The sequence below is a fragment of the Ruegeria sp. YTSC106 genome (assembly GCF_059609765.1).
Map to the genome: position 1 here is coordinate 111,662 of NZ_JBXWMI010000011.1, position 48,925 is coordinate 160,586.

General features: G+C 57.7%; 51 protein-coding genes and 1 tRNA gene (1 of these 52 only partly in view). 19 read left to right on the forward strand and 33 right to left on the reverse strand.

Annotated features, from left to right (window positions below):
* Together AC2FEB_RS15775 and AC2FEB_RS15780 are read left to right on the forward strand one after the other, a co-directional pair.
* Nucleotides 1-92 carry the end of a TIGR01459 family HAD-type hydrolase gene (locus AC2FEB_RS15775; protein WP_496674228.1) on the forward strand. 784 nt of this gene lie to the left of the window's left edge, so the window shows 92 of its 876 coding nt (coding positions 785-876); the start codon falls outside the window, past its left edge; its stop codon occupies nucleotides 90-92.
* Between the two features lie 101 nt (nucleotides 93-193).
* The gene (locus AC2FEB_RS15780) at nucleotides 194-637 is read left to right on the forward strand and encodes a MaoC family dehydratase (protein WP_117872517.1); all 444 of its coding nucleotides are present in this window, start codon (nucleotides 194-196) and stop codon (nucleotides 635-637) included.
* A gap of 76 nt (nucleotides 638-713) precedes the next feature.
* Here AC2FEB_RS15780 and AC2FEB_RS15785 read toward each other — a convergent pair whose 3' ends face one another.
* A complete protein-coding gene (locus tag AC2FEB_RS15785; protein WP_299640611.1) occupies nucleotides 714-1,703 on the reverse strand; it encodes a methylenetetrahydrofolate reductase in 990 nt (329 codons plus the stop codon).
* Complete coding sequence (locus AC2FEB_RS15790; protein ID WP_496674224.1) at nucleotides 1,700-2,281, reverse strand: methylenetetrahydrofolate reductase C-terminal domain-containing protein; 582 nt, start codon at nucleotides 2,279-2,281, stop codon at nucleotides 1,700-1,702. Before AC2FEB_RS15790 ends, AC2FEB_RS15785 begins: the two co-directional genes overlap by 4 nt.
* 260 nt (nucleotides 2,282-2,541) lie before the next feature.
* On the opposite strand from AC2FEB_RS15790, the gene AC2FEB_RS15795 reads away from it, so the two are divergent.
* The 3 genes from AC2FEB_RS15795 to AC2FEB_RS15805 are packed head-to-tail and all read left to right on the forward strand — an operon-like array spanning nucleotide 2,542 to nucleotide 4,978.
* Nucleotides 2,542-3,474 carry a bifunctional riboflavin kinase/FAD synthetase gene (locus AC2FEB_RS15795; protein WP_117872511.1) on the forward strand — a complete coding sequence of 311 codons (933 nt, stop codon included), beginning with the start codon at nucleotides 2,542-2,544 and terminating at the stop codon, nucleotides 3,472-3,474.
* Nucleotides 3,471-3,944, forward strand: coding sequence for a YcgN family cysteine cluster protein (locus tag AC2FEB_RS15800; protein ID WP_117872509.1), 474 nt, complete (start codon nucleotides 3,471-3,473; stop codon nucleotides 3,942-3,944). Before AC2FEB_RS15795 ends, AC2FEB_RS15800 begins: the two co-directional genes overlap by 4 nt.
* Nucleotides 3,944-4,978 carry a threonine aldolase family protein gene (locus AC2FEB_RS15805; RefSeq protein WP_496674221.1) on the forward strand — a complete coding sequence of 345 codons (1,035 nt, stop codon included), beginning with the start codon at nucleotides 3,944-3,946 and terminating at the stop codon, nucleotides 4,976-4,978. Before AC2FEB_RS15800 ends, AC2FEB_RS15805 begins: the two co-directional genes overlap by 1 nt.
* Here AC2FEB_RS15805 and AC2FEB_RS15810 read toward each other — a convergent pair.
* Entirely contained in the window at nucleotides 4,965-5,798 is an 834-nt protein-coding gene (locus AC2FEB_RS15810) for an alpha/beta fold hydrolase (RefSeq protein WP_496674218.1), read from the reverse strand. The two genes, AC2FEB_RS15805 and AC2FEB_RS15810, sit on opposite strands and share 14 nt — an antisense overlap.
* Nucleotides 5,795-6,397 (reverse strand): 2-hydroxychromene-2-carboxylate isomerase, encoded by a 603-nt coding sequence (locus AC2FEB_RS15815; RefSeq protein WP_496674215.1) that lies wholly within the window; start codon nucleotides 6,395-6,397, stop codon nucleotides 5,795-5,797. Before AC2FEB_RS15815 ends, AC2FEB_RS15810 begins: the two co-directional genes overlap by 4 nt.
* A 107-nt stretch (nucleotides 6,398-6,504) precedes the next feature.
* Here AC2FEB_RS15815 and AC2FEB_RS15820 point away from each other — a divergent pair, with 107 nt between their 5' ends.
* Both AC2FEB_RS15820 and rpiB read left to right on the forward strand, forming a co-directional pair.
* Complete coding sequence (locus tag AC2FEB_RS15820; RefSeq protein ID WP_117872500.1) at nucleotides 6,505-7,524, forward strand: ribose-phosphate pyrophosphokinase; 1,020 nt, start codon at nucleotides 6,505-6,507, stop codon at nucleotides 7,522-7,524.
* Nucleotides 7,525-7,628: 104 nt separating this feature from the next.
* On the forward strand, nucleotides 7,629-8,078 hold the full coding sequence (rpiB, locus tag AC2FEB_RS15825; protein ID WP_496674212.1) for a ribose 5-phosphate isomerase B: 450 nt from the start codon (nucleotides 7,629-7,631) through the stop codon (nucleotides 8,076-8,078).
* A 44-nt stretch (nucleotides 8,079-8,122) separates the two neighbouring features.
* Here the strand turns inward: rpiB and AC2FEB_RS15830 are convergent, their stop codons facing one another.
* The 7 genes from AC2FEB_RS15830 to AC2FEB_RS15860 form a co-directional block, all read right to left on the reverse strand.
* A complete protein-coding gene (locus AC2FEB_RS15830) occupies nucleotides 8,123-8,473 on the reverse strand; it encodes an H-type lectin domain-containing protein (RefSeq protein WP_117872984.1) in 351 nt (116 codons plus the stop codon).
* Between the two features lie 115 nt (nucleotides 8,474-8,588).
* Nucleotides 8,589-8,999 (reverse strand): F0F1 ATP synthase subunit epsilon, encoded by a 411-nt coding sequence (locus tag AC2FEB_RS15835; RefSeq protein WP_117872496.1) that lies wholly within the window; start codon nucleotides 8,997-8,999, stop codon nucleotides 8,589-8,591.
* Between the two features lie 12 nt (nucleotides 9,000-9,011).
* Complete coding sequence (atpD, locus tag AC2FEB_RS15840) at nucleotides 9,012-10,436, reverse strand: F0F1 ATP synthase subunit beta (protein ID WP_117872495.1); 1,425 nt, start codon at nucleotides 10,434-10,436, stop codon at nucleotides 9,012-9,014.
* 20 nt (nucleotides 10,437-10,456) lie between these two features.
* A complete protein-coding gene (locus AC2FEB_RS15845; RefSeq protein WP_299895520.1) occupies nucleotides 10,457-11,335 on the reverse strand; it encodes a F0F1 ATP synthase subunit gamma in 879 nt (292 codons plus the stop codon).
* 15 nt (nucleotides 11,336-11,350) lie between these two features.
* Nucleotides 11,351-12,889: a F0F1 ATP synthase subunit alpha gene (atpA, locus tag AC2FEB_RS15850; protein ID WP_117872491.1), complete on the reverse strand. Its 1,539-nt coding sequence runs from the start codon at nucleotides 12,887-12,889 to the stop codon at nucleotides 11,351-11,353.
* Nucleotides 12,890-13,450, reverse strand: coding sequence for a F0F1 ATP synthase subunit delta (locus tag AC2FEB_RS15855; protein ID WP_117872488.1), 561 nt, complete (start codon nucleotides 13,448-13,450; stop codon nucleotides 12,890-12,892).
* Nucleotides 13,451-13,752: 302 nt separating this feature from the next.
* Entirely contained in the window at nucleotides 13,753-14,487 is a 735-nt protein-coding gene (locus AC2FEB_RS15860) for a class I SAM-dependent methyltransferase (RefSeq protein WP_117872983.1), read from the reverse strand.
* Between the two features lie 61 nt (nucleotides 14,488-14,548).
* On the opposite strand from AC2FEB_RS15860, the gene gloB reads away from it, so the two are divergent.
* The 3 genes from gloB (at nucleotide 14,549) to AC2FEB_RS15875 (ending at nucleotide 18,840) form a co-directional block, all read left to right on the forward strand.
* The gene (gene gloB / locus AC2FEB_RS15865) at nucleotides 14,549-15,316 is read left to right on the forward strand and encodes a hydroxyacylglutathione hydrolase (RefSeq protein ID WP_496674203.1); all 768 of its coding nucleotides are present in this window, start codon (nucleotides 14,549-14,551) and stop codon (nucleotides 15,314-15,316) included.
* Nucleotides 15,317-15,490: 174 nt separating this feature from the next.
* Nucleotides 15,491-17,815 carry an ATP-dependent Clp protease ATP-binding subunit ClpA gene (gene clpA, locus AC2FEB_RS15870; protein WP_496674200.1) on the forward strand — a complete coding sequence of 775 codons (2,325 nt, stop codon included), beginning with the start codon at nucleotides 15,491-15,493 and terminating at the stop codon, nucleotides 17,813-17,815.
* Between the two features lie 137 nt (nucleotides 17,816-17,952).
* A complete protein-coding gene (locus tag AC2FEB_RS15875; protein ID WP_496674197.1) occupies nucleotides 17,953-18,840 on the forward strand; it encodes a YHYH protein in 888 nt (295 codons plus the stop codon).
* A gap of 49 nt (nucleotides 18,841-18,889) precedes the next feature.
* Here AC2FEB_RS15875 and AC2FEB_RS15880 read toward each other — a convergent pair whose 3' ends face one another.
* The 3 genes from AC2FEB_RS15880 to AC2FEB_RS15890 form a co-directional block, all read right to left on the reverse strand.
* Nucleotides 18,890-20,632, reverse strand: a complete 1,743-nt coding sequence (locus AC2FEB_RS15880; protein ID WP_496674194.1) for a peptidoglycan -binding protein — start codon at nucleotides 20,630-20,632, stop codon at nucleotides 18,890-18,892.
* Nucleotides 20,633-20,635: 3 nt separating this feature from the next.
* Nucleotides 20,636-21,814 (reverse strand): biopolymer transporter ExbB, encoded by a 1,179-nt coding sequence (locus AC2FEB_RS15885; RefSeq protein ID WP_117872478.1) that lies wholly within the window; start codon nucleotides 21,812-21,814, stop codon nucleotides 20,636-20,638.
* Nucleotides 21,815-21,883: 69 nt separating this feature from the next.
* Entirely contained in the window at nucleotides 21,884-22,414 is a 531-nt protein-coding gene (locus tag AC2FEB_RS15890; protein WP_496674190.1) for a gamma-glutamylcyclotransferase, read from the reverse strand.
* 67 nt (nucleotides 22,415-22,481) lie between these two features.
* On the opposite strand from AC2FEB_RS15890, the gene AC2FEB_RS15895 reads away from it, so the two are divergent.
* On the forward strand, nucleotides 22,482-23,480 hold the full coding sequence (locus AC2FEB_RS15895) for a DUF2125 domain-containing protein (RefSeq protein ID WP_496674187.1): 999 nt from the start codon (nucleotides 22,482-22,484) through the stop codon (nucleotides 23,478-23,480).
* On the opposite strand, the gene AC2FEB_RS15900 is transcribed toward AC2FEB_RS15895, so the two are convergent.
* From AC2FEB_RS15900 to AC2FEB_RS15915, 4 genes are all read right to left on the reverse strand, one after another.
* A complete protein-coding gene (locus AC2FEB_RS15900; RefSeq protein WP_496674184.1) occupies nucleotides 23,477-24,310 on the reverse strand; it encodes an extensin-like domain-containing protein in 834 nt (277 codons plus the stop codon). The two genes, AC2FEB_RS15895 and AC2FEB_RS15900, sit on opposite strands and share 4 nt — an antisense overlap.
* On the reverse strand, nucleotides 24,307-25,227 hold the full coding sequence (locus AC2FEB_RS15905; protein WP_496674182.1) for a prephenate/arogenate dehydrogenase family protein: 921 nt from the start codon (nucleotides 25,225-25,227) through the stop codon (nucleotides 24,307-24,309). Before AC2FEB_RS15905 ends, AC2FEB_RS15900 begins: the two co-directional genes overlap by 4 nt.
* Nucleotides 25,224-26,309, reverse strand: coding sequence for a histidinol-phosphate transaminase (hisC, locus tag AC2FEB_RS15910; RefSeq protein WP_496674179.1), 1,086 nt, complete (start codon nucleotides 26,307-26,309; stop codon nucleotides 25,224-25,226). Before hisC ends, AC2FEB_RS15905 begins: the two co-directional genes overlap by 4 nt.
* A 64-nt stretch (nucleotides 26,310-26,373) precedes the next feature.
* Complete coding sequence (locus AC2FEB_RS15915; protein ID WP_496674176.1) at nucleotides 26,374-27,789, reverse strand: aminotransferase class V-fold PLP-dependent enzyme; 1,416 nt, start codon at nucleotides 27,787-27,789, stop codon at nucleotides 26,374-26,376.
* Nucleotides 27,790-27,891: 102 nt separating this feature from the next.
* Here AC2FEB_RS15915 and AC2FEB_RS15920 point away from each other — a divergent pair, with 102 nt between their 5' ends.
* A complete protein-coding gene (locus AC2FEB_RS15920; protein WP_117872462.1) occupies nucleotides 27,892-28,353 on the forward strand; it encodes an Lrp/AsnC family transcriptional regulator in 462 nt (153 codons plus the stop codon).
* 126 nt (nucleotides 28,354-28,479) lie between these two features.
* On the opposite strand, the gene rpsD is transcribed toward AC2FEB_RS15920, so the two are convergent.
* The 7 genes from rpsD to ugpB form a co-directional block, all read right to left on the reverse strand.
* Nucleotides 28,480-29,100: a 30S ribosomal protein S4 gene (rpsD, locus tag AC2FEB_RS15925; protein ID WP_117872460.1), complete on the reverse strand. Its 621-nt coding sequence runs from the start codon at nucleotides 29,098-29,100 to the stop codon at nucleotides 28,480-28,482.
* Between the two features lie 240 nt (nucleotides 29,101-29,340).
* Nucleotides 29,341-29,790: a hypothetical protein gene (locus AC2FEB_RS15930; protein ID WP_496674172.1), complete on the reverse strand. Its 450-nt coding sequence runs from the start codon at nucleotides 29,788-29,790 to the stop codon at nucleotides 29,341-29,343.
* 505 nt (nucleotides 29,791-30,295) lie between these two features.
* Nucleotides 30,296-31,243, reverse strand: coding sequence for a glycerophosphodiester phosphodiesterase family protein (locus AC2FEB_RS15935; RefSeq protein ID WP_496674169.1), 948 nt, complete (start codon nucleotides 31,241-31,243; stop codon nucleotides 30,296-30,298).
* Nucleotides 31,243-32,298 carry a sn-glycerol-3-phosphate import ATP-binding protein UgpC gene (locus tag AC2FEB_RS15940; RefSeq protein WP_496674166.1) on the reverse strand — a complete coding sequence of 352 codons (1,056 nt, stop codon included), beginning with the start codon at nucleotides 32,296-32,298 and terminating at the stop codon, nucleotides 31,243-31,245. Before AC2FEB_RS15940 ends, AC2FEB_RS15935 begins: the two co-directional genes overlap by 1 nt.
* A 3-nt stretch (nucleotides 32,299-32,301) precedes the next feature.
* Nucleotides 32,302-33,138 (reverse strand): sn-glycerol-3-phosphate ABC transporter permease UgpE, encoded by an 837-nt coding sequence (gene ugpE / locus AC2FEB_RS15945; protein WP_117872982.1) that lies wholly within the window; start codon nucleotides 33,136-33,138, stop codon nucleotides 32,302-32,304.
* A 20-nt stretch (nucleotides 33,139-33,158) separates the two neighbouring features.
* Nucleotides 33,159-34,040: a sn-glycerol-3-phosphate ABC transporter permease UgpA gene (ugpA, locus tag AC2FEB_RS15950; protein ID WP_117872451.1), complete on the reverse strand. Its 882-nt coding sequence runs from the start codon at nucleotides 34,038-34,040 to the stop codon at nucleotides 33,159-33,161.
* A 61-nt stretch (nucleotides 34,041-34,101) separates the two neighbouring features.
* Complete coding sequence (ugpB, locus tag AC2FEB_RS15955; RefSeq protein WP_496674163.1) at nucleotides 34,102-35,412, reverse strand: sn-glycerol-3-phosphate ABC transporter substrate-binding protein UgpB; 1,311 nt, start codon at nucleotides 35,410-35,412, stop codon at nucleotides 34,102-34,104.
* Nucleotides 35,413-35,584: 172 nt separating this feature from the next.
* Between ugpB and AC2FEB_RS15960 the strand changes: the two genes are divergently transcribed.
* Nucleotides 35,585-36,487 carry a LysR substrate-binding domain-containing protein gene (locus AC2FEB_RS15960; protein WP_496674161.1) on the forward strand — a complete coding sequence of 301 codons (903 nt, stop codon included), beginning with the start codon at nucleotides 35,585-35,587 and terminating at the stop codon, nucleotides 36,485-36,487.
* Nucleotides 36,488-36,715: 228 nt separating this feature from the next.
* Here the strand turns inward: AC2FEB_RS15960 and AC2FEB_RS15965 are convergent, their stop codons facing one another.
* The 3 genes from AC2FEB_RS15965 to dgcN all read right to left on the reverse strand — a co-directional run bounded on the left by AC2FEB_RS15965 (nucleotide 36,716) and on the right by dgcN (nucleotide 39,626).
* Entirely contained in the window at nucleotides 36,716-37,576 is an 861-nt protein-coding gene (locus AC2FEB_RS15965) for a D-amino-acid transaminase (protein ID WP_496674158.1), read from the reverse strand.
* A 10-nt stretch (nucleotides 37,577-37,586) separates the two neighbouring features.
* A complete protein-coding gene (gene dgcA, locus AC2FEB_RS15970; RefSeq protein WP_496674155.1) occupies nucleotides 37,587-38,552 on the reverse strand; it encodes an N-acetyl-D-Glu racemase DgcA in 966 nt (321 codons plus the stop codon).
* 72 nt (nucleotides 38,553-38,624) lie between these two features.
* Complete coding sequence (gene dgcN / locus AC2FEB_RS15975; RefSeq protein ID WP_496674152.1) at nucleotides 38,625-39,626, reverse strand: N-acetyltransferase DgcN; 1,002 nt, start codon at nucleotides 39,624-39,626, stop codon at nucleotides 38,625-38,627.
* 295 nt (nucleotides 39,627-39,921) lie between these two features.
* On the opposite strand from dgcN, the gene AC2FEB_RS15980 reads away from it, so the two are divergent.
* Entirely contained in the window at nucleotides 39,922-40,884 is a 963-nt protein-coding gene (locus AC2FEB_RS15980; RefSeq protein ID WP_496674149.1) for an L-malyl-CoA/beta-methylmalyl-CoA lyase, read from the forward strand.
* Nucleotides 40,885-40,927: 43 nt separating this feature from the next.
* Here AC2FEB_RS15980 and AC2FEB_RS15985 read toward each other — a convergent pair whose 3' ends face one another.
* Together AC2FEB_RS15985 and AC2FEB_RS15990 are read right to left on the reverse strand one after the other, a co-directional pair.
* Nucleotides 40,928-41,506, reverse strand: a complete 579-nt coding sequence (locus tag AC2FEB_RS15985) for a PA14 domain-containing protein (RefSeq protein WP_117872435.1) — start codon at nucleotides 41,504-41,506, stop codon at nucleotides 40,928-40,930.
* A 119-nt stretch (nucleotides 41,507-41,625) separates the two neighbouring features.
* Entirely contained in the window at nucleotides 41,626-42,075 is a 450-nt protein-coding gene (locus tag AC2FEB_RS15990) for an Lrp/AsnC family transcriptional regulator (protein WP_496674146.1), read from the reverse strand.
* Nucleotides 42,076-42,151: 76 nt separating this feature from the next.
* Here AC2FEB_RS15990 and AC2FEB_RS15995 point away from each other — a divergent pair, with 76 nt between their 5' ends.
* The gene (locus AC2FEB_RS15995; protein ID WP_117872432.1) at nucleotides 42,152-42,748 is read left to right on the forward strand and encodes a LysE family translocator; all 597 of its coding nucleotides are present in this window, start codon (nucleotides 42,152-42,154) and stop codon (nucleotides 42,746-42,748) included.
* Between the two features lie 262 nt (nucleotides 42,749-43,010).
* Nucleotides 43,011-43,973: an acetyl-CoA carboxylase carboxyltransferase subunit alpha gene (locus tag AC2FEB_RS16000; protein ID WP_496674143.1), complete on the forward strand. Its 963-nt coding sequence runs from the start codon at nucleotides 43,011-43,013 to the stop codon at nucleotides 43,971-43,973.
* Nucleotides 43,974-43,976: 3 nt separating this feature from the next.
* Here AC2FEB_RS16000 and AC2FEB_RS16005 read toward each other — a convergent pair whose 3' ends face one another.
* The 3 genes from AC2FEB_RS16005 to AC2FEB_RS16015 all read right to left on the reverse strand — a co-directional run bounded on the left by AC2FEB_RS16005 (nucleotide 43,977) and on the right by AC2FEB_RS16015 (nucleotide 46,594).
* Nucleotides 43,977-45,107 (reverse strand): lytic murein transglycosylase, encoded by a 1,131-nt coding sequence (locus tag AC2FEB_RS16005; protein WP_496674140.1) that lies wholly within the window; start codon nucleotides 45,105-45,107, stop codon nucleotides 43,977-43,979.
* A 113-nt stretch (nucleotides 45,108-45,220) separates the two neighbouring features.
* Entirely contained in the window at nucleotides 45,221-45,868 is a 648-nt protein-coding gene (locus AC2FEB_RS16010) for a GntR family transcriptional regulator (RefSeq protein ID WP_299637617.1), read from the reverse strand.
* Between the two features lie 30 nt (nucleotides 45,869-45,898).
* Nucleotides 45,899-46,594, reverse strand: a complete 696-nt coding sequence (locus tag AC2FEB_RS16015; RefSeq protein ID WP_496674137.1) for a M48 family metallopeptidase — start codon at nucleotides 46,592-46,594, stop codon at nucleotides 45,899-45,901.
* A 100-nt stretch (nucleotides 46,595-46,694) separates the two neighbouring features.
* Between AC2FEB_RS16015 and AC2FEB_RS16020 the strand changes: the two genes are divergently transcribed.
* The 3 genes from AC2FEB_RS16020 to AC2FEB_RS16030 all read left to right on the forward strand — a co-directional run bounded on the left by AC2FEB_RS16020 (nucleotide 46,695) and on the right by AC2FEB_RS16030 (nucleotide 48,724).
* Nucleotides 46,695-47,021 carry a TIGR02300 family protein gene (locus AC2FEB_RS16020; RefSeq protein WP_299895604.1) on the forward strand — a complete coding sequence of 109 codons (327 nt, stop codon included), beginning with the start codon at nucleotides 46,695-46,697 and terminating at the stop codon, nucleotides 47,019-47,021.
* Nucleotides 47,022-47,164: 143 nt separating this feature from the next.
* Nucleotides 47,165-47,240 (forward strand) — tRNA-Ala (locus AC2FEB_RS16025).
* A 461-nt stretch (nucleotides 47,241-47,701) separates the two neighbouring features.
* Nucleotides 47,702-48,724, forward strand: a complete 1,023-nt coding sequence (locus AC2FEB_RS16030; RefSeq protein ID WP_496884211.1) for an alpha/beta hydrolase — start codon at nucleotides 47,702-47,704, stop codon at nucleotides 48,722-48,724.
* Nucleotides 48,725-48,925: the final 201 nt, after the last annotated feature.

Sequence of the window (48,925 nt, forward strand, 5' to 3'; positions counted from 1 at the left end):
AAACGTCGCATCATCCGCATCACGAATCCCTAACCGCATATATTGAAAGGGAAAAGATCAATCCAACCTACACGATCGGGCGCTTGAGGTAGCAAGAAAAGACTTGATTTTCTGCAACTGCGAAGTAATAAAGTTGCCAACCTTGGCCAAATGATGGTTTTTTCTTTCACGGCCGATTTCGAGTGAGGGCAACATGTTGGACAATCTTCCGCGCGGAACGATCTGTATCGAAGACATCGAAATGGGTATGTCCCGCCACCTGCGCAAAGTGGTGACGGATGAAGATATCGAAATGTTCGCACAGGTCTCAACCGACCGGAATCCGGTGCATCTGGACGACGACTATGCCCGCGATACGATCTTCGAAGGCCGTATTGCCCACGGAATGCTGACGGCGGGTCTGATCTCGGCCGTAATCGGTGAACAACTGCCGGGACACGGCACCGTCTACATGGGTCAATCGCTGAAATTCCTTGCCCCTGTGCGCCCGGGTGACATGGTCTATGCCGAGGTGAAGGTGATCGACATCGACTTTGCCAAGCGCCGCGTCAAGCTGGACTGCCATTGTTCGGTCGAGGGAAAGAAGGTCCTGATCGGCGAAGCCATGGTGCTTGCCCCGTCACGCAAGTTCGACTGATTGGCGAACACGGTCTTGCAAAAGGCGCCCGACCGGCACATTTTTTTGTTTGGGCACTCAACTGAACGTAAGGTCGTCAGGAGGAACGGGTTCGTTTTCGTCCCTTCAGCGCACCTGATTCCAGAATGATTTCCGACACCACGTGTTCACGCCTGTAGGCCATCACGTGAACCCCGGAAACACCGGCGATGTCCCGGATCTGCTGGATCAGTTCGATACAGATCTTCTTTCCCTCTTCAGCGGGCTTTTCGGCTTTCTCCATCCGCTCGATGACATGATCCGGAACGTGAATTCCGGGCACATTGCTGCGCATCCATCGAGCCGCGCGCGCCGAAGCAATGGGACCCACGCCAGCGATGATGAATACTTTTTCGTCCAGACCGGCATCCCGCACCCGACCCATGAACCTTTCAAAAAGCGGAATGTCGTAGATATAGTTGGTCTGAATAAACTCGGCCCCGGCCTCAACCTTCTTTGCAAGACGTTCCGGGCGCCAGTCATAGGGCGGTATACAGGGGTTTTCCGCCGCTCCCAAAAACAGTTGAGGGGGACGCGTGATCTTGCGTCCAGACAGGAACTTTCCCTGATCGCGCATCGTTCGGATCGTACGCAGCAAGGTCAGGGAATCGAAGTCGAACACCGGTTTTGCCCCCGGTTGATCCCCAACCCCGACACCGTCGCCCGTCAGGCACAACACGTTGCTGACGCCCAGCGCCGCGGCCCCCAGAACATCACCCTGAATGGCGATCCGGTTCCGGTCTCGGCAGGAAATCTGATAGACCGGAGAATACCCCGCGCGGGTCAATAAGGCACAGATCCCTATCGAAGACATGTGGCAGTTGGCACCAGACGCATCGGTTGCATTGATCGCGTCCGCCACTTCACCCAGCGGCTGTGCCGCCTGAAAAACATCCTCGGGGTCAGCACTGTCTGGTGGGTTCAGTTCCGCGGTCACGGCAAAACGACCCGAGCGCAAAACTCTTTCCAGTCGGCTGTGCGATACATAGCCTTCGGGAACAGGCACATAGCCGATCGGCTCGACCTCGCTGCGATGGGCACCATTCATTTCTTCAGCTCCCGGTTCACCGCATTGGGGGGTTCAGCGGCCAGAGGTGCCGCGGAGGGTTCATTCTCGCGCGCCTCCGGGAATGCCTGCGCAAGCGTTTCGCGTGCAGCGTCCCGGGCCTCGCGTTCCTGTGCTGCAATCTCGCGGCTGACCCGCAACCAGGATGACGACCCCTTCAACGTGTGTTCCACGGGCGGAAGGACCTCTTTTATCTTGTCGCCCCCGTGTCGCATACGGCTGGCCCCATCCCAAGCCAAGGCCCAGACACATTTCATGTCGGGTTTGACCTCACAGAACTCACCGGGACGCACACCGCCACACGGGCCGTTGCGCAGTTGCTTGGGGCAGTTCATCGGGCAGGACATACCCGTCGAAGACAAAACGCATTGCCCGCACATCTTGCAATCAAACAAAAGGCTTTTGACACCTTTTTCGACCAACGCAATAGGGCGTTCAACGCGATTGTAGCCGATCTTTGCAAAGACCGGGTCCATCGCGACCATGCCCCGTTCGACACATTTGTAAATCCATTCGAATGCACGGGCATTGCGAATCGCGAACAATCGCAATCGATACATGGGTCTGCCTCCTGTGCTGGGTTCATTTGAACCTGACCGGGCCATCGTCCGGCACGCAGCGTGTTTCGAGGGCCGGAAGTGCAGTCTACACTCAGAGCCTTTTTTCGATCAAGCAGTTGACCGAATGTCGCACAGCCTTCCGGGGATACCCTGCGTGTCATCAGATCTGACGAAGGGTTTTGGTTTGTTTCGCAAGGACGCATGCTTTGAATTCAAACTGCCGCTTGAACAAATGGCAACGCAACGCTACGCAATCGTATATGCAGATCATCCGGGATTTCCAGTTTGTCGAGCCAGAAGATCGCGGCGCCAGCGTTGCGATCGGGAATTTTGATGGCGTCCACGTGGGGCACCAGTCGGTCATCGAACTGGCCCGCGACGCGGCCCCGGATGCGCCACTGGGTGTCATGACCTTCGAGCCGCATCCACGTGAGTATTTCGCGCCGGATTCTCCTCCGTTCCGCCTGATGCGCGGCAATGCGCGGGCGCACCGGCTTGAAAAGCTGGGTGTGAAGAAACTGTATGAGCTGCCGTTCAACGCGGCGCTGGCCGGGCTTTCCCCCAATGAATTCGCCCGCAACGTGATTTGTGACGGGTTGGGTCTGTCCCATGTCGTGGTCGGTGCCGATTTCTGTTTTGGCAAGGGCCGCAGCGGCACCGCTGACGATCTGGTGCGGTTTGGGCAAGAGATGGGATTTGGCGTGACGATTGCACCTTTGATGCAGCGGTCCGAGAACGTGGTCTCGTCGACCGCCATCCGAACCGCACTGAGTGAGGGTCGCCCAAGGGATGCAGCTGCGATGCTGGGCCATTGGCACAGAATCGAAGGCGAAGTGATCGGCGGTGAGCAGCGCGGGCGGGAACTGGGTTTTCCTACCGCGAACATGTCCATCGAAGGGCTCCATCCGCCAAAATTCGGCGTCTACGCCGTATTGGTCGACGTGCTGGATGGCCCGCATCAGGGCAGTTATCACGGCGCGGCCTCGGTTGGGGTGCGCCCGATGTTCCATGGTGAAGTGCCAAACATTGAAACCTTCCTGTTCGACTTTTCCGGCGATCTGTACGGGGCGACCTTGTCGGTGGGGCTGATTGAATTCCTGCGCCCTGAAATGACATTTGACGGGCTGGATGGCCTGATCGCGCAGATGAATGCCGATTGCGAACAGGCCCAGGGCATTCTGGCCGCCCTATGAACGCTGATCCGATTGAACGCACCGGCCTGCCCGCCCGGTTCTGGGAGCGTAAACCCCTGCGCAAGATGAACCAACGCGAGTGGGAGGCCCTGTGTGACGGCTGCGGCAAGTGTTGCCTCAACAAGCTGGAAGATGAAGATTCGGGCGAAGTTGCCCTGACCTGTGTCGCCTGCCGCCTTCTGGATGATGAAAGCTGCCGCTGCACGCAATACGACATCCGGCATCAATTCGTTCCTGAATGCATCGTCATGACACCCGACAATATTGACGAACACGCCTACTGGTTGCCGCAAACCTGCGCGTATCGGCTGCTGTGGGAAGGCAAAACGCTTTACGACTGGCACCCTTTGATATCTGGTACGCCGGACAGCGTGCACGCCGCAGGCGTTTCAGTGCAAGGGCGCACGGTGTCCGAGTTCGAAACCCCTTTGGAAGAGTGGGAAGATTATATTATCGAGGAGCCAAGCTGATGTATTTCGCATCTGACAATTCCGGGCCGGTTCACCCACAGGTCATGGCGAAACTGGCCGAGGCCAATCAGGGCTACCAGATGGCCTATGGCGCCGACACGATGATGAACGAGGTGCGGGACCGCATTCGCAGCAACTTTGAAGCGCCGGGGGCTGCTGTCTATCTCGTGGCAACGGGGACAGCGGCAAATTCGCTGGCCCTTGCCACATTGTCTAACCCTTGGGAAACGATCTTCTGTTCTCCGGTTGCCCATATCCACGAAGACGAGTGCAACGCGCCCGAGTTTTACACCGGGGCCAAGCTGACCCTTGTTCCCGGCGGCGACAAGATGTCACCGGACGCGTTGCGCGGGTCCATCCTGGGCGAAGAAACCCGCGGGGTACACGGGCCGCAGCGCGGGCCAGTGTCGATCACTCAGGTCACCGAGCGCGGATCGGTCTATTCTCTGGAGGAATTGCAGGCGCTGTGTGGGGTCGCAAAGGAATATGGCTTGCCCGTCCATCTGGATGGTGCCCGGTTCACCAATGCTCTGGTTGCTCTGAACTGCTCTCCGGCTGACATGACATGGAAAGCCGGGGTGGACGCGGTCAGCTTTGGCGGCACGAAAAACGGTCTGATGGGCGTTGAAGCGGTGGTGTTCTTTGATGAGAGCAAAGCCTGGGAATTCGAGCTGCGGCGCAAACGCGGGGCACATCTGTTTTCCAAGCATCGCTACCTGTCCGCTCAGATGGCGGCCTATCTTAAGGATGATCTGTGGCTGAAGTTGGCGCGTCAGGCGAATGCAAATTGTGCCCGGCTGGCCGACGGCCTGCGTGCAAAAGGTGCCGAGTTCTTGCACGAGCCGCAGGCCAATATGATCTTTGCCGCTTTTTCACGCGCGAAGCACAAACAGCTGCATGAAGCCGGGGCAATCTATCACCTCTGGGGGGACGAGATGGAAGGTGGCGATGACGACGAAAGCCTTGCATGCAGACTGGTCTGCGACTGGTCGATCGGGAAAGCCGAGATCGATCAGTTTCTCAGCCTGTTGTAACACCCGTCCTGTGGCCAGCTTTCCAGAGCTCCTGAAGCAGCGCGCTGGTTTCATGGGGGTGCGAAATGGGCAGCATGTGCCCCGCACCTTGAATGACCTCATGGCGTGCGTTCGGCAGACGGCGCTGCAATCCATCACAGATTGCGGGGATCGTCGGGTGGGTCTTTGATCCGCTCAGCAACAGGGTTGGCATCGATACACGCTTGCATTTATCGGGATCAAGCAACCCGGCTTGGTCATCGTACAGAACGGGATAAGACGCAGGAACAACATGAATCCCGCGCACCATGCCGGCGTGCGTCCGTTCTGGCAGGTCAGGCCATTTTGGGCCGATACCGGTGCTCCACATCCGGTTGAACAACCGCGCGGCCAGCGCTTCGTCGCCTGCTTGGAACGCTGCTTCAATCGGTTGTGACTCTCGCAGGTGCTGATCGTACAAATCAGGCGCGTCCTGTTTTGCCACGGCAAAGAACACGGGCTCGATCAGGGTCAAGCTTCGAACAAGGTCCGGATGCTCCATGGCCAGTCTGAGCGCAACGATCGCCCCAAAGGAATGACCAACTATATCCATGGGCTTGGTCAACTCGACCGCTGCCAGCCCTGTCACCGCATCAAAGAAGTCGCTCTGACCGTCCCAATCCGGACTGCGCCCATGAGACAGCATATCCGGTGCAACAAGGGACGCGCTGCCATCCAATGCCTTGGACAGGCCAGACCACGCGCCGGAATGCGCAATGGTGCAATGAAGGGCAAGCAAGTTGCGCCCTCCTTCGCCCAATTGTCTGACGAAGACGGATTGCATCGCCGTCGGGGCTGTCACCCTTTCATCTCCGACAGATGCCGATCCAGATCGTCCAGGCGATCCTGCCCCCAGAAGCGTTGACCGTCCGGCGTGATGTAGAACGGCGCGCCAAACACGCCGCGATCCACGGCTTCCTCCAAATTGGCGGCATAGGTTTCGGCCCCGACCAGCAGTCCACTGTTGGCCAGTTCAGGATCAAACCCGGCAGTTGCCAGGCAGTCCCGGATCACATCATCCTGAGCGACGTCCTTTTCTTCGGCCCAGCAGGCGCGCAGGATCAACTGGCACAACTTGCCAACGTCGCCCGAACCATCGCTGATCGCCGCGATGATCGCATAAGAAGACGGCGCCATGTTGGTCGGCCAGTGCGCCGGTTGCAGGTTGAACTCCATCCCCAGATTCTTCGATTGGCGCAGCAATTCCTGAGCGCGGTATTCGATGCGCGAGATATGACGGTCTTTTGGCGGCGTTCCCCCGGTGCGTGCGAACAGGGCTATGATGTCCAGCGGTTTGTAGCTGATCGATGCGTCATGTTTCGCCGCAATCTCTTCCAGCCGGTTTCCAGCCAGGTAGCTATAGGGCGAAATTGTCGCAAAAAAGTAGTCAATCTGGGTCATGTTCACTTTCTCCGCTGCGTTACCTTTGCGGGACCGTAAGGCCATGCTAAGCGGTGTCAACATCACGAATCTGTCACATTGCCATTGCTGCCCGGGGACCTCAGCCGATGCCGACACTTCACGAACCCAAGCTTATCGCTGGGAACGCCAACCTTCCTCTTGCCAAAACCATCGCACGCCGCATGAGCCTTTATCGAGGTGTTGACCAGGGTTTGGTCGATGCGCGCGTCGAACGTTTCAATGACGGAGAGATCTTCGTCGAAGTGTTCGAGAACGTACGCGGCGAAGATATGTTCATTATCCAGCCGACCTCGAACCCGGCCAATGACAACCTGATGGAGCTGCTGATCATCGCCGACGCGCTGCGCCGTTCGTCGGCACAGCGGATCACCGCCGTGATCCCGTATTTCGGCTATGCCCGCCAGGATCGCCGCACCAAGGCCCGCACACCCATCAGCGCTAAGCTGGTGGCCAATATGCTGACCGGCGCAGGGATCGAGCGGATTCTGACGATGGATCTTCATGCCGCGCAGATTCAGGGCTTTTTCGATATGCCCGTCGACAACCTGTACGCCTCGCCGATCTTTGCCCTGGATGTCAAAAACCAGTTCAAGGACAATCTGGATGAGATCATGGTGGTTTCACCCGACGTGGGCGGCGTGGCCCGCGCACGTGAACTGGCCAAGCGCATCAATGCCCCCTTGTCGATCGTTGACAAGCGGCGCGAGAAAGCAGGCGAAGTCGCTGAAATGACCGTTATCGGGGATGTGAAGGACAAGATCTGCCTGATCGTCGACGATATGTGTGACACCGCCGGAACGCTTTGCAAGGCCGCGCAGGTCCTGTTGGACAATGGCGCCAAGGAAGTTCACTCCTACATCACGCACGGCGTCATGAGCGGCCCTGCGGTCGAAAGGGTGACGAACTCGGTCATGAAGTCACTGGTGCTGACCGATACGATCCAGCCGACCAAAGAAATATTGAAGGCAAAGAATATCCGCATCGTTCCGACTGCGCCAATCTTCACCCAGGCGATCCTGAATATCTGGAACGGAACCAGTGTGTCTTCGCTGTTCGAAGACAAGACGCTGACACCGATCTACGAATCCATGTATCAGATGGATTGAGCAATAGGGGGCGGCCGAAGGTGTCACCCCTTGATTTCTGAAATGCCGATTGTGCACATATCTGACCTTGAGGCGCAATCGGTGACACAAGTGGAATAATCTCCATGACTGCCAACAAACGCATTGTTCTTTCCAGCGATCACGCGGCAATCGAGCTGCGCCAGTCCGTGGCCAACCACATCGCGCAGCAAGGTTGGGACGTGGTTGATATCGGCCCGACAACCCCGGAAAGCACCCATTACCCCAAGCACGGCAAGGCCGCGGCGCAGGCCGTTGCCTCGGGCGATTGCAGTTTGGGTATTGTCCTCTGCGGCACTGGGCAGGGTATCATGATGGCTGCAAACAAAGTGCCCGGCATTCGCTGTGGCGTTTGTTCAGACGCATTCTCGGCCCGCATGATCCGCCAGCACAACAATGCCAACATGCTGTCGATTGGCGCGCGGGTTGTCGGTGAAGGTCAGGCGCTGGACATCGTTGACGCGTTTCTGGGTGCCGAATTCGAAGGTGGCCGCCACGCCATGCGCGTGGACATGATCGAAGCGCAGGAAGACTGAGTCCAAGCTGTCGCTCAAACGCCTGGAAACACGGCGAACCCGGATCAGGAAATATTCCAGTCGTCCGGGTGCGCCACCTCTCCTATCGCTGTCCAGCTTGCGCGGATGCGGGCTATCCGCGTGTCGGACCAGGTCCGAAATACTGCATCAAAGCCCTCGGTTGTGATATGTTCGGCCTGAACTTCGGCACGTAGCGCCGAAGACGTGTCGACATCCCACAGCGAGATCCCGATCTGCACCATGGGCGGGGTTCGAAATGCTTCTTTGAACCGAATGGGTGTGCGGCGTTCACGAGGTCCCTGCCCGGTCCACATTTCGCCGCCTTCGGCAAATTCCGAAAACAGGACATCTTCACCCTGCTCAATTCCAATGGGATGGGTTAGGAATTTTTTCATTTTTATCATCATTATTCTTGAATTCCCGCAACTTACTCCGGCATTTCGGCAAAAGCACGACAAAAAAACGGCCCCGCAATTGCGAGGCCGCTCAAATTTTTCACAGGTGGGCCCGTTACAGGCTCATATGTGTTCCAAGCGCTTCCATGTCGGCCAGTAGCTTGGCTGCGTCGTCGACGATGGTCTGATCATCGCCACCCTTTGCTGCCTCATGCGAGGCGCGGGCGTCTTCGATCATCTCGTCCAGATGCGCCCGGGTCACTTCATCCACCGGGATGGCCTTTTCGGCCAGAACCGACAGACTGTCGCCGTTGATCTGGGCAAACCCGCCGGTGACCAGATATTCACTGGACCCTTCGGGTGCCTCGACCTTCAGCAGGCCGGGACGCAGCGTGGTGATGGTGGGGGCATGATCCGGCATTGCCGTCATGTCCCCGTCCGCGCCGGGAATCTGGACCGCGGTGGCCGCGAGCGAAGCAAGGCTCCGCTCGGGGCTGACGAGGTCGAATTGCATCGTGTTTGCCATCAGGGATACTCCTTAGGCGGCTTCTGCGGCCATCTTTTCCGCTTTGGCGATCACGTCGTCGATACCGCCAACCATCAGGAAGGCCGCTTCGGGCAGGTGATCGTATTCGCCGGCCACAACGGCCTTGAACGACGAGATGGTGACATCCAGAGGAACCTGAACGCCAGGGCTGCCGGTGAAGACCTCGGCCACGTCGAACGGCTGCGACAGGAAACGTTCGATCTTACGGGCACGGGCCACGGTCAGTTTGTCTTCTTCCGACAATTCGTCCATGCCGAGGATGGCGATGATGTCCTGCAGCGACTTGTAGCGCTGGAGGATCTGCTGAACGTCGGTTGCAACCTTGTAGTGCTCTTCACCAACGATAGCCGGATCGAGCAGACGCGAGGTCGAGTCGAGCGGGTCCACAGCCGGGTAGATACCCTTTTCCGAGATCGCACGGTTAAGAACGGTGGTCGCGTCCAGGTGAGCAAACGAGGTTGCCGGCGCAGGGTCGGTCAGGTCGTCCGCAGGCACGTAGATCGCCTGAACCGAAGTGATCGAGCCCGATTTGGTCGAGGTGATGCGTTCCTGCAAGGCGCCCATGTCAGTGGCCAGCGTCGGCTGGTAGCCCACAGCGGAAGGAATACGACCCAGCAGAGCCGAAACCTCGGAGCCCGCCTGCGTGAAGCGGAAGATATTGTCGACGAAGAACAGAACGTCTGTACCGGACTGGTCGCGGAACTGCTCGGCCAGGGTCAGGCCGGTCAGAGCAACACGTGCACGCGCACCCGGAGGCTCGTTCATCTGACCGTACACCAGGGCCACCTGCGATTCCGACAGGTTGTCCGGCTTGATAACGTTCGATTCGATCATCTCGTGGTACAGGTCGTTCCCTTCACGGGTCCGTTCACCAACACCCGCGAACACCGAGAAACCCGAGTGCACTTTTGCGATGTTGTTGATCAGTTCCATGATCAGAACGGTCTTGCCAACGCCGGCGCCGCCGAAAAGGCCGATCTTACCGCCTTTCGCATAAGGGGCCAGCAAGTCAACAACTTTGATGCCGGTCACCAGAACTTCCGACTCTGTCGATTGTTCTGCGAAGCTCGGCGCAGGCTGGTGAATCGCCCGGACTTCGGCTGCCTCAACCGGGCCCTTCTCGTCGATCGGATCACCAACAACGTTCAGGATGCGGCCCAGAGTTGCGTTACCAACCGGAACCGAGATTGGGGCGCCGGTGTCGGTCACTGCTTCGCCACGGACCAGACCTTCGGTCGCGTCCATCGCGATGGTGCGGACGGTGTTTTCACCCAAATGCTGAGCAACTTCCAACACCAGGCGCTTGCCGTTGTTGGTGGTTTCCAGCGCGTTCAGAATTTCAGGCAGCTGATCATCGAAATGCACGTCAACGACGGCCCCGATGATCTGAGTGACTTTGCCTTTTGCATTCGCCATGTTTCGTCTCCGGTTTGTCTCTACAGCGCTTCGGCGCCGGAAATAATTTCAATCAGCTCGTTGGTGATCACGGCTTGACGCGAACGGTTGAACTGGATCGTCAGCTTGTCGATCATCTCACCCGCGTTGCGTGTCGCGTTGTCCATCGCGGACATCCGTGCACCCTGTTCTGACGCTCCGTTTTCAAGCAGAGCCGAGAAGATCGCTGTTGCAACCCCCTTGGGCAGCAAGTCGGCCAGGATGGCCTCTTCGCTGGGCTCGTAGTCGAAGATGGCACCGCTGTCGTCACCCGACGCATCGTCCTCGAACGAGGCGGGGATGATTTGCTGTGCCGTCGGGATCTGGGTCACGACGTTGACGAACTTCGAATAGAAGATCGTGGCAACGTCGAACTCACCCCCGTCGAAGCGGGACAGGATGTCCTTCGCGATGTCCTGTGCGTTGGTATACCCCAGACGCTTGACCTCGCTCAGGTCCACATGTCCAACGAACAGATCACCCAAATCACGCTTGAGCGCGTCGCGGCCTTTCTTGCCGACGGTCAGAACCTTGACCGTTTTGCCCTTCAGGCGCAGCTCTTCCGCTTTGACACGGGCCAGCTTGGCGATGTTCGAGTTGAAGCCGCCACAAAGGCCGCGTTCAGCTGTCATGACAACCAGCAGATGGACATCATCACTGCCCGTACCACGGAGCAGCTTGGGGGCGCTGTCGCTGCCTCCGACCGAAGCCGCCAGCCCCGCCATCACGGCATTGAACCGCTCGGCATAGGGGCGCGAGGCTTCGGCAGATTCCTGGGCGCGGCGCAGTTTTGCAGCCGCGACCATCTGCATGGCCTTGGTGATCTTGCGGGTCGACTTGACCGACTCGATCCTGTTTTTAAGGTCCTTAAGATTTGGCATATGCCCGCCTCTCCCTTAAGCGAAGGTTGCGGCGTATTCGTCAATCGCAGCCTTGATCCTGTCGGAAGCATCGCCCTTGATCTTGGGATCGTCGTTGGTGATCCATTCAAGCAGGTCGGCGTGTTTGCCGCGCAGATGCGCCAGCAGGCCAGCCTCATAACGGCCAACGTCCGATACTTCGATCTTGTCGAGATAACCGTTGGTACCAGCGAAGATGACGCAGACAATTTCCGCGTTGGTCAGCGGCGAGTACTGCGGCTGTTTCATCAGCTCGGTCAGACGCGCGCCACGGTTCAGCAGCTGCTGGGTCGCGGCGTCAAGGTCGGAACCGAACTGCGCAAAGGCAGCCATTTCGCGGTACTGAGCAAGTTCCAGTTTCACCGGGCCGGCAACCGACTTCATCGAGTTGGTCTGAGCCGAAGAGCCCACACGCGAAACCGACAGACCGGTGTTCACGGCAGGACGGATACCCTGATAGAACAATTCGGTTTCCAGAAAGATCTGACCGTCGGTGATCGAGATCACGTTGGTCGGAATAAACGCAGAAACGTCACCGCCCTGGGTTTCGATGACCGGCAGAGCAGTCAGCGAACCTGCGCCGAAGTCCTCGTTCAGCTTCGCCGAACGCTCCAGCAGGCGGGAGTGAAGATAGAATACGTCACCAGGATAGGCTTCACGTCCGGGCGGACGGCGCAGCAGCAGCGACATCTGACGATAGGACACAGCCTGTTTCGACAGGTCATCATAGATGATCAGCGCGTGGCGGCCATTGTCACGGAAGTATTCAGCCATCGCAGTTGCGGCATAGGGTGCAAGGAACTGCATCGGCGCCGGGTCGGACGCGGTTGCGGCCACGACGATCGAGTATTCAATCGCGCCGGATTCTTCCAGCTTCTTCACCAGCTGCGCAACGGTCGAACGCTTTTGGCCGATCGCGACATAAACACAATACAGCTTCTTCGACTCGTCGTCGCCAGCAGCTTCGTTGTAGGTTTTCTGGTTCAGGATCGCGTCCAGAGCAACGGCAGTTTTACCGGTCTGGCGGTCACCAATGATCAGCTCACGCTGGCCACGGCCAATCGGGATCATCGCGTCAACCGACTTCAGGCCGGTTGCCATCGGCTCGTGAACCGATTTACGCGGGATGATGCCCGGTGCTTTAACGTCAGCAACGCCGCGCTTGGTTGTGTTGATCGGGCCCTTGCCGTCCAGCGGGTTGCCCAGTCCGTCTACAACGCGACCCAGCAGCTCGTCACCGATCGGAACGTCCACGATCGAGTTGGTGCGCTTGACGGTGTCACCTTCTTTGATGTCGCGGTCAGACCCGAAGATAACGACACCGACGTTGTCGCTTTCCAGGTTCAGCGCCATGCCCATGATGCCGCCGGGGAACTCGACCATTTCACCCGCTTGCACGTTGTCCAGGCCGTATACACGGGCAATCCCGTCACCGACGCTCAGCACGCGGCCAATCTCGGCCACTTCGGCTTCCTGACCAAAATTCTTGATCTGGTCCTTCAGGATTGCAGAAATCTCTGCAGCTTGGATTCCCATTTATCCGACCTCTTTCATTGCATTCTGTAGGGAGTTCAGCTTCGAACGGATCGAACTGTCGATCATCTTCGAGCCCACTTTAACGACAAGACCGCCGATGAGGCTTTCATCCACGGTCGAATTGATAGTCACGGTCTTGCCCACGCGCTCGGACAGCGTCTTGGACAGTTTTTCCAGTTGGGTCTTGGTCAACGCCTTGGCCGACGCAACATCTGCGGTCACTTCGCCGCGCTCTTCGGCCAGCATGTCGCGCAGAACCTGCAGCAGTTGCGGCACGACGAACAGGCGGCGCTTCTGCGCCATCAGACCCAGCGTGTTGCGCAGGATGGCGTTCAGACCCATCTTGTCTGCGATTGCAGTGATCGCGCTTTCCTGTTCAGCGCGGGAAACCAGCGGCGAGGCGATCAGGTCGCGCAGTTCGGCGCTTTCGCCCAGCGCTGCTGCCAGATCATTGATGCCGGATTCCAGACCTGCAAGGTCTTTGTTCTCGTTTGCGATCTCGAAGATCGCAGTGGCATAGCGCTCGGCGATGCCAGTGGAAATCGAAGCTGGTTCGGACACGTCCACCCTTCCGATACTTTGGGCCCCGAATTCGCGTGCGGCAGCTACCCCGGGGGCGTGAAGAAACCCCGTCCTTGAAGGGCGGGGATCAAAATCACCGGGGATGTAGCAGAGCCGAACCAACCAAGCAATACGCTATAGCGGTAACAGATTTATCCACAAATTGTTATTTTTCATGAACTTACGCCAAGTGCGACGGTTTGAACACATTGGTCCAGTTGAAAAATGTTACGAATATGCAAGTTTTTGCGATTCCTGTGACTTTTTTTCCTCTACTTTTCGCACCTAAAAGCCCGCGATTGTCACGCGGGCTTTAGCAAACCGTCAAGCGCCTTGATCGGTTTTTTGACCGCATCCTTGGTCACGCTGCCGCTGGGCGGCCGAATATGTTTGCTGACTTCGACCATCAGCACCCCCCCTGCCATCACCGTCGGAATCCGCTGGCCGGTCTTTTCGATCAGGCTGCCGGATTTCAACCAGAATCGCCGAAATGACGGAGGCATGTACAAAGCCGAACAATGCGCCTCGGGCAGGAAGTGATGTTCCTTTAGCTGGTTTTCCAGCTGAGTTGCAGAGTATGGGCGTCCAAACCCGAACGGGGTCTTGTCCGACCGTGACCACAGACCCGCCCGGTTGGGAACGATGAAGACGGCCCGGCCACCAGGGCCCAGCACGCGCCAGCATTCGTCAAGCAACTGATTTGGCCGTTCCGACGTTTCCAGCCCATGCATCACCACAAGCTTGTCCACGTGGCCGGTCTCGATTGGCCAGAGGGTTTCTTCGGTCAGGACCGAGACATTGGGCATCCCCGCCGGCCATGGCATGACGCCCTGTGGTCCAGGCATCAGCCCGATGACCCGGCGCGCATCCGACAGATAGGGGCGCAGCAAAGGCACGGCGAAACCGAATCCTGCCACTGTCTGGCCCTTTGCTTCGGGCCATAGCTCGATCAGACGCCCGCGAATAGCCGCCTGCGCCGCACGACCCAGTGTGCTGCGGTAATAGAAGTTCCTCAGATCCTGTACATCAAGATGCATTGCGGACACCCGGTCAATCGGCTTAGCTGGGCGCAGTCTAGCAATGAAAGGGCAAAAGGCCATGCCTCTTGAAATCGTTACAATCCCGTGCCTGAGCGACAATTACGCCTTTCTGGCGCATGACGCCGTCACTGGCCAGACCGCCCTGATCGACGCGCCCGAGGCCGGACCGATCCTGAAGGCGCTGGATGACCGGGGATGGACACTGTCACATGTGCTGTTGACCCATCACCACTGGGATCATGTAGACGGGCTGGCGGAAATATTGGCCAAACAGCCGGCAAAGGTCATCGGGGCCGCTGCTGACGCAAATCGCCTGCCGCCGCTGGATCAGCAGGTCACCGAGGGAGACAGTTTCGAGATTGGCGGCGAATCCGTTCAGGTGCTGGACGTTTCCGGGCACACGGACGGTCATATCGCATTCTTCATGCCGCAGAGTTCTGCCGTGTTCACCGCCGACAGCCTTATGGCGCTGGGTTGTGGGCGCCTGTTCGAGGGCACGCCCGCACAAATGTGGGCCTCTCTGAACAAGCTGGCCGCCCTGCCGGACGACACTTTGGTCTGTTCAGGGCATGAATATACACAATCCAACGCCAAATTCGCGATTACCGTCGATCCCGACAACCAAGCCTTAAAAGATCGCATTGCTGACATCGACCGCGCGCGTGCTGCCGGAAAAGCCACTGTCCCTACCATTCTGGCCCTGGAAAAGGCCACAAATCCGTTCCTGAGGACCGCCGATCCGGCGATTCAGACGAAATTGGGCATGGTTGGAGCCGACCCTGAGGCCGTTTTTGCACAAATTCGGGGTAGAAAAGACCGGTTCTGATGCCTATTTCCCCTTCTTCAGAGCCACGGTCACAACAAATGTGACTGTCAAGTGAAAGAAAACCCTTGAAGCCGGGCCACGATCAACCAAACTCTAGTAGTATGAGGACATGGTTGGGATGGGGTTCCGGCCAAGAAACCGCCCCCTCCTGACCCAAGACAGAGGAGCACCCGCGTGCCTTCATTCTCGAGCACATTGGAACAAGCCATCCACGCGGCCCTGGCGGCTGCGAATGAACGGCGCCATGAATTCGCAACGCTGGAGCATTTGCTGCTGGCGCTCTTGGAAGAACCCGATGCAGTACGCGTCATGAAGGCGTGCAGTGTCGATCTGGACGAATTGCGCAGCACTTTGGTGGAGTTCATCGACGAAGACCTTTCGAATCTGGTCACAGATATCGACGGGTCCGAAGCCGTACCCACCGCAGCGTTCCAGCGCGTCATTCAGCGCGCTGCGATCCACGTACAAAGCTCGGGTCGGACCGAAGTGACCGGCGCCAACGTACTGGTCGCCATTTTCGCCGAACGCGAAAGCAATGCCGCCTATTTCCTTCAGGAACAGGACATGACCCGTTACGACGCGGTCAATTTCATCGCGCATGGCGTTGCCAAAGATCCGGCCTACGGCGAAAGCCGATCGGTATCCGGTGCGGATCAGGTGGAAGAAGACGCCCAGACCACATCCGGTGAGACCGAACAGAAAGAAAGCGCGCTTGGAAAATACTGCGTGGATCTGAACGCAAAGGCTCGAGCTGGCGATGTCGATCCGCTGATCGGACGCTCGGATGAGGTGGAACGCTGCATCCAGGTGCTGTGCCGCCGCCGCAAGAACAACCCATTGCTGGTGGGTGATCCGGGTGTAGGCAAGACCGCCATCGCAGAAGGCCTTGCGCACAAGATCGTCGGTGGCGAAGCCCCTGACGTGCTGGCAAACACCACGATCTATTCGCTGGACATGGGTGCGCTGCTGGCCGGAACCCGCTATCGCGGTGATTTCGAAGAACGCCTGAAAGCAGTTGTAACCGAGTTGGAGGATCACCCTGACGCGGTACTGTTCATCGACGAGATCCATACCGTGATCGGTGCCGGAGCAACCTCGGGCGGTGCGATGGATGCCTCGAACCTGCTGAAGCCTGCGCTTCAGGGCGGCAAGCTGCGCACCATGGGCTCGACCACCTACAAGGAGTTCCGTCAACACTTCGAAAAGGACCGCGCGCTGAGCCGCCGGTTCCAGAAGATCGACGTGAACGAGCCTTCGGTGGAAGACAGCGTAAAGATATTGCGCGGGCTGAAGCCCTATTTCGAAGAGCATCACGACATTAAATACACCGCCGATGCCATCAAGACGGCGGTCGAGCTGTCGGCGCGTTACATCAACGACCGCAAACTGCCCGACAAGGCCATCGACGTGATCGATGAGGCCGGCGCGGCGCAGCATCTGGTTGCGGAAAGCAAGCGGCGCAAGACCATCGGTGTCAAAGAGATCGAGGCGGTTGTCGCCAAGATCGCGCGTATTCCACCCAAAAACGTTACCAAGGATGATGCGTTGGTGCTGAAAGACCTCGAAGCATCGCTGAAACGGGTGGTGTTTGGCCAGAACCTGGCCATCGAGGCGCTGTCCAGCGCGATCAAACTGGCCCGTGCCGGTCTGCGCGAACCTGAGAAACCGATCGGCAACTACCTGTTCGCTGGTCCTACCGGGGTCGGTAAAACCGAGGTGGCGAAACAGCTGGCGGATACGCTGGGTGTGGAGCTTCTTCGGTTCGACATGTCGGAATACATGGAGAAGCACGCGGTCAGTCGCCTGATCGGTGCCCCTCCGGGCTATGTCGGATTCGATCAGGGTGGTTTGCTGACCGACGGTGTCGACCAGCATCCGCACTGCGTATTGCTGCTGGACGAGATCGAAAAGGCCCACCCGGACGTGTTCAACATCCTGCTGCAGGTGATGGACCATGGCGAGCTGACCGATCACAACGGTCGCACTGTGAACTTCCGCAACGTGGTGCTGATCATGACCTCGAACGCGGGCGCGCAGGAGCAGGCCAAGGCCGCCATCGGCTTCGGTCGTGATCGGCGCGAAGGCGAAGACACGGCCGCGATCGAGCGCATGTTTACACCGGAGTTCCGGAACCGTCTGGACGCCGTGATCTCATTCGCACCGCTGCCGAAAGAGGTCATTTTGCAGGTGGTCGAGAAATTCGTCCTACAGCTTGAGGCGCAACTGCTGGATCGCGGCGTGAGCATCGATCTGACGCCCAAAGCCGCCGAATGGCTGGCCGACAAGGGATATGACGACAAGATGGGTGCACGCCCGCTGGGACGTGTCATTCAGGAACACATCAAGAAGCCTCTGGCCGAGGAGTTGCTTTTCGGCAAACTGGCCAAGGGCGGTGTGGTCCGTGTCTCGGTCAAGAAGGGCGAACTGGATCTTGAAATTCTTGGGCCGGACCAACGGCGCATTTCAGGAGACAAACCACCTCTGTTGACGGCAGACTGAGCCGAAAGCAGATCATTCTTTCAAAGCCCGGCGATCCCCATCGCCGGGCTTTTTCAGCTCTGGCAGTAAAAAAGCGACGGAACCAGGCTTCTGCTGCGTGTCATCTTTAATGATCAGCACAAGACAGGGGTCGGCACGTGAGCAAAATTTCTATCTTTTGGGGCACCGCCTTTGCCCTTTCCGCCGTGGCTGCGGTGGCAACTGCACAGCACAGGTTTCGCTATCACGACGAAACGACCGCAGAACCGCTGAGGTTGGTGCCCGCAACCGAAAACCCCGGAACAAGCAGCGCCTCGTTGAAAGAACGAAGCGGAAAAATCAAAGTGACGGGCAATGGCATTCCTGATCATCTGGTTGGTCCGTTTCCAAACCAAGGCAATCCGCACCAGATCGAACAGCAGAAGGTTAGGTTGAAATTGCCCGCGAAACCCATAGCCAAAGGCGCAATCACGCCGTTGCAAATGGGTTGGAACTTTGGCGTGTCACTCAATGGGGTTGTGTTTGACCCGCTGGCGGCCGAGTTCTGGCATGGCGACCCCCGCTCCGGGTGGTCCTACAACGCGTTGGGAGGTGCCATTTCTTTGGGGCTGGACGCCAACCATGCCCACGTACAGCCAAACGGAAAGTATCACTATCACGGTGTACCGACAGGGCAGGTCGAACTTCTGGGATGGTCACCGTCCGAGCACTCACCGTTGATCGGCTACGCCGCAGATGGCTTCCCTATCTATGCTGTGACCGGTGTTGTTGGGGGCAAAGTGACCGAAATGACGTCGTCCTATCGTCTGAAATCCGGTAACCGTCCGGGTGGCAATGCACCGGACGGGCGACATGACGGCACCTTCAACGAGGATTACGCTTATGTTCAGGGTCACGGCAACTTGGACCAATGCAACGGCGCCTTTACCGTTTCAGCAGAATACCCGTCAGGAACCTATGCGTATTTTCTGACCGAGGATTACCCGGTGGTGCCCCGATGCTTCGTGGGCACACCAGATCAAAGCTTTCGCTTCGGCAGACGATAATCGGTTTGCCCCAGTCACGCGGATTACCCGGGCAAGAGCAAGGATTTTGCTATCTTTCCGTGAGTTTCAACTCGATCCGGCGGTTCTGTGCCCGTGCCTCGGGTGTGTCAGCCGGGTTGACCGGCTGGAATTCACCAAACCCGTTTGCCGCCAGGCGGTTGGGTGGAATGCCCAACGCGTCGACCATATAGCGCACAACAGACAACGCGCGACCTTGGCTGAGTTCCCAATTGTCCCGGTATCGGCCCGAACCAGTCAGCGGAACGTTGTCGGTATGACCGTCGACCCGGATCACCCAATTCAGACCAGGCGGGATTTCGGCGGCGACACTGCGTAGGATATTGGCGACCTTGGCAACCTCCTGCCGCCCTTCTGCGGACAGCACCGCTGATCCCGTCGGAAACAAAACTTCGGACGAGAACACAAAGCGATCACCTTCGATCCGCACGCCTTCCTGTTCGCCAAGGACATCCCGCAGACGTCCGAAGAATTCCGAGCGATAGCGTTGCAGGTCTTCCGCCTGGGCGGCAAGTTCTTCGTTCTGGCCAGCCAGGGCCTCGGCCTCGGCCTCAATGCGCAGGCGTTCCGCTTCTTCCAGCAAGCGCCGCCTGCGTTCTTCAGATGCGGCCCGCGCCAATGCAGCGTTCAGGTCCTGTCCCAGCGTTTGTATCTGCACCTCGGCAGCAGCGTTTCGGTCTTCGAAATCGTCCAGCAAAGCCTGCAACGACCCCAACTGCCCGCGCAGGGCTGCAATCTGCTGGTTCAGCAGGGCCGCCTCACGTTGTGCCTCGGCAGAGATTTCTTTCTCCTCCGACAAGGTCGACTCGGCCAGAGCCAGCAAAGCTTGCCTCTGTTCGGCCAGAGTGCGTTGCTCATCAGCATCCGCCTGCGCTTGCGTTTGCGCCTCAAAGGCGGCTTCAAGCTGGGCTCGCAATTCATCAGGGTTTACGTCTCCGAACTGTCGCTCAAGTTCGGCCCGTGCGGCTTGCGCGGCAGCCAGAAGAGTCAATGTATCTTCGGCCTCTTTGCGTTGCGACTCCAGCGCCAGGGTCATGGCCGTCAGCTCGGCATCTGCATCCTGAAGGCGGTTTCGCAATGCCTCAGCAGCAGCAGCTTCGGCCAGACGGGCGGCTTCCTCATCGCTCAGTTGCTGTTCAAGGGCCGTGATTTCCGCGGCACGCTCTTCGCCGCTTTGCTCCAGATCGGCCACCAGTGCTTCCAGCGCCTCGCGGCGGGCGGCAGCCAAACGGGCAGCTTCGGTCTGCGCATCAATTTCGTCCCGACTTTGTGCAAGGGCGAGGTTCAGCGCCTCTTGCTCTGTCAGCAATTGCTCGCGCTGTGTCTCAAGCGCGGCAATGTCGCCCAAAGCCTGTTCCTGTTCGGCAAGCAGAGCGGCAACCTGTGCTTCGAAATTCGTGATACGGGTCTGCGCCTGATCCAGCGCGGCGGCCTGACGGTCGCGTTCGGTACTCAGCGAAGCGATCAGTGACTGCGCTTGCGCCAGATCGTCTTCGGCCTGCGACAGTGTCGTGTTCAACGCACCCAGCCTTGCCTGCAAGCGACTGTTTTCACGTTCTTCCAAACCCAGCGCGCCCGCAAGCGCTGCAACTTCGTCTGCCAATGTCGTCAGTTCGTCTTCCTGCCCCGAGATGGTTTCGCGCAACACGAACTGAATTACCATGAAGATGGTCAAAACGAAGGTCAGCACCATCAACAGCCCCGTCATCGCGTCCACGAAACCGGGCCAGACCGAGCCCTGGAATCGTTGTCCGGTGCGGCGGGACAGCGCCATGGCTTATTCTCCTTCCGGCGTGGTGCGCACGGCACCCCGCGGCAGGGTCAGAGCTTTGACCAGCAGCTCGATATCCTTGCGGAATTCGTTCATGCTTTCCTGCCGACCCGCCGAAATCTCTTCAAGAATACGTAGCAGTTGCACATCCATCGAGCGCAGGCGCATCCGGCTTTCGGCATCGATGCCATCGCCTGCGCCATGATCGCGCATGTGATCCAACAGGGCGTCCTGCCCAAGCGCCACACGTTCTAAAGCAGAAGTGACACTTTCGGTATTGGCCTGGCGATTGTTCATCTCACCGATGACATCGACCAGTTGCCCTAATTTGGCCGAAACCTCCGCCCTTTCACTTTCCTGAGCCGCAAACAGATGCTGTAACGCATCCATCTGCTCTGACATGGCATCCAGCACAGGGGTCAGTACGGCGATCTCTGCCCCGCCCTCTTCGCCACCTGCAAATCCAACGCGGGTGATCGACGACAGCCACTCCTCTAGTTCGCGATAGAACCGGTTCTGACCGTGCCCGGCAAAGACCTCGAGCAGACCAACGACAAGAGACCCCGCCAGACCCAGCAAAGACGATCCGAACGCGACGCCCATTCCTTGCAGCTGTGCCTCGAGCCCCGTCATCAGGCGATTGAAAACAGCCAGACCCTCCTCGCCTTCCTGCGGGTTCAGGCTGCGGATGGTGTCAACAATGGCCGGAACGGTTGTCGCCAGACCAAAGAATGTACCCAGTAGACCCAGATAAATCAGCACGTTGGTGATATAACGTGTGATTTCCCGTTCTTCTTCGACCCGCTCTGCCACGGAATCCAGAATAGACCGGGTAGAGGTGGAGCTGATCTGCGAGCGCGCGCCTCGCTCGCGCAGCAGCGAAGCCAAAGGCGCCAGCAACTGTGGTGTTCGAGCATCTTCGCGAACAACACCGCCAACAAAGGCTTCGATCCAACGCACGGACCCGATCAGCTGTGTAACCTGATAAAAACAGGCGAAGACGCCGATAAAGAACACAATCAGGATGAAGCCATTCAGATACGGATTGGCATAAAAAACCGGCAATACGTATGGAAGCGCCAGAAACACCCCCAGCCCGGACAGGCCGATCGCCATCAACATCAACAGAATTTGTCGAATTGGATGCGAGAAATGAGGTCTCGCGCCCTGATGTGCCTGCGCCATGCGCGTGGTTCCCGATTTTTGCCTGCTTTGCGTCGAATCTAGCGACATTCCGCTCGCGACGCCAAGAGTTTATGCGGTGATACTGCGGACCCGTTGCGCCAACCACTCAAGATCGTGATCACGCAGGCCGATCTCGGCCAGATGTTCGGCAGTGTTGTAGAGGTATTCGTCATTCGGACCACGCCCGCCGACCGCATGTGCGATGATCCGGGCCTGTTCCTCCAACGCCATCCCACCGCAATACTGGACGTGGTCGGCATCGATCACATAGGTCACGGCATTTTCGATGTCTCCGCTTTCCAGATGCACATCCAACATACGTTCGACATAAGCCGATGAAATCAACTCGCGCTCGCGCAGCTCTTGCAGCGTTCGGTCTTCGTGACCCGCCTCGACCGCAAGGGCCAAACCCGTGCAACTCGCGTTCTCCTGTTCGTCCAGTGCCAGCACCAGACCGGGTTTTTCCTCTGTCCCGCGGTGGTGGATCGAACTCATGCAAAAGGACCGGGCAAACCCGTGCAGCGTCGCGCGTTCACTGCGCGCCACCGGAAAGCCCGGATTCCACAGCAGCGATCCATATCCGAAAACCCACATCGTCATTGCACTGGTCCTTGCCTGTTTCGGCCTATAAACATCAATTCCAAGGCAGGAAAAAGGGCCATTTCGGATGCGTCTGATACGAGTGTTGATTTTTGTTACCATTGCGTGGAGCGCATATTGGTTCGTGGCCGGGTATGGCCTGCGCTCTGCGATCACTGGCTGGTTCGACCAGCAGGAGGCACGCGGCTGGCAGGCGGATTTCTCGGATGTCGCAACGGCCGGGTATCCAACCCACCACATGACCCGTCTGAACAATCCGGCGTTGGCCGACCCGGTAAATGGCACTGCATGGAGCGCGGACTGGATCGAATTCAAAAGCCCCGCCATCTGGCCCGGTCGTCAGGTATTGCGCTTCGCAGACACGCCGCAACGCCTGTCATACTTCGACCAGACATCAACAATTGTGGCTGACGAATTGCTTGCCGAGCTGCAATTGCAGCCGGGCGTCTCGCTCGTGCTGGAAAAAATGGCTTTGACGGCGGGGGCATGGTCGGTAACGGAAAACACCACCACGCTGGCCTCCGGAGACACGCTGAGCCTGATCATGGAACAAACGCCAGTTTCAGAAGCCTATGCCATCACAGCCCGCGCGGATGGGTTCACACCGGGGGAAAAACTGCGGGCCCTGATGCATTCCGCCAATTCGTTACCACAAAGCTTTGAAACGCTGGAACTGGATATGGTCACCACTTTCGACAAGGTTTGGGACCGGTCCGCCCTGGAAGACAGCCGACCGCAGCCTGTCGCCATTGATCTGCGTCTGGTCGAGATCAAATGGGGTGAGTTGCGCCTGTTTGCGACCGGCGATCTGGATGTGGACGCACAAGGCATCCCGACCGGAGAGATCGCCGTCAAAGCCGAAAACTGGCGCGACATGATCGCCATGGCAAATGCGGCGGGCGCCCTGCCCGATCAGGCGGTGAATCCCGTTACCCGGGCACTGAACTTTTTGGCGGGGCTGGGCGGCAACCCCAACGCCTTGGACCTGCAACTGAACTTTCGGGATGGTTTCGTGGCACTGGGGCCATTGCCTCTGGGCCCCGCCCCGCGCCTGATCCTGCGTTAACGGCAGTAGGGTCCGCTGCGGTAGCGGGCCGTATCAAGGTGAAAGTGGTCCTTGTGATAACGATCTGAATTTGGCCCCAGCACGGTGCCGAACGGGCCGCACGCCCCGCGCCAGATCTTCTTGAGCTGTTTCTGAGACGGGTTCTTGCGCCACCCGTTCAGGACGGTCACCACCTCACCGTCGGCCATTTTGAAACCTGAGATATCGATCGCACGCCCCTTGCCATGTTCGGATATCTTCGCGCCTTTGCGGTTGTTGCGGGTTCGGCAGGCATAATGGGCTGCGACTTGCAATTCGACCACAGGGCCCCGGCGTTTGAAGGTGGGTTTGACGGTCTTGTCGACCCACTTGTTCAACGCACTGGCGGTGCCACAATCCATAGTCGAGGGACGGCTGAGCATCACACCCGAAACCGAGGTGATCTGCACCGCATCCTTGACACCGCAGGCTGAATTCTTGCTGCCCACACGGCCAACAGGCTTGCCTTGAATGGCAATATCCCCGCAAACAGACCCTTTGCGCAGCTTGCTCCTTTTGAACAATACCTGCTGTTCGACCGACTCGGGTCGCAAATAAGGCATCAAGGACGTGTCCGGTCCCAGAAGTGGCAGTTCCGACGGGCGCGCCGCTGCAGCCGTGACTTGCGGCGAAACCGGGCGCGAAACCGGGCGCCGTTTGGCGACTTCAAAGGCGATAGGCGTGCTGGCAGCCTGCTGAACAAGCGAGGGACGCATGAGAGGCACCAAAGACTGGTCAAGGGGCGCTGCCTGAACCGTCGCAGCACCCAAAGCTGCGACCCCGATCAGAATATGCCCCCAGCGCACTCTCATGAACTTGCCTTCCCCCGCCCAAAGTCCGGTGCATCCGTGTCCTGCCCCGCGTCGATAATGCCGCGACGAATAGCACGGGTGCGGGTGAAGTAGTCAAACAAATGATCACCGTCCCCGGTACGGATGGCGCGTTGCAGGGCAAAAAGCTCTTCTGTGAACCGGCCCAGGATTTCCAGCGTGGCATCCTTGTTGGACAGGAACACATCCCGCCACATGGTCGGGTCGGACGCGGCAATCCGGGTGAAGTCCCGGAAGCCGGCGGCCGAATACTTGATGACTTCGCTATCGGTCACCCGTCGCAGATCGTCGGCCACGCCAACCATCGTGTATGCAATCAGGTGTGGCGCATGAGAGGTTACGGCAAGGACCAGATCATGGTGATCCGCATCCATTTCATCAACATATGACCCCATGCCCTCCCAAAGCGCGCGCAGGCGGGCAATGGCATCCGGGTCCGAACCCTCGACCGGGACCAACAGACACCAGCGATTGTCAAACAGCTCGGCAAACCCAGACTCAGGGCCGGAATGCTCGGTCCCAGCCAAGGGGTGCGCGGGTATGAAGTGCACGCCGTCGGGGATATGCGGTTGCACCGCCCGAATGACGTCCCGCTTGACCGAGCCCACATCCGAAACGGTCGCACCGGGCTTCAGCACAGGTGCAATCTCTTTTGCAACTGCGCCCATAGCCCCCACAGGCACACACAGGACAACAAGATCGGCACCTTCGACCGCATCGCGTGCCGAGTCGCAAACACGGTCACACAATCCGATCCTGCGTGCTGTTTCTCGGGTCTCCTTTGACCGGGCATAACCCGTCACTTCCCCGGCCAGACCCGCACGTTTTATCGCCCAGAACATGGACGAAGCAATCAGCCCCAGCCCGATCAGCGCAACGCGGTCGTAAATCTGGCTCATGCTGCGCCCTCTTTGAATGCAGTGATCGCCGCAACCACACGGCGGCACGCTTCTTCGTCGCCCACGGTGATCCGCAAGGCGTTCGGCAGGTTGTAGCCTGCAACCCGGCGGACAATCAAACCCTGCGTTTTCAGGTAGTCATCGCAGGCCTCGGCTTCGGCCTGATCGGCAAAACGTGTAAGAATGAAGTTGGTACAGGACGGATCCGACGGAACACCGACTTTTGCCAACTCATCCGCCAGCCATACACGCAAGTGCGCATTCTCGGATTGGCAGAAAGAGAGAAACTCGACATCGTTCACCGCGGCTTCAGCTGCTGCCAAGGCTGTCAGCGACAGGTTGAACGGCTGGCGCACCCGGTTCAGCACGTCGATGATCGGTTGATGCGCATAGCCCCAGCCGACACGCATACCGCCCAGCCCGTACACTTTTGAGAAGGTGCGCGTCATGATCACATTCTCATGGGCGTCAACCAGCGACGCCCCGCCATCGAACCCGTCGACAAATTCGGCATAAGCGCCATCCAGAACCATCAGGCAAGTGTTGGGCAGACCCAGCGCCAAACGTTCCAGTTCGTCGTTCGAGATCATGGTCGAGGTTGGATTGCCGGGATTGGTGACAAACACGATCCGCGTCTGCCCCGTCACAGCGGCAAGAATAGCCGCCACATCCACTTTGCGGTCACGCTCGGCCACCATGACCGGCGTCGCACCGGCCATACGCGCGATGATCGGGTACATGGAAAACCCGTGCTCGGTATAGATCACCTCGTCCCCCGGCCCCGCATAGGCCTGAGCGACGAATTGCAAAACCTCGTCGCTGCCGACACCGCAGATGATCCGCGCAGGGTCCAGTCCGTGGCGTACGCCGATCGCCTCGCGCAGGCTTGCATGGTCGGTGCCGGGATAACGGTGCAGGGTGGCAGCGCTGTCGCGCACTGCCTCAATCGCTTTGGGGCTTGGTCCGAACGGGTTCTCGTTCGAGCTCAGCTTGATCACGTGCTCCACACCGGCCACATGCGACTGGCCGCCCTGATACAGCGCGATGTCCATAATGCCGGGTTGTGGGGTGATTTTGGTCATGAGAGGCTCCGTTGAATGGGCCTCTCATACCTGTCTCAACGGGTTGAGAAAAGCGACAATTCCCTCATGCGGCTTTGAAGCGCGCGGTTGTCGGGTCGGCGTTGTAGTATGGCGCGAACTCCTCGGTCCGGTGTGACAGGTCATTGACGCTGTCGATGATGAACCGAACCGTTTCCTCGCTCATCAGATACGAGAAATTCAGTCGCACCCAACCGGGCTTTTTCATTTCTTCCCCTGCGGACAAGGCAGCGTGCAGCGCCTCTGACGTTGCCTGATCAATCCCCAGCAAGCGGTGGGCATAGGGTCCTGCACAGGCACAGCCGCCCCGCACCTGAATGCCGTAGATATCGCTGAGCATCCGCGTGAACAACTGCTGATGCACAGGCTGACCCGCATTGCCGCGCACCAGGAAAGAGAAGATCGGCAGACGATGCGCGCTCTCGACCCCAAGCAGGGTGAGGTTCGGGTTGTTCTTCCACCCGTCCAGCGCCATTTGATTGTACTGCACCTCACGCCGGGCGATTTCGTCCGTTCCGACGACATCCTTGACGATGAAGGCCAGCGCCGCACGAATGTCTCCGATCACGTTGGGTGTCCCGGCCTCTTCCCGTGTGGCCAGATCGGCACTGTAGTCATGCCGCCACGGTGATACGAAGCTGACGGTTCCACCGCCCGGCCAGCTAGGACAGGTCCGTTTCACGGCAGATTGGTTCACAACCAAAACGCCTGACGCGCCCGGGCCACCGGGAAACTTGTGCGGCGAAACCACGATCGCATCCTTGCGGGCACCTTCGGGCCCCATGTCCATCGGCAGGTAAGGCCCGCCACCGGCATAGTCCCAAACGGCCAAAGCACCATGCGCCTTGAGCATTCGCGTGACCGGATCAGGATCGGTGATAATACCAGTCACGTTGGACGCGGCGGAAAATGATCCGACCACCAAATCGGCATCCGCATGGGCCTCCAGCGCGGCTTTCAGCGCATGTAGGTCCACACCACCACCCTCGGCCTCGGGAATCTCGATGACACGTGCTTTGCTTTCGCGCCACGGCAGAATATTCGAATGATGCTCATACGGACCGATTAAGACAATCGGTTGGTCAGCCTCTGCCACCCCTAGCAGGCTGACCAACCGATTGAGCCCCGCAGTGGCGCCAGACCCGGCAAAGATCACCGCGTCCTCTTCCCGAGCACCAACAATGCGGGCTATTTCTGCCCGCGCTTCGCGGCGCAGACGTGTCATGTAGGATCCGCAGTAGGAGGCCTCGGTGTGACTGTTTGCGTAAAACGGCAAAACATCCTGCGCCACAAAATCCTCGACCTGCCGCAATGCGCGGCCCGAAGCGACGTAATCCGCATAGACAAGCGGCACGTCTCCATGCAGACCCGGGATCAGAACGTTCTCGCCGATCAGCCCATCGCGCAGATTTGAATTGTGAGTGGTGGAACAGAGTTCCGCACGAAATTTGGACAGGGTCATTATGTTGGCTCCTTACTGCCCTACCAATGTGATATTTTCGAGCCGCAAAAACTTCACCTATCTTTGCGTAGATTTTAAAAATTTTGTGTCATATGATCAATTATGACATCAAAATTAGATCAAATTGACACGCGCATTCTGAAAGAACTACAAAAGGACGCCACTCTGTCGCAGCGGGAATTGGCGGATCGTGTGGGACTTTCTCAAAACGCTTGCTGGCGGCGCTTGAAGGCCCTGAACGAAAACGGCGTTCTGATCGGGTCCACGGCCCGCATCGCACGTGAGAAACTGGGTTTGAGCCTTGTGGTCTTTGTCATGCTCCGCACACGACATCATTCCGCTCAGTGGCTTCAAGCGTTTCGGAGCCACGTTCTGACGATCCCGGAAGTCGTGGATTTTCATCGGATCGGAGGAGATTACGACTATCAGTTGAAAGTCGTAACACAGGATATGACATCTTATGACAAGGTCTATCAGCGATTGATCGAAAAGGTCGAGCTGGACAGCGTGACATCGTATTTCGCAATGGAAGCGATTGCCGAAGGCAGACCCCTGCCGATCTGACCCGCACCTTATCTGGCCAATAACCCTCAGGGAAGGCGCGGGCCGTTGCGATGGAGGCAGAGTCCCCATCAAACAAAAAAGACCGCGCAAAAAGCGCGGCCTTTCGGAATTCGGGTGCTGCGAAGATTAGTTCTTGGCGTAGAATTCGACGACCAGGTTCGGTTCCATCATGACCGGGTACGGCACGTCGCCCAGCGACGGAGCGCGCACGAAAGTCGCGGTCATTTTCGAGTGGTCGGCGTCAATGTAGTCAGGAACGTCGCGCTCAGCCAACGCGGCAGCTTCGAGGACAACAGCCAGTTGCTTGGACTTGTCGCGCACCTCGATCACGTCGCCTTCTTTGACGCGGTAGGACGGGATGTTGACCCGCTTGCCGTTCACTTTGACGTGGCCGTGGTTCACGAACTGGCGCGCGGCAAAGACGGTTGCAACGAACTTGGCGCGGTAAACAACGGCGTCCAGACGGCGCTCCAGCAGGCCGATCAGGTTTTCACCGGTGTCGCCCTTCACACGCTCGGCTTCGGCGTAGATGCGGCGGAACTGCTTCTCGGTCAGGTCGCCATAATAGCCTTTCAGCTTCTGCTTGGCGCGCAACTGCAGACCGAAGTCCGACAGTTTGCCCTTGCGGCGCTGGCCGTGCTGGCCGGGGCCGTATTCACGACGGTTGACCGGGGATTTCGGACGACCCCAGATGTTTTCGCCCATCCGGCGGTCGATTTTGTACTTGGCAGACGTGCGTTTGGTCACGGCTGATCTCCTTCGTTTTGTCGAAGCCCTAACGGGCCACTATGAAGGGCGTTGTCCTCTTGAGGTTTCCCCCATGACAGGCATCCCCTTGCGGGGGCCACCAACACCAATGAAGCCGCGCTTATAGCCGCAATGCCGTCGGTGTCAACACAGCATTCAGCAAAGTTCAGAAAATCGATCAGGGCAGACAGACATCGGGACCGACGCAGCGTCGAATCCGCGTAGCGCTGCCTTGAAACTCTAATTTGAGATCGGGAAAGAGACTACTGTCGCGTCACTTTTCAATGGCGGGTTCGGGATCGCCGCAAGCTCTGCCACTTCGACAATCCAGAACTCTTCATCCCGTGGCGGGCAAGCGCCGTCAAACACGAGAGTCCGCGACGTATCCTTGCCATCGACAACAAGCCTGGCAGAGAACTTCTGCGCACCGTTGGTAAAGGTAAGAATGCCTGACACAAGGCCTGAAACCTCACGGACAATTGGAAAGTGGCTGTTCACGTGGGTCGCAACGCCCCCGGCATTCCCCATTTTTCCAATGCTTTGCTCCACAGCCTCGCTCAGGACGATTGCTTGTCCACGCCATGACCATGATGCTCCGATCATCAAAGAGGAAAGGGGCGCATCTTCAAGCCCGTCAATTTCCGTCTGACACCAGGAAATAGCTATTTGACCGTTTGTTCCGGCTCTCATCTGCCCACTCGCACTTACTACCACCCCAACACTTAACTTTACCCTTATCAGCACAAATTCCGGCGGAAAAGAGACGGAACTGCAGCAATCACAAGATTGTTGTTAATGTGACTCAGCATTTGGCGCCATCCGTCAGGCTTTACGGCCAGTCGATGACGGTTGTGGCCAGCGCGATTGCCGAGCCTCGATGCCAGAAATACCTAACGGCATTGAGAATATTGGTACGCAGGTATCAATTATTCTTCATCGACCGAAGGCGCAGAACACGGTCCCGACAACCGCAAGCAGAATGCTCAGAGCAGTGAGGTCAGCGTTTGGGCATTCGTTCCGGAATTCCGGACTTCCGTCAACCGCGCCCAAGAACGGTTTCCTGAGAATAGGCTCTCATTGGGTCATGCCGTAAAAACATGCTGGTCCTGTGCGTCAACGGGCTGAAGGGCCTTTGTTTGAGGCAATTTTCAAATGGCGAAAGAAATTCATCCACGTCACCCTCAGGGCGCCGGGATCACCGATGCCCTACGCGCCAACCGAAGCCAGAGTCCGACAGTTGTCTTTGAACCCGCCCGGGGTAGTCGGATACGATTGCGTCCACGCGCAGATCTATCATCCTGCCTATCTCTTCGTGTTCATTGACCGTCCACACGGCGACGCACAAGCCCAACTCTTTTGCTCGCGTCACGTTTTCAGTCGTCACATCCGCAAAATATGGGCACCAAAGCGAACCGCCAGCTTGCTTTACCAAGTCTGGAATCTCGTCGCGGCGACCACGAAAGTCCGGGCAAACGGATTTTGAGGAATCTTCACCAACATCGTCGGCGTTTTCCGGAAGTTGCGTCAGATAGGATGACGGCATATCCGGAGCTTGCCGCTGACATTCCTCCAAGAGATTCCAATCGAAACTGTGCAGGACCGCGCGCGAAGATAAAACTTTGCCGCGAACGTCCTGAAGAACTCTCCCGACGAATTTCTCCCTGTATAGCGCATCATGGGCCAGGTCGGGATCCGACTTCAGTTCGAGCATCAGATAGGCATCACTGTTTTTTGGGTCATCGACCAAATCGAGCAGATCCAACAGCTTTGGAACACGGACGCCATCTATTTGGGCCTGGTCCGGGAAGCGTTGGCCATAGGCGGATTGCCCGTCCAAACGCCCGATATCAAATTGCCGGAGTTGCTCGTAAGTCAGTGCGGAAACTTTCGGCTCTTCTCCGATCAGAAACAGGCCATTGGAATCGCGAAAGCTCGCTGCGTGCAGGCGATGATTGTGCGTTATGACCGGCACATTATCGGCAGTCAGAACAACGTCAAACTCAAGAAGCGGGACACCAATGGAGAGCGCAAAGTCGAAGCCCACCATGCTGTTTTCAGGTAACACACCTCGTGCCCCCCGATGGCCAACAACCCGGATCAGGTTTTCACCGCCACGAAAGGCTTCAACCTGCTGAAACAACATCAGCCTTCCAGCCTTTTGCCCGTCACGTGGTCAAACAAATGCATGTTCTCTGGTGCGACCGAGAACTGCATAACCGGGTGGCGTCCCTCGATCGGGTGGACGCCGGGAAGGCTCGCCGTGATCGCGCTTGCAGTGCCAGATAAGTGACCGTGCAGCAACGTATTGGCCCCAAGCGGTTCAGCTATCTGAATCGCCGCTTCAAGTGGGCCATTGTCATTCAACACCAGATGCTCTGGTCTTATGCCAAGCTTCACGGCGCTGTCTGCACCCTGAGAGGGTCCGACTTCGATTTCTCCGATCTTGATGGTCCCGTTTTCGCGCCGCGCTTCAAAAATGTTCATCGCCGGGCTGCCGATGAATTGCGCGGCGAACAGCGTATGCGGGGTTTCATAGACTTCCAGCGGCGTGCCGATCTGCTCGGCAATACCGCCATTCATCACGATCATTCTGTCGGCCATTGTCATTGCTTCGACCTGGTCGTGCGTAACGTAAAGTGACGTGATCCCCAGCTTTTCCTGAAGCTCGCGTATTTCCAGACGCATCTGAACACGAAGCTTGGCGTCGAGGTTCGAGAGCGGTTCGTCAAACAGGAAAACTGCAGGCTCGCGGACAATGGCCCGCCCCATCGCCACCCTCTGACGCTGACCGCCTGATAACTGCCTGGGTTTGCGATCCAGCAAAGGTTCGAGCTGCAACAGTTTTGCCGCCTGGGTCACCTTTTGATCGATCTGAGCCTTGGGCAATCCAGCGATCTTCAGGCCATATCCCATGTTCTGACGCACGGACATGTGCGGATAGAGCGCGTAGTTCTGGAACACCATCGCAATGTCGCGATCCATCGGCTCTTTGTCATTGGCGCGCTCACCGCCGATCCAGATTTCCCCGGACGTGACCGTTTCCAGCCCCGCCACCATCCGCAACAACGTAGATTTACCACAGCCTGACGGGCCGACGATCACGATGAACTCTCCATCGGCGATATCGACATCAACACCGTGGATCACATCCGTCGGGCCAAAGCTCTTTTTGACATTCTCTAAGGTAACTGTTGCCATTTCTTACTTCTCACTATCGACAAGGCCTCGGACAAAGAGCTTTTGCATCGAAACCACCACAATGACCGGCGGGATCATCGCCAGAATGGACGTCGCCATGATCGTCGGCCAATGCGCAAAGTCGTCGCCGGACGGAAACATCTGTTTGATACCCATCACGATGGTATTCATCTCGGGATCAGTCGTGATCAGCAGCGGCCAAAGGTACTGGTTCCAGCCATAGATAAACAGGATCACGAACAGCGCCGCGATGTTTGTACGGCTCATCGGCACCACAATATCAATAAAGAATCGCATCGGGCGGGCCCCGTCCACCCGGGCGGCTTCGGCCAGTTCATCCGGGATCGTCAAAAAAAACTGACGGAACAGGAAGGTTGCCGTGGCCGAGGCGATCAGGGGAAAGATCAGCCCGTAATAGCTGTTGAGCATACCGAATCCGGCAACAACTTCGAACGTCGGAACGATGCGGACTTCGACCGGCAGCATGAGCGTCAGGAAGATCAACCAAAAGAACGTCGTTCGCCCTGGAAACCGAAAATAAACGATTGCAAAAGCCGACAGCAACGAGATGGCGATTTTTCCCACTGCAATACCAATCGCCATCACCAGACTGTTGAACAGCATCGTTGCCACGGGCACGTTTACCCCCGAGAACAGCGCCGCTTTGTAGTTCACCCAGAACTGATCGCCGGGCACGACTGGCATTGGCGGTGAGACGATCTCGGCCTGGGTCACGGTCGAGGCCACAAAGGCAAGCCATATGGGGAAAAATATGATCAGGACACCGAGGATCATCAAAGCATGGGACAACCAGATGCCCGCGCCGCGTTTTTCGACCATTCCGTGTTGTTGGGCCGCCATCAGTAATGCACCCGCTTTTCCACGTATTTGAACTGGATGACCGTCAACAGACCAACGACGATCAACAGGATGACCGATTGCGCCGAAGACGAGCCGAGGTCCTGTCCCACAAACCCATCGGAGAAAACCTTGTAGACAAGGATTGTCGTCGATTGTTGCGGCCCGCCACCGGTGATTGTGTGGATCACGCCAAAGGTTTCGAAAAAGGCATAAACGACGTTCACCACCAGCAAGAAGAACGCCGTCGGCGACAGCAACGGCAGCACGATCGTAAAGAACCGGCGCCAGAAATGCGCGCCGTCAATCGCCGCCGCCTCGATCACGGATCTAGGAACGGATTGCAGGGCAGCGAAAAAGAACAGGAAGTTATAGCTTATGCGCCCCCAGGCGGAGGCAACGACCACCAGCCCCATAGCTTCGGTGCCGTTCAGAACGTGGTTCCAGTCATAACCAAGCTGGCTGAGATACCATGACACGACGCCGACGCGCGTGTTGAACATGAACAGCCACAAAACACCCGCAACGGCAGGAGCGACAGCGTAGGGCCAGATCAGCAAAGTCCGATAGACCCCGGACCCTTTGATCAATCGATCCGCAATGACCGCAAGAAACAAGGCAGGGATCATCGAGCACAGCGTAACCAGCGTGGAAAACACTGCCGTTGTCACGAAAGAGGCGCGATAAAACTTGTCACTCAGTAGGAATTCAAAGTTGCCCAGCCCCACGAACTGGGACGACAACCCGAACGGATCAGGTATGAACAGTGACTGCCATATGGCCTGACCGGCGGGATAGAAGAAAAAGACGGCGGAAATGATGACCTGAGGGGCAATCAGAGCCAATGGCAACAGCCAGCCGCGAAAGGTGACGCGTTTTTCCATCCTGAAAACCCACCGAAGAAAGAAAATGCGGGCCCTGAAAAGGCCCGCATGAAGTTACGACTTATTGATTGGCGGATTCGAAACGGCGCAGCAACGCATCGCCGCGTTCCTTCGCGCTGTCCATCGCTTCCTGAGCTGTTTTCTCACCGGACCAGATCGCTTCAAGCTCTTCGTCGATGATGCCGCGAATCTGGTCGAACGAACCCAGACGCAAGCCTTTCGAGTTTGAGGTCGGCTCTTTCGCGGTCATCTGGATCACCGCGATGTCGGTGCCCGGGTTTTCGTCATAAAAACCTGCCGCACGGGTGGCCTCGCCGGCTTCGACGGTAATCGGAAGATAACCGGTGTTCTGATGCCACGCCGCCTGCACATCCGACGAGGACAGGAAGCTCAGGAACTCGCCGACGCCTCGGTATTCTTCGGGCTCATGACCCTCCATTACCCAAAGAGACGCGCCGCCGATGATGGTGTTTTGCGGCTCACCGGTGACGGATTCCCAATAGGGCAGCGGACGCACGTCGAAGTCGAACTCGGCCTCTGCCTTGATGCCAGCGTACCCGGCCGAACTTTCAGTGAACAATGCGCACTCGCCTGACCGGAAGTTCGCACCGCCTTCGTTTCTGCGGCCAGTGTAGATGAACTTGCCGTCCTGGGCCCAGTCACCCATTGCGGTCAGATGTGCAACCTGCACCGGACCGTTCAGCATAAGCTCGGTATCCAGTCCAGCAAAACCGTTGTCCTGGGATGCAAACGGAACGTCGTGATAGGCTGACAGGTTCTCAAGGTGAATCCAGCTTTGCCATGCTGTCACCAGCGGGCAATCCTCGCCACCCGCCTTCAGCTGTTCAAGGACCTCGCCAACTTTTTCCCATGTGGACAGATCCGTGTCCGGATCAACGCCAGCGGCTTCCATGGCATCGCGGTTAACCCACAGAACTGGCGTCGAGGAGTTGAAAGGAAGAGACAGCATCTCTCCGTCAGTCGTCGTATAATACCCTTTGACTGCGCCTATATATGCATCGGGATCAAATGACGCGCCGCTTTCCGCCATCACTTCATAGACCGGCTTGATCGCACCTTCGGCTGACATCATTGTCGCCGTGCCGACTTCGAATACCATCAGGATATTTGGCTGTTCACCGGCACGGAATGCAGCAATGCCAGCGTTCAGGGTTTCCGAGTAGTTGCCCTTGTGGCTTTCAACCACGACAAAGTCATCCTGACTGGCGTTGAATTCTTCAACCTGTCCTTTGACAAGCTCACCAAGGCGACCGGTGAAGGCATGCCAGAACTGAACTTCGGTTTGCGCCATTGCCGCCAAGGGGGACAAGGCCGTGGTGATGGCAAGAGCGCCAAGCAAATTCTTTTTCATGATTCCTCCCATGCATCAGGTTTGATGCTTCGTTGAATACCGACCACAACGCGTAAACGGCACACATGACGATTTCACGACGTTAGCGTTACAGAAATATAATTCAAGGCCTATCTACTTGGTGAAAAAATAACATAGTGTTATGACTTGGCGTGGTTGCTGGGGATCAACAATGAGTCAAATTCTGAGAGTGCGGCAATTGGAGGCCCTAATGGCCGTGACCAAAAACGGGTCTGTCACAGCCGCTGCGACCGATCTTGGAGTGACCCAGCCAGCTGTCAGCAGGCTGCTGTCTGATCTAGAAAAATCGCTTGGGTTTCAGCTTTTTGATCGCCGGGAGGGCCGATTGGTGCCAACGCAGGAGGTTCGTTACCTCTTGCCCAGCGTCGAGCGCGTTCTCGAACTCATGAGGCAAATCTCGGATGTCAGCCAGGATATCACACAACGCAAAGCAGGGCACATCCGTGTCGCCTGCCTACCTGGATTTGCCACCAGCCATTTGCCCAAAGTCGTCGCCAGCTTCTTGAAGGATCGGCCCGGTGTCACCCTGACGATCGAGCCTGACCGACCTGAACGCATTCTCGAATGGATGATTGGCGAGCAGTATGATTTCGGAATCACAGACAGTTTTCACGGTCATCCGGCGGTAGAAAGCAGAAACATCGGCGTTCGCACGGTGTGCGTGTTCCCCACCGGGCACGAGTTGGAAGGCCTTTCCGAAGTTACCCCGGCGGATCTTGCACACAGCAAAATCATCCACACCCGACGCGACAGCGACTTTTTCGGGCGGCTTTCGAAAGTGTTTCAAAATGCTAATGTCGAATTGAACTCGCATATTGAGGTCAGGCAGTTCACAGCGGCATGTGAATTGGCGCTGAAAGGTGTCGGTGTCTCGGTCGTAAGCGAACTGGATGCCGTCCAATACACCTCACGCGGATTGAGTTATCGGCCATTCAGGCCATTGCTGACACATACTCTCTCGTTGGTACGCCCAATATTGAAGCAACCGTCGTTGGTGACGCTTGAATTCATTGAACAGTTTCAGGAAAGCCTGAGCCCTTTCAAAGTCGGGTAACCCCGCCTTCAACCATATTCTTGTGACAAAGCTGGAACTGGTCCGACAGTTAAGACCGGTGTCTCGGCTCAACTTCGCAAGTGACCTGTTTTTTGGCCGAAAGTCGCATGTGATCTGCTCATGCTCGGCGAGACCTACAGCGAAACTCCCTGTCCTGCCCCCGAATCCGACTGATGTTGGCACGGCGCCGCAGCAGTTTACCGCAACGCCGTCCGACGTGGTGTTTCTTCAGATCGCGGCCTTTCGGCTTTCATCCAGGTAAATTTCACGAAGGCGTTTGGCAATCGGCCCGGGTGTACCATCACCCAGCGCGACTCCGTCGATTTCCACGACGGGCATCACGAATGCGCTGGCCGAGGTTGTGAACGCCTCGTCAGCCTCCTTGGCTTCGTCGATGGTAAACAGACGTTCTTCAACTTCCATCTGCGCTTCGGCCGCCAGGCGCAGCACGGCCTTGCGGGTGATCCCGTGCAGGATGTCGTTGGACAGCGGGCGGGTCACGATCTTGCCGTTCTTGACGAAATAGGCGTTGTTGCTGGTGCCTTCGGTCACAAAGCCGTCCTCGACCAGCCATGCATCATCACAGCCCGATTTCTTGGCCATCATCTTGCCCATCGAAGGGTAAAGCAGCTGCACGGTTTTGATGTCGCGGCGGCCCCAGCGGATGTCCTCGATCGAGATGATCCTGGCACCTTTCTGTGCTGCCGGACTGTCAGCCAGCCCGGGCTTGTTCTGCGTGAACAGAACGAGGCTGGGTTTGGTATCTGCCGAAGGGAAGACAAAATCCCGGTCACCGTCACTGCCGCGCGAGACCTGCAGGTAGACCAGGCCCTCTTCGATGCCGTTCAGATCAACCAGCTTGCGGTGGATCTCCAGCAGCTCTTCCTTGGTGCAGGGCTCGGCCATCTCCAGCTCATCCAGAGACCGCTTCAGGCGCACTGCGTGACCTTCGAAATCAATCAGCTTACCATCCAATACACTGGTCACTTCGTAAACCGCATCAGCAAACAGGAAGCCACGGTCAAAGATGGATACCTTGGCCTCGGTCTCGGGCAGGTATTCGCCATTTACGTATACGGTTCGGGTCATGTTTGTCTCCTCAGCCCCAGAGCGCCGCTTCTGGCGGGTGAACTCCGGCGTCGTCAAAAATCAGCGGGGTGTCGCGGTCTTCGGCTAACAGAAGCGGGCCGTCAAGGTCCGTCACCATCGCACCCTGCGCCAACAGTGTCGCGGGTGCCATGGCAAGCGAGCTGCCAACCATACAGCCGACCATGATGTCATACCCTTCCGCGATTGCGGCTTTGCGAAGTTCCAGTGCCTCGGTCAGGCCACCGGTTTTGTCGAGTTTGATGTTGATGACATCGTATTTGCCCATCAGTCCGGACAGGCTGGCGCGATCATGGCAGGACTCGTCTGCGCAGACGGGCACCGGGCGGTCCATTCCGATCAATGCGTCGTCGTCCCCGGCGGGCAAGGGTTGCTCGACCAGTGCCACGCCCAAACGTACCAGATGAGGGGCGAGGTCGGCGTAAACCTCGGCCGACCAGCCTTCGTTCGCATCCACGATGATCTTGGCATTCGGAGCACCGGCCCGCACCGCCTCAAGCCGCGGCATGTCATCTGGGGTGCCCAGTTTGATTTTCAGAAGCGGGCGATGCGCGTTCTCGGCCGCCTGGGCCTGCATCGCCGCGGGCGTGTCCAGCGACAAAGTGTATGCGGTGATCTCTGGTCCCGGAACAGGCAGACCCGCCAAATCCCAGGCACGCTTTCCCGCGCGCTTGCTTTCCAGATCCCACAAGGCGCAATCCACGGCGTTCCGGGCGGCACCAGCAGGCAGTAGGTCCATCAGCGACTGGCGGGTGAACTCCGCAGGCAAGCCGGCAATCTCGGCCTCAACCGACTCGAGCGTTTCGTCATAACGCGCATAGGGAACGCATTCACCCCAGCCCTGATGCGTTCCGTCCGACACCCGAACCGTCAGCACTTTTGCCTCGGTCCGTGACCCGCGCGAGATGGTAAACACCTGCGCCAGCCGAAACACATCGCGAGAGACCTCTATCCGCACGCACCCGCTCCTTCATCTTTTCCAAATCTAACGCCGGAAGCGGTTGAACCCGCCACCGGCACGTGTCTCAGATCACATCGCAGCCAGCGCGTCCACCAGCTTGCCTGAACCAAAGCGGAACGGATCGGTCGCAGGCAGCCCCATGTCTGCTTCGATCTTGGCCAGATACGCCGTCGCGTCCTCTTCGGACAGGTGCTGCGTGTTGACGGAAACGCCGACGACCTGACAATCGGGGTTCGCCACTTTGGCCAGGGCCAGCGCGGTGTCGCGCAGGGTTTCCAAAGACGGTTGCTGATAGGTCGGCAGACCGCGCATGTGCTCACGGGTCGGTTCATGGCTCAGGATCAGGGCGTCCGGCTGGCCGCCGTGGATCAGTGCCATGGTCACACCGGAATAGGATACATGGAACAATGAGCCCTGGCCTTCGATCAGGTCCCAGTGATCGTCGTCGTTGTCAGGTGTCAGCCATTCGATCGAGCCCGCCATGAAATCCGCGACCACGGCGTCCAGCGGCACACCATCGCCGGTGATCAGGATGCCCGTCTGACCAGTTGCGCGGAAGGTCGACTTCATACCACGCTTGCGCATTTCAGCATCCATCGCCATTGCAGTGTACATCTTGCCGACCGAACAATCGGTGCCCACGGCCAGACAACGCTTGCCCTTGCGCTTGATCCCGTTGGCAATCGGGTAATCGACTTCGGGCACACGCACGTCGTGCAGCTTTTGACCGGTCGCTTCAGCCACCGCCACCAGGTCAGGTTCATCGCGCAACAGGTTGTGCAAGCCGGAGGCCAGATCAAACCCTTCCTCCAGTGCCATGACCAGAACCTTTTTCCATTCCTGGCTGATCACGCCCCCACGGTTGGCCACGCCGATGACCAGCGTTTTGGCACCGGCCTCTTTGGCCTCTGTCAGGGTCATATCGGTCAGGCCCAGATCGGCCTTGCAGCCGTCCATACGGTATTGGCCGACGGCGTTTTCCGGGCGCCAATCCTTGATGCCCACAGCCACTTTGGCCGCCAATTGGTCGGGCGCATCGCCCAAAAACAGCAGGTACGGTGTCTCGATCATTGCGGTCACTCCTTTGATTCCGGCCTAAGCTAGTGAAGCGGCAAAACGAGCGTTTCGCGTTCTGCTCCGTCAAACACAGCTATCGCGCGATGTTCTTGCGCCCTTATGCAGGATGGCGCAAAATTCTTCGAAGTTTTCAAATTGATTAATCTTTAATCACCACTCATCTTCTGCTGGAAATCTGCATTCTGCAACCGCATTGCCGCAGATGCACAATCTCCCTTGCGCCAAGTTGCGCAATTTAATACCTCATTGGGCGAGAAAATCGCAACTTCATTACCCACACGAGGTCCAGATGAGCTTTCGCATCCAACCCGCCGCGCCTGCACGACCCAATCGCTGTCAACTGTTTGGTCCGGGGTCGAATACCAAACTGTTCCCGAAAATGGCAGCTTCTGCTGCGGATGTGATCAACCTTGACCTTGAGGATTCGGTTGCGCCTTCGGACAAGGATGTAGCCCGCGCCAACGTCATCGAAGCGCTGAATACTGTTGATTGGGGCAATAAATACATGTCCGTTCGCATCAACGGATTGGATACCCCCTATTGGTATCGTGACGTTGTCGACGTGTTGGAGCAGGCAGGCGACCGTCTGGACCAGATCATGATTCCCAAAGTCGGTTGTGCATCAGATGTCTATGCCGTGGATGCCCTTGTCACCGCCATTGAACGCGCCAAGGGCCGGACCAAACCGATCAGCTTCGAGGTCATTATCGAATCCGCTGCCGGTATCGCGCATGTGGAAGAGATCGCAGCCTCCTCACCCCGTTTGCAGGCCATGAGCCTTGGGGCCGCAGATTTTGCCGCCTCGATGGGAATGCAGACCACGGGCATCGGCGGCACACAGGAAAACTATTACATGCTACGCGAGGGTGAAAAACACTGGTCCGATCCCTGGCACTGGGCCCAAGCCGCCATCGTTGCGGCCTGCCGCACCCATGGGGTGCTGCCAGTGGATGGACCATTCGGGGATTTCAGTGATGATGAAGGGTACATCGCTCAGGCGAAACGCTCGGCCACACTGGGTATGATCGGCAAATGGGCGATCCATCCCAAGCAGATCGCACTGGCCAATCAGGTCTTTACCCCGTCGGATGAGGCCGTTTCCGAGGCCCGCGAAATCCTGGCCGCAATGGAGCAGGCCAAAGCCAACGGTGAAGGCGCGACCGTCTACAAAGGACGTCTTGTCGACATCGCCTCAATCAAGCAGGCTGAAGTCATTGTGGCACAGGCCGAACTGATTGCGGCGAGCAGCTAAGCCATAAAAAAGGGCGCCCCACCGAGCGCCCTTTTTAAACTCTTCAACGGCCGAAAACCTCATTGGGCGTCCATGTGAAGCGCTCACCCTTCTTTCCTGACTTCATCATCAGGCAAGAGGTTCCCAGTTTCTGGAAATAGACGATCTTCAACGGATACCAACCCGCTTTGGGCACTTCCACTTCCGTACGTTGATTGGCTTCACAACCTTGAATACCAGTTACGCGGCCGATCTGCTGACCACCAACCCAAGCTTCTATCCCGTCATTCGACCACGTTTCCAGCTCGTAAACGCCCGGTGAGTTAAACCGCATATACCCTGTCACCTCAGCGGCAACATTGTAGGCTTCGTCGAACGTCATGACGTCCTCACCCTTGCTTGTGTCCCTATAATCCAACCCACGCAACGGCTTTCCGGGCTTTGCCTGAGACAGCATGCTTTTTGCCTGACTCAGATCCCGGATCTTCTTGTGTTGATTGCCTGTGCCAATGTATTTGACATTCAACCCTGCCTTCGGAGAAGGCTGTGGATTGGCAGGTTGCAGTTTCAGCGGTGCAGACAAAGCGGCCCCGGCAACTACCGACATGGCAACTGCGGTCGCCACTGTTCGAACGAGTTTCATCGTAATCTCCCTGTTTGCGCGCCGTTTTGGCTGGGCGTATCCCCTGGCAACGTCATTACAGTGACACTAGGCTCTGAAAATTTGCGCTGCAAGAGAGTGCGGCTTCACAATTTCAGAGGTTACGCACGCAGATCCTTGGGCGACCCCATGACCACATAGGAAGTGATCGACGTAACATGTGGCAGCGTTCCCAGCACCTCGGTATGGAAGGTCTTGTAGGACGGCAAGTCGGCGCATTCGACGCGCAGCAGGTATTCGATCGTACCGGTGATGTTGTGGCATTCGACCACTTCGGGGGCTTGTTGCAGAGCCCGTTCAAACCCCTCCTGCGCCGCTTTTGTGTGTTCGCCAAGACCAACGCCGATGTAGGCGACAAAGCCGACACCCATCGACGCCGGGTTCAAAACCGCACGATAGCCGGTGATCACGCCGGCTTTCTCAAGCTCTTGAACGCGACGCAGGCAGGCGGAAGGCGACAGCCCGATCCGTTCGGCCAATTCCAGGTTGCTGATACGCCCATCACGGGTCAGTTCATGCAATATCTGGCGATTTAAATGATCATTCTTCATCACAAGTTGCAGAAATAGCAGAAACGCGCACGAAAAAGCAATTTAATTTGCTGCCGGTCGGACGATACTTCGCAGTATGACTTACGACATCCTTCTGGCCCTCATCGCCTTTGCCTTCGTGACATCCATTACGCCCGGGCCGAACAATCTGATGCTGATGGCATCGGGAGCGAATTTCGGCTTTCGGCGTTCGATCCCGCATATGTTGGGCATTGGCCTTGGCTTCACGCTCATGGTGCTGCTGGTTGGTGCAGGGCTGGTTCAGGTCTTTGACCGATATCCGGTCAGCCATTCAGTGCTGAAGATCGTGTCGGTGATCTATCTGCTGTATCTGGCATGGAAGATCGCACATGCCGCACCAGCCGGAGGCGCTTTGGCAGCGGGGACTCCCATGACGTTTCTACAGGCCGCCGCCTTTCAGTGGGTGAACCCCAAAGCCTGGGCCATGGCCCTGACCGCCACAACCGCTTACACACCCAATCAGACCCTGCATGCAATTGCCCTCGTTGCGTTGGTTTTCGGGGCGGTCAACCTGCCGTCGGTGAGCACATGGACCTTTCTTGGTCAGCAGATGTCGCGGGTGCTGACGAACCCGCGCCGGCTGGTTGTGTTCAACTGGACAATGGCGGTGCTGCTTGTGGCCTCACTCTATCCCGTTCTCTGGCCCAGTTGACCTGCTTCAACGACAGGCAGGTTTCAGCCAGCACATCCTCGGGCGCGGTGTCGGGTGGATCATAGGGTCAGACTTCGCGGCAAGGCTATCATGGGTGCAGGCCTGCGCACGCAGCGCGCTGTCTTTATTGGTGGTGTCCACCAGTATCCGTTTTTCTATTCGCCCACATGAAATCGAACATCTTCGACACACAGATCTTGCTGAGTTGCATCCGGAGCATCGTCAGGCCATATAGCAGGGAACTTTCGCGTTGAGAGGCGTCATGACCCAGTATCTGGATTTCGAAAAACCACTGGCCGAGATTGAAGGCAAGGCTGAAGAACTGCGTGCGCTGGCCCGCACCAACGAAGAGATGGACGTAACCGAAGAAGCCGCCGCTTTGGACGCCAAAGCCGCCAAGCTTCTGGGTGAGCTTTATGCCGACCTGACGCCTTGGCGGAAATGCCAGGTCGCCCGACACCCGGAACGCCCGCATTGCAGCGCTTACGTCAATGCTCTGTTCACCGAATTCACCCCTTTGGCCGGAGATCGCAATTTTGCCGATGATCTGGCCGTGATTGGCGGGCTTGCACGTTTCAACGATCAACCGGTCATGGTAATCGGCCATGAAAAAGGCAGCGACACCAAATCGCGGATCGAGCGAAATTTCGGCATGGCCCGGCCCGAAGGTTATCGCAAGGCGGTCCGCCTGATGGAGATGGCCGGGCGGTTTGGCCTGCCGGTGATCACCCTGATCGATACTGCCGGCGCCTATCCCGGCAAAGGCGCCGAGGAACGCGGTCAGTCCGAAGCGATTGCCCGGTCGACCGAGATGTGCCTGAAGATCGGTGTGCCCCTGGTGTCGGTCATCATCGGCGAAGGCGGCTCGGGCGGAGCCGTGGCCTTTGCCACCGCCAACCGCGTGGCGATGCTGGAACATTCGGTCTATTCGGTGATCTCGCCGGAAGGCTGCGCGTCAATCTTGTGGAAAGATGCAGAAAAGATGCGTGAAGCCGCCGAAGCGCTGCGGCTGACCGCTCAGAACCTTCACAAGCTTGGCGTTTGTGACCGGATCATCCCTGAACCCAAGGGCGGTGCGCATCGCGATCGTCCTGCAACTGTCAAAGCCGTCCGCGAGGCACTTACCGCCATGTTGGCGGAACTGGACGGCAAAGACGCGGCAGCCCTGATTCAGGACCGCCGTCAAAAATTCCTCGATATCGGATCAAAAGGGTTGGCGGCGTAACCGTCAGCCACCCAACCTGCGCAACAATGCGACCGAGGGCTCTCCGGTGACAGCAAGGCCATTGGCGCTTTGATACGCGCTGATGGCTGACGTTGTGTTTTTGCCGATCACCCCGTCCGCGCCCTTCGTATCATACCCTTCGGATGTCAGCCGACGTTGCAATTCCTTGCGGTCGTCCAATGTCAGACCGTTTTCATCTGGCCCGAACGAGGCCTGAAACGGTGCGCCGCCGGCAATTCTGTCCGCCAGATGCCCGACGCCAATCGCGTAGCTGTCCGAGTTGTTGTAGCGTTTGATGACCTGAAAATTGCGGAAGACAGCAATGCGCGGCCCGGGTACCTGCGGTTGCAGCACGGCCACCGGAGTACCGGAAACGGTTCCGACCTCGCCCCCCCAGGGCTGCCCCCGCACCCAGCCTGCACGCGACAGATAAGCTGCGGTCGAAGCCAGCGAATCCGTCGGATCATCCGACCAGATATCCCGCCGCCCGTCGCCGGTGAAATCCACCGCATAAGCGAGGTAAGAGGTTGGAATGAACTGCGTATGCCCCATCGCACCGGCCCAGCTGCCGGTCATCTTGTCAGGCGTGGTGTCGCCGTTCTGAAGGATCTTCATCGCCGCGATCAACTGGCTTTCAAAGAACTGACCACGTCGCCCATCATAGGCCAGTGTTGATAGAGCTGACACAACGGGCACATCGCCGCGACGCGCGCCATAGCGGCTTTCCAGCCCCCACACTGCAACAACGATTTCCTTGTCTACTCCGTACTGCGCCTCGATCTGCGACAGCATCCCGTTATATTGCCGCAGCATCTTCTGTCCTGTGCTGATCCGCTCGTCCGAGGCGGCAATGGCCAGATAATCTTCGAGCGAACGCTTGAACTCTACCTGATTGCGGTCGCGCTCGATCACATCAGGAAGGTACCCTGCGCCCTGAAAAGCGCGGTCAATTGTGGATTGTGAAATTCCCTGCGATGCCGCCCTGCCCTTGAACCCGGCGACCCAGGCATCCCAGCCTGCATTGGGAACTGCCCGCATTCGGGAAGCAGGCGCGCTGGATGGCGCACCACCACCCGTGCAGGCGGCCAACAATGTTGATCCAAGGCAAATGGAAAAAGTCCGGCGAGTGATCATGGCTGTGGTCTGCTCTTGTTTGTGATTTGCCTCAAGAGTAACCCAGTCGGGCTGAACAGGCCAGAACAGTGAACCCCTCTATCTTGTGCGCCGAAAGGTCGGCGGGATGCCGCTCAGCTCACCAGCAAGCGCAGCCCCTGTGTCACGTCCGAGCGGACCGCCAAGCGCAAGCCCGGTTCGTCCCCGGCCTTGAGGGCAGCGATGATCAGCTTGTGATAATGCGGTGGTTCAGTGCGCCTGAGACGACCGTAAAGTGCTCTCATCGTTGGCCCCAGTTGCAGCCAGACCGTTTCGGCAATGGCCAGCATCGCGGGCGCTTGAGCACGCAGGTACAGGGTGCGGTGAAACTCCAGATTTGACCGGATGTAACCAACCGCGTCCCGCTTGGTCACCGTTTCTGCAACGGTCATATTGATGGTCTGCAACCGGTCGATCAGCGCAATATGCGCCCTGGGCAGAGCCCGGCTGGCCAATTCGACTTCCAGCAACGCGCGCAACGCTGCCAATTCTTCGATCCGGTCGTTGGTCAATTCGGGCGTCGAGACCCGGCCGGAATTGGACAGGAACAAAGCCCCCTCGGCGGCCAGACGGCGCACGGCCTCTCGCGCCGGGGTCATCGAGACGCCAAACTCCTTGCCGATACCACGCAAGGTCAGCGCCTGACCCGGCGCCATTTCGCCGTGCATGATTCGAGACCTCAGGGCGCGGTACACCCGGTCGTGAGTGGCAGTTTGGGTTTCAGACGGGCGTGTGCTCAACATCCGCTTATGTGATCACAAAATAGCGCAAGGTCAACTCGGCTTTGCGTCGAAACTGTATCGATGCAACTCTGCCCCATTGTCGCGCAACCAGCGACGGGGTTGCTGATAGGGGCCGAAGATATTCTCTACCTGCGCCCAGAATGCGGGCGAGTGGTTCATCTCGGCAAGATGCGCCACTTCATGTGCAGCCACATAGTGCAGTACGTCTGGCGGCGCCAGAATGAGACGCCACGAGAACATCAATCCGCCATGCGAACTGCATGACCCCCAGCGTGACCGCGTGTCGCGCAGGCTAAGCGTGGTGTATGGGCGTCCCAGCATTGCAGCATAATCATCGCACGCACCGGTTAACCGGTCCCGCGCCAGTTCCTTCAAAAACCGGGCCAATCTGCGTGCCTCGGCCCCTTTTGGCACTGCGACCTCGTCCGCCTGCAACTGAACACGTCGACCGTCCGCCGGCACGATTCGCCGGGCAACGCCTTCAATCGGTACTTGCTGTCCAAACTGCACCACGGCCGTTACCGGCCTATCCTGCAAATGCTGGCGAATCCACTCTTCCTTGGTACGTGCGAAACTCAGCGCCTCGGATTCAGGCACTCCAATCGGATAGGTCAACGTAACCCGCCCGTCCAGCTGAGAAATTCGCAAACTGATGCGCCGCGCCCGGGCGGATTTGCGCAGCCTCAGTGGCACCGGTGGTGTCCCTGGCAATGCGTACTCTCCCATATCGCGACCTCTCTTGCGCAAAGACTTTGACAGTGCCCTCTGCCTGTGGCAGGTGAGCTGAATCATTTAGACGACTCACCTGATATCAAGGGGATTTGACATGCCCAAGGAAGAATGGGGCGTAAAGCGCGTTTGCCCGACCACCGGTAAGCGATTTTACGACCTGAACAAGGACCCGATCATCAGCCCCTACACTGGCGAGATCGTGGAGCTTCAAACATCCAAAAGCCGCATGATCGCGGCGGATGCTGAAGATGCAGCTTCGGTCAAAGCGCGTGAAAACGCGTCCGGAGAGGAGCTGGTCCTGGACGATGACGACAGTGTCGATGTCGAACTGGACGACGATCTGCTGGACGACGATGACGACAGCAGTGATGACGTTTCTCTGGACGATATTACCGACATATCTTCGGAAGACGAAAGCTGATTACGCAAGAAGGCGACCTCAGGGTCGCCTTTTTCATTTGACGGGCAGCCCGGGCGGAAATTCGAGTTCAATTCCATTTTTGGACTTGCACTCGTCGTCACTGTCTCCTAAACGTCCGTCCACCGCACCAACGGTACCATAATGGGGCCTTAGCTCAGTTGGGAGAGCGCTTGCATGGCATGCAAGAGGTCAGGGGTTCGACTCCCCTAGGCTCCACCATATAACCCACTAAATCTAAAAAATTTCTCGCCCTGGTCGTGGCCTTGGGTACGTTTGAGTGCGGCGCTTGGGTACGGTTTGGGTGCGATCCGGCCTCGTTTGATGTGTTGGGTACGTTTTTTGTGTTCCCAACCTGTACCCAACAAGGAATCACTGCGGCCCGGTCGGGGTGTTCGTCCAGATTTAAAAGGTGAAGCTAAATAAGGCCCCGACCGAACCAAGCAGTGACACTCAATCACCAGTTGGCAGGGTATTGCGTGACCGGATCAAGGGGGCATGTCCTGTCAGCGTGGAGAACCCGTCATCCGACAAAAAGAGTCAGATGACGGGAGAGAGCCCATGGCGGTCGTAGAATTTGTCGCTGGACTCGAGCTGTATTGATTGTAGCGTTCTACGCAAACCGTCGGAAAAAACCTGCATACTTGCAGTGTCGTCTTCGCATTTTAATGGGAGCATCTTTTATGGAAATTTCGAAACGCCTTTCAGGACTTTTCACGAAAGCATGTGTTGCCGTGACGGTTTTCGCGTCGTCTGCATTGGCTGATGGAGAATTTGGCTACGAAGTTGAGTTGGATGTGCCTTATGGAAAAGGCGTGATTAGTTCAGACGGGGCGTTGGTCGAGCGCGACCTGCTGCTGGATGTTTACACACCTTCGCCAAACAATGCCGATTATACCGCATCCATTTCGAATACCGACACGCTCAAGCCCGCTGTCATCCTGATCCATGGCGGGGGCTTTCAACGTGGAGGGCGGCGTCAAGCGCCATATACGGAATTTGATGCGATCCACGACCGCATGGAAGACTATGCTCATTTGCTCACACCAATGGGCTACGTTGTCTTTGTTGTCGAGTACCGTTTGGCCCCGGAGTTGCCAGAACCAGAAATGGCCTTGGATGCAGATTGGGTGGTGACGATAGAAGAGGATTTAACAGACGCGGGAATGCGACGCGTCAATTTTGCCCGAGGTTCACTGGGTCTTGGCCCCCTCGAAGGAGACGAAGGCAAAGTTGTTGTTTGGAAAACCATCCTTTCTGCGGCAGAAGATTTGAAAAAAGCAGTTAACTTCGTCCGTTCTTCGTCTGAGCGGTTCGGAATTGACCCGGCAAGAATTGCGCTAGGTGGTCACTCTGCTGGCGCGGCAACAGTCATTAACACTGCGCATGGCCTTGATGCGCCTGTAACGGCCATTTTTCCATTGTCACCGCCTCTTTCAGCGATTGATCTGTCCAAGACCGTCACGACGGCGGACGAGACACCGACACTGCATGTCATTTCACAATACGATGAACCCGCCGTCTTGGAAAAAGCCCCCGGCTTCACCACGGCAATGCGTAATGCAGGCGCGGACTATGAATTGGTTTGGATCCCCGGATTTCCCCATTTCTATCCTCACAATACGCCCTCACTCGGGGACGATGGAACACGACAAGCCTTGAGCGCGCGTTTGATTGACTTTCTTGACAAGCATCTGAGGCAGTAGGGCCTACCGGCGAATTTCGAAGGGCAGTTTTGTCCGCAACTCCGTCGTTGCCCCGATTTTTCTGAACGTCCGCTGTTGGTACCAAAGCTGCCGTTGAGGTCGGGGCCAGTTTATGTGTCCAGACCCTAGGTTCTGGACCTATTAATTTGGTTGTCGCCATCCCGCCTGCGTGATTCATACCCGCGAGCTTCAGGGGTATAA

Coding starts and splice junctions, on each gene's coding strand:
- AC2FEB_RS15895 (WP_496674187.1), top strand. CDS start 22,482: ATGCGTCTGATACGAGTGTTGATTTTTGTTACCATTGCGTGGAGCGCA.
- rpiB (WP_496674212.1), top strand. CDS start 7,629: ATGACTGCCAACAAACGCATTGTTCTTTCCAGCGATCACGCGGCAATC.
- hisC (WP_496674179.1), bottom strand. CDS start 26,309: ATGACCAAAATCACCCCACAACCCGGCATTATGGACATCGCGCTGTAT.
- dgcN (WP_496674152.1), bottom strand. CDS start 39,626: ATGATCGAGACACCGTACCTGCTGTTTTTGGGCGATGCGCCCGACCAA.
- AC2FEB_RS16030 (WP_496884211.1), top strand. CDS start 47,702: ATGGAAATTTCGAAACGCCTTTCAGGACTTTTCACGAAAGCATGTGTT.
- AC2FEB_RS15900 (WP_496674184.1), bottom strand. CDS start 24,310: ATGAGAGTGCGCTGGGGGCATATTCTGATCGGGGTCGCAGCTTTGGGT.
- atpA (WP_117872491.1), bottom strand. CDS start 12,889: ATGGGAATCCAAGCTGCAGAGATTTCTGCAATCCTGAAGGACCAGATC.
- AC2FEB_RS15890 (WP_496674190.1), bottom strand. CDS start 22,414: ATGACGATGTGGGTTTTCGGATATGGATCGCTGCTGTGGAATCCGGGC.
- AC2FEB_RS15780 (WP_117872517.1), top strand. CDS start 194: ATGTTGGACAATCTTCCGCGCGGAACGATCTGTATCGAAGACATCGAA.
- AC2FEB_RS15835 (WP_117872496.1), bottom strand. CDS start 8,999: ATGGCAAACACGATGCAATTCGACCTCGTCAGCCCCGAGCGGAGCCTT.
- AC2FEB_RS16010 (WP_299637617.1), bottom strand. CDS start 45,868: ATGTTGAGCACACGCCCGTCTGAAACCCAAACTGCCACTCACGACCGG.
- AC2FEB_RS15795 (WP_117872511.1), top strand. CDS start 2,542: ATGCAGATCATCCGGGATTTCCAGTTTGTCGAGCCAGAAGATCGCGGC.
- ugpE (WP_117872982.1), bottom strand. CDS start 33,138: ATGGTCGAAAAACGCGGCGCGGGCATCTGGTTGTCCCATGCTTTGATG.
- ugpB (WP_496674163.1), bottom strand. CDS start 35,412: ATGAAAAAGAATTTGCTTGGCGCTCTTGCCATCACCACGGCCTTGTCC.
- AC2FEB_RS15790 (WP_496674224.1), bottom strand. CDS start 2,281: ATGTATCGATTGCGATTGTTCGCGATTCGCAATGCCCGTGCATTCGAA.
- AC2FEB_RS15915 (WP_496674176.1), bottom strand. CDS start 27,789: ATGACCCTGTCCAAATTTCGTGCGGAACTCTGTTCCACCACTCACAAT.
- AC2FEB_RS16015 (WP_496674137.1), bottom strand. CDS start 46,594: ATGGGAGAGTACGCATTGCCAGGGACACCACCGGTGCCACTGAGGCTG.
- AC2FEB_RS15935 (WP_496674169.1), bottom strand. CDS start 31,243: ATGTTGTTTCAGCAGGTTGAAGCCTTTCGTGGCGGTGAAAACCTGATC.
- AC2FEB_RS15980 (WP_496674149.1), top strand. CDS start 39,922: ATGAGCTTTCGCATCCAACCCGCCGCGCCTGCACGACCCAATCGCTGT.
- AC2FEB_RS15800 (WP_117872509.1), top strand. CDS start 3,471: ATGAACGCTGATCCGATTGAACGCACCGGCCTGCCCGCCCGGTTCTGG.
- AC2FEB_RS15990 (WP_496674146.1), bottom strand. CDS start 42,075: ATGAAGAATGATCATTTAAATCGCCAGATATTGCATGAACTGACCCGT.
- AC2FEB_RS15965 (WP_496674158.1), bottom strand. CDS start 37,576: ATGACCCGAACCGTATACGTAAATGGCGAATACCTGCCCGAGACCGAG.
- gloB (WP_496674203.1), top strand. CDS start 14,549: ATGCCTCTTGAAATCGTTACAATCCCGTGCCTGAGCGACAATTACGCC.
- AC2FEB_RS16000 (WP_496674143.1), top strand. CDS start 43,011: ATGACCCAGTATCTGGATTTCGAAAAACCACTGGCCGAGATTGAAGGC.
- AC2FEB_RS16005 (WP_496674140.1), bottom strand. CDS start 45,107: ATGATCACTCGCCGGACTTTTTCCATTTGCCTTGGATCAACATTGTTG.
- AC2FEB_RS15885 (WP_117872478.1), bottom strand. CDS start 21,814: ATGGCGCAGGCACATCAGGGCGCGAGACCTCATTTCTCGCATCCAATT.
- AC2FEB_RS15860 (WP_117872983.1), bottom strand. CDS start 14,487: ATGCATCTTGATGTACAGGATCTGAGGAACTTCTATTACCGCAGCACA.
- AC2FEB_RS15940 (WP_496674166.1), bottom strand. CDS start 32,298: ATGGCAACAGTTACCTTAGAGAATGTCAAAAAGAGCTTTGGCCCGACG.
- AC2FEB_RS16020 (WP_299895604.1), top strand. CDS start 46,695: ATGCCCAAGGAAGAATGGGGCGTAAAGCGCGTTTGCCCGACCACCGGT.
- AC2FEB_RS15805 (WP_496674221.1), top strand. CDS start 3,944: ATGTATTTCGCATCTGACAATTCCGGGCCGGTTCACCCACAGGTCATG.
- AC2FEB_RS15820 (WP_117872500.1), top strand. CDS start 6,505: ATGCCGACACTTCACGAACCCAAGCTTATCGCTGGGAACGCCAACCTT.
- ugpA (WP_117872451.1), bottom strand. CDS start 34,040: ATGGAAAAACGCGTCACCTTTCGCGGCTGGCTGTTGCCATTGGCTCTG.
- AC2FEB_RS15785 (WP_299640611.1), bottom strand. CDS start 1,703: ATGAATGGTGCCCATCGCAGCGAGGTCGAGCCGATCGGCTATGTGCCT.
- AC2FEB_RS15985 (WP_117872435.1), bottom strand. CDS start 41,506: ATGAAACTCGTTCGAACAGTGGCGACCGCAGTTGCCATGTCGGTAGTT.
- AC2FEB_RS15920 (WP_117872462.1), top strand. CDS start 27,892: ATGACATCAAAATTAGATCAAATTGACACGCGCATTCTGAAAGAACTA.
- AC2FEB_RS15905 (WP_496674182.1), bottom strand. CDS start 25,227: ATGAGCCAGATTTACGACCGCGTTGCGCTGATCGGGCTGGGGCTGATT.
- AC2FEB_RS15995 (WP_117872432.1), top strand. CDS start 42,152: ATGACTTACGACATCCTTCTGGCCCTCATCGCCTTTGCCTTCGTGACA.
- AC2FEB_RS15815 (WP_496674215.1), bottom strand. CDS start 6,397: ATGACCCAGATTGACTACTTTTTTGCGACAATTTCGCCCTATAGCTAC.
- AC2FEB_RS15845 (WP_299895520.1), bottom strand. CDS start 11,335: ATGCCAAATCTTAAGGACCTTAAAAACAGGATCGAGTCGGTCAAGTCG.
- AC2FEB_RS15880 (WP_496674194.1), bottom strand. CDS start 20,632: ATGGCGCTGTCCCGCCGCACCGGACAACGATTCCAGGGCTCGGTCTGG.
- AC2FEB_RS15930 (WP_496674172.1), bottom strand. CDS start 29,790: ATGAGAGCCGGAACAAACGGTCAAATAGCTATTTCCTGGTGTCAGACG.
- AC2FEB_RS15960 (WP_496674161.1), top strand. CDS start 35,585: ATGAGTCAAATTCTGAGAGTGCGGCAATTGGAGGCCCTAATGGCCGTG.
- AC2FEB_RS15830 (WP_117872984.1), bottom strand. CDS start 8,473: ATGAAAAAATTCCTAACCCATCCCATTGGAATTGAGCAGGGTGAAGAT.
- atpD (WP_117872495.1), bottom strand. CDS start 10,436: ATGGCGAATGCAAAAGGCAAAGTCACTCAGATCATCGGGGCCGTCGTT.